Genomic DNA, 49411 nt, shown 5'->3' on the forward strand with positions numbered 1-49411 from the left:
GTCGCCCACGCGCACCACGTCAAGAGCGAACGGTGGAAGAACACCCGGGCCTATGCCGGCCTCGCGCTCATCGTCATCTGGGGCCTGGCGCCCTTCTACTGGATGATCGTCACGGCGTTCCGCGACGTGGGCTACACCTTCAACACCACGCCGTGGCCGACCCACGTCACGCTCGACAACTTCAAGACCGCGTTCTCGACCGACCGCGGCAACCACTTCGCGCAGGCCCTCGGCAACAGCGTCATCATCGGCGTCGTGACGACCGTGCTGGCGATGCTCGTCGGCGTGTTCGCCGCCTACGCCCTGTCACGGCTGCACTTCCGCGGCAAGTACCTCGTCCTCGGGTTCATCCTGGGCGCCTCGATGTTCCCGGGCGTGGCGCTGGTCTCGCCACTGTTCCAGCTGTTCTCCTCGCTGGGGTGGCTGACCGGCGCGAACTACCAGGCGCTGATCATCCCCGACATCTCCTTCGCCCTGCCGCTCACGGTCTACACCCTGACGGCGTTCTTCTCGGAGATGCCGTGGGAGCTCGAGGAGTCGGCGCGGATGGACGGCTGCACCCAGGGCCAGGCCTTCCGCAAGATCATGCTGCCGCTCGCGGCGCCGGGCCTGTTCACGACCGCGATCCTGGCGTTCATCAGCGCGTGGAACGAGTTCCTGCTCGCCTCACAGTTCGCCACGTCGACGACCCAGCCGGTCACCGTCGCCATCGCGAACTTCGCCGGCGCCCAGCCGCACCAGGAGCCCTACACCACCGTCATGGCGGCGGGCACCATCGTCACGGTCCCCCTCATCATCATGGTGCTGTTCTTCCAGCGCGCGATCGTCTCCGGCCTGACCGCCGGAGGCGTCAAGGGCTGAGGCCAGGGCCATGGGGATCTTCAACCCCGGGGGTGGCACGGGCAGCCACCCCCGGGCCAGGGCCGAGCGGCTCGAGCTGCTCATCGGCCTCCTCGGCTTCTTCACGCTCATGGCGTTCATCCAGACGCTGGTGCTGGAGCTGCGCGGCCAGAACGCGGTCGGCGCGGCCCTCCTGCTCGCCGGCCTGGTCGCGGCGCTCTACCTGGCCTGGCGGGCGCGGCGCAAGGTCAAGCTCTAGGCAGGGGGCGCCATGAGCACCATCCACGACGTCGCCAAGGCCGCCGGGGTGTCCGTCTCCACGGTCTCGCGGGCGCTGCGCGGCCTGGACCGGGTGAGCCCGCAGACCCGGGACCGGGTGGCCAAGGCCGCCCTCGACCTGCGTTACGTCGCGTCTCCGACCGCGTCGTCCCTGGCCTCCGGACGCACCCGGGTCGTGGCCGTGGTGGTGCCATTCCTCACCCGCTGGTTCTTCGCCACCCTGATCAGCGGCATCGAGAAGGCCCTGCGCCGGCAGGGGCACCACGTGCTGCTCGTCGACCTCGAGGGCGAGTCCTTCGACAGCAGGCTGCGGCTGAGCCAGGACATGCTCTGGAAGCGGGTCGACGGCGTCATCGTGCTCAGCACTCCCCTGGACGAGCAGGAGCAGGCCCTCATCGACAGCCTGGGCCTGCCGGTGATCACCATCGGCAACCGCATCCGCGACTGGCCCTGCGTGCGCATCGACGACCGGGCGGCGATGGGCGTCGCGGTCCGCCACGTCCTCGACCTCGGCCACACCCGGATCGCCTACGTCGGGGCGGTGGAGCAGGACTCCTCCGTGCTGCAGACCCCTCGTGAGCGCGCGGAGACGTTCGTGTCGACCCTGGCCGAACGCGGACTGCGGTGCCCACCCACGTGGGTGGTGGGCTCGGACTGGACGGCGGCGGGTGCGGCGCGCGACGTCGCCGCCCTCCTCCGGTCCCGGTCCCGGCCCACGGCCGTGGTCGCCGCGTCGGACGAGATGGCGTTCGGGGTCATGGCGGCCGCCCGGCGGGCCGGCCTGTCGGTGCCCGGGGACCTGTCCGTGGTCGGCATCGACGACCACGTCCTCTCGGAGGTGCTCGATCTGACCACCGTGCGGCAGGACGTGCCACACCAGGGGCAGCGCGCGGCCGAGCTGCTGCTCGGCCGGTTGCTCGACGGCTCGGTCACGCCTCCCGGTGACGAGGTGGTCCCGGTCCAGCTCGTGGTGCGCGGCTCCACCGCCGCGCCGGTCCGCGCCGCCCGCCGGGGCGGCACCTCACGCGCCGCGAGCGCCTGAGGTCCGCCCCGCCGCCCTCAGCGGTGGGCGTCGATGAAGCCCAGGATCTGCGTCCACGCGTCGGCGCACGCCTCGGCCCACTCCTCGAAGGACCGGTCGAAGAACGAGTGCGGCGCCCCCTCGTAGACCTTCGTCGTGTGGTCCTTGCCCGCCCGGGTCAGCGCGTCGTCGAAGGCCATCGTCTCCTCCAGCGGGATGCCCTTGTCCGCACCGGCGACCAGCAGCAACAACGGCGAGTCGATCGCGTGCAGCACCTCCATGGCCGTGGACGGCCGGCCGTAGAAGCCGATCGAGCCGGCCGGGTGCAGGGCCGTGCCCGCGAGCCGCCAGGAGTGGCCGCCGAACAGGCAGAAGCCCAGGGTGAAGATCGGGTCCTGGCTGCGCTCCCGAAGGCGCGCGGCGGCAGCCGAGGCGTCGGCCAGGACGTGCTCGGGGTGCAGGGCCTTGGCATGCGGCACGTAGTCGAAGTCGTCATCACGCGCGGTCAGGCCGGCGCTGCGGGCGTAGGGGTCGATCGCCACCGTGTCCAGACCGGCCTCGGCGCAGCGCAGCGCGAGGTCGGTGTAGTACGGGTGCAGACCGCGGATGTCCGGCAGCAGCACGAGGCTGGCGCCGCGACGGGTCACCGGCTGGGCGTCGAACGCCGCGAAGCGGGTGCCGTCGGCCGAGGTCAGCTCGACCGGGCCGTGCTCGCCGATCTCACTGGACTTCGGTGGTGCCGGGGGACGCTGGTCGCTGGAGAAGCACATGCGCCCAGTCTGCGGGCTCGACCCCTGCCGGGCCACCGCTGGTGAGGTATGCCGCGCCGGCGCCGGAGCGGCATACCTCGCTGGTCGCGGGCGGGCCGGAACCGGCCACCCGCGGTGGCTCAGACGTCGATGCGCTCGCGGTCCAGTGCCGTGGCCGAGTCGATGATGAAGTCCTTGCGCGGCGCGACGTCGTTGCCCATGAGCAGGTCGAACACCCGCTCGGCCATCTCGGCGTCCTTGAGCGTCACCCGGCGCAGGGTGCGGTGGCGCGGGTCCATCGTGGTCTCGGCCAGCTGGTCGGCGTCCATCTCACCGAGGCCCTTGTAGCGCTGCATCGGCTGCTTGATCTTGCGACCCTTCTTCTCCAGCGCCGTGACCGTCCGGCGCATCTCACCCTCGTTGTAGGTGTAGATGAGCTCGTTCTTCTTGCCGCCGGGGTTGACGACCTCGATGCGGTGCAGCGGCGGCACGGCGGCGTAGACCCGGCCCGCCTCGACGAGCGGTCGCATGTAGCGGAAGAACAGGGTCAGCAGCAACGTGCGGATGTGGGCGCCGTCGACATCGGCGTCGGTCATGATGATGACCTTGCCGTAGCGGGCCGCCTCGAGGTCGAACGAGCGTCCCGACCCGGCGCCGATGACCTGGATGATCGCGGCGCACTCGGCGTTCTTGAGCATGTCCGCGACCGAGGCCTTCTGGACGTTGAGGATCTTGCCCCGGATCGGCAGCAGCGCCTGGTGGTCGGAGGACCGGGCCAGCTTGGCCGTGCCGAGCGCGCTGTCACCCTCGACGATGAACAGCTCGGAGCGGTCCACGTCGGAGGTGCGGCAGTCGGCCAGCTTGGCCGGCAGCGAGGAGGTCTCCAGCGCGTTCTTGCGACGCTGGGTCTCCTTGTGCAGCCGGGCGCTGATCCGCGACTTCATCTCGGCGACGACCTTCTCCAGCAGCAACGCTGCCTGGGCCTTCTCGCCGCGCTTGGTCGAGGTGAGCAGGGCCGTCAGCTCCTTCTCGACGACCTTGGTCACGATCGTCCGCACGGCCGAGGTGCCGAGGACCTCCTTGGTCTGCCCCTCGAACTGGGGCTCGGCGAGGCGCACCGTCACCACGGCGGTCAGCCCGGCGAGGATGTCGTCCTTCTCGGGCTTGTCCTGGCCGACCTTGAGCCGCCGGGCGTTGACCTCGAGCTGCTTGCGGAAGACCTTCATCAGGGCCTGCTCGAAGCCGGCCATGTGGGTGCCGCCCTTGGGCGTGCTGATGATGTTGACGAAGGAGACGACCTTGGTGTCGTAGCCGGTGCCCCAGCGCAGCGCGATGTCGACGCCGCACTCACGCTCGACCTCGGTCGGGGTCATGTGCCCCTTGTCGTCCAGGACGGGCACGGTCTCCTTGAAGTGGCCCGAGCCCTGCAGCCGCCACACGTCGGTCACGGCCGGGTCCGCGGCCAGGAAGTCGGTGAACTCGCTGATGCCGCCGTCGTGCTGGAAGCGCTCCTCGTGGGGGCCGTGCTCCCCCGGCGTGCCCGGCAGGCCGCGCTCGTCGCGGATGACGATGGCCAGGCCGGGGATGAGGTAGGAGGTCTGGCGGGCGCGGCCGATCAGCTCGTCGTAGACGAAGGCGGCGTCCTTGAGGAAGATCTGCCGGTCGGCCCAGTAGCGGATGCGGCAGCCGGTGCGCCCGCGTGCCGCCTTGCCGACGATGCGCAGCTCGCTGTTGTCCACGAACGGGGTGAACTCGGCGGACGCCGACTTGTCCCCGTTGCGGTCGGCGAACACGCCCGGCTCGCCGCGGTGGAAGCTCATCGCGTAGGTCTTGCCGCCACGGTCGACCTCGACGTCGAGGCGCTCGGACAGGGCGTTGACCACCGAGGCACCCACGCCGTGGAGGCCACCGGAGGCGGTGTAGGAGCCGCCGCCGAACTTGCCACCGGCGTGCAGCTTGGTGAAGACCACCTCGACGCCGGTCAGGCCGGTGCGGGGCTCGACGTCGACGGGGATGCCGCGGCCGTTGTCCCGGACCTCGACCGAGCCGTCGGCCAGGAGGATGACCTCGATCTGGTCGCCGAAGCCGCCCAGCGCCTCGTCGACGGCGTTGTCGATGATCTCCCACAGGCAGTGCATGAGGCCGCGGGAGTCGGTCGACCCGATGTACATGCCGGGGCGCTTGCGCACCGCCTCCAGCCCCTCGAGGACCTGCAGGTGGCGGGCGGTGTAGTCGCTGGCGGCGCTCTTGACGGCGGTCTTGACGGCGGTCTTGGTGGCGGTGGCCACGGGGCGGGATTCCCTTCGATGGTGCCGGTCCCCCGGCCCCGGGCCGGGTTTCTGCTTGGCTGCAGGCTAGCCTCCTTCACCGACGCACCCACGTCAGGCACGCGGCATACCGGCTTGTTCCGGCACTCGTGCGCTGACAGCGGAATCGGCCCATGAGATGACCCACACCGGCGCGCCCCTGCCCGGCGGGAACGAACTGGCGTGCTTCACTGTTGGAACCGGCGCAGACGGGATGACCCGGAGGCAGGCCGGCAGCCGGAGGGCTCCGAACCACCAGTGGGTGCGGAGGACCAACGGACGCCGACACCGCACCGGGCGCCCACTACGACGTAAGGAAGGCAGACGTGACCACTGCACTGGCACCGACTCTGACCGCGGCCGACCGCTGCGACCGCTGTGGCGCCCAGGCCTACATTCGCGCCCGCCTCACCGCTGGCGGCGAGCTGCTCTTCTGCGCCCACCACGGGCGGGAGCACCTGGCCAAGCTGAAGGACATCTCCATCGAGATCCAGGACGAGAGCGACCGCCTCGTCGAGACCTCCCCGATCGCTGCGCCCGACGAGCGCTGACCCCGGCCGACAGGCCCCCGGCCCATGGAGCCCGTGACCCTGCTCGCGGGCGTCCTGGTGCTGCTGGGCCTGCTCGGCATTGTCGTACCGCTCCTGCCCGGACTGCCCCTGGTCTGGGCAGGAGCGTTGTTGTGGGCGGTCTCGGTGCACACCGCCGGTGCGTGGCTCGTGCTCGGCCTGGTGTCCGCCGTGGCCGTGCTCGGCATGGTGCTCAAGTACGTCCTGCCGGGCCGTCACCTGCGGTCCAGCAGCGTAGGCACGCCCACCATGCTCGCCGGCGTCGCCGTGGGCGTGGTGGGCTTCTTCGTGGTCCCGGTGGTCGGCGGCGTGCTCGGCTTCGTGCTGGGGATCTTCCTGGCCGAGCTGCTGCGGCTGCGCTCGACGGCGGCCGCCTGGCCGTCCACGGTCACCGCACTCAAGGCGGTCGGACTGGGCATGCTGGTCGAGCTCGCGGCCGGGTTCGCGATGGCGGGGACCTGGGTGGTCGGCCTGCTCACCGTCGGCTGAGGCCGGGCCGCGACCTCACCGGGACGCGACGCACCTGACCTCTGGCCCGAGGGCCACTGCGGCAGGTCACCGCGGGCCGGTCAGCTCCAGTCGTTGCGACGCTTGTCCCAGCGCTGCTCGAGGCGCTGCATGAATGTCTGGCCGGAGCGGGCCTTGCGGGCCTTGGACGACGAGGTCGCGGCCGGGCGGATGCTGCCGTCCGGGGCGACCGAGCCCAAGGTGGCCTTGGTCCGTGGCGGGGTGCTGGCGTAGACCGCCCCGCCGATCATCAGCGCGAAGCCGATCGCGCCGATCCAAACCGCCTGCATGACCCCGAGCACGACCAGGCCGAGGCCGACGACCACCGCCGCGACCCCGAGGATGATGCGCCGACGCATGCGGGCGCGGGCGATAGAGCCCTGCATCTGCGAGGCGAACTTCGGGTCCTCGGCATACAGCGCTTGCTCCATCTGCTGCAGCAGATGCTGCTCGTGCTCTGAGAGCGGCACCTTCGACCTCCCGTGCGCTCGCTTCGATGAGGAAGACGCTTGGCGATCCGAAAACGTTTCCTCCGGGCGGGATCCGGACGGGCTTGTTCTTCTCGCTGTGGTTCAGGATATGTCGCCGCGCAGCGTTGTGGTACCCGGCCTTCAGTCCCGGGCTGAGGGACCTGTGTCACGGTCCGGCGGGCGGACGTCCCGGGCCGGGGCGCGGGGGCTGCGGGTGTCGGGGCGGGCGTCTGCTCCCGGCGGCCGGGCGTCCCGGACCAGGCTGGCCGGGCGGACCGCACCTGCCCCGAACCGTGCACTGGCCCGGTCGACGGCCCGGTCGGCGTCGCGCCAGCCGTGCGCCGGCTCGTCGAGCCGCCCCTGCACCGGCGCGGTCCCGGCCTCGAGCAGCCCCTCGACCTTGACCCCGACCAGGCGCAGCCGGGCCCGCTGCAGGCCGAGGCCGTCGAACAGGTCTCGCGCCGTGGCGTAGAGGTCGCGGCTGACGTCGGTGGGGTCGCGCAGGGTCCGGGACCGGGTGATCGTGGTGAAGTCGGCGAAGCGCACCTTGAGGGTCACCGTGCGCCCGACCAGGCCTGCGGCACGCATCCGGGCCGCGGTGCGGTCGCTGAGCTTGAGCAGCTGGCGGTGGATGACAGCCGGGTCGTCGACGTCATGGGCGAAGGTCTCGTCCGAGCTGATGCTGCGCTCGCGCCGTGCCGGCACGACCGGGCGGGGGTCGCGCCCCCACGCGAGGTCGTGCAGGTGCGCCCCCGTGGTCTCGCCCAGCCCGCGGCGCAGGGTCTGCACGGGGGTGTGCGCGATGTCGGCCACGGTGCGCAGGCCGAGCCGGTGCAGCGACTCCTCGGTGCGCTCCCCCACCCCCCAGAGGGCGCCCACCGGCAGCTGGTGCAGGAACGGGACGACCTCCGTGCGGGGGACGACGAGCAGCCCGTCGGGCTTGGCGAGCCCGGAGGCCAGCTTGGCGACGAACTTGGTGGGGGCGACACCCACCGAGCAGGTGACGCCCTGCTCGTCGGCGATGGTGTCGCGAACCATCCGGGCGATCCGGGCGGGCGACCCGAGCCGGCGACCCGCGCCGGAGACGTCGAGGAACGCCTCGTCCATGGACAGCGGCTCCACGATCGGGGTGACTGTCCCGAACACCGCCATCACCGCCTGTGAGACCTGCGAGTAGCGGGTGTGGTCGGGCGCGACGACGGTGGCCTGCGGGCACAGCCGCCGGGCCCGGGCCATGGGCATGGCGGCGGCGACCCCGAACGCGCGCGCCTCGTAGGTCGCCGAGAGCACCACCCCGCGGTTGCCGCCCCCGCCGATGATGACCGGGGTGCCGACCAGCTCGGGACGGGCCAGCAGCGACACCGAGGCGTAGAAGGCGTCCATGTCGACGTGCAGGATCGAGCAGCCGGTGTCGTCGGGCTCCCCGCCGCTGCGCGCCGGCACGGTGAACTGCCGCCGGCTCATCGCCTGCTCCCCGGGCCGTGAGGCGGCACCGCGGTGCCCACGCGAGTGCCCACCCCACCGGTATGCCGTGCCGGTCGCCTCCTGTGGGACGTGTAGGGCCCCGGGTGGTCAGGCCGCGAGGACGAGCGGCGCCGACATACGGGCAGGCGGTCAAGGCCTGGCGAGCGGTCCCGGCAGGCGGGCAGGCGGTCAGGCCCTGGCGAGCAGTCAGGCCTTGCGGGCGAGCACGTGCAGGGTCGCGCCGAGCTGGCCCAGGAAGCCGAAGTCGGGGTGCCGCGCGGCCGCCTGCTCGAGCTCGAGCAGGGCGGTGCGGTCGGCGTCGGAGTCGGTGAAGGCGGCCGGCACGAGGTCGCTGAAGATGCGCACGCCGTGGAAGTCCTGGACCTCCAGCCCGGCGCCGCGCAGCAGCTCCTCCACTCCCCCGGCGTCGAAGCGGCGCGGCAGCGGGTCGGTGGCCCCCCAGCGGCCGTCGGCGCTGGTGAGCGCGTGCCGGGCCTGGGCGAACTGGCCGGCCAGCGCCTTGGCCATGACCACCGCGAGGCGCTGGGCGACGAGCAGGCTGAGGTGGCCACCGTCGGCCAGGACAGCGGCGACGGACTGCAGGCTGGCCTGCGGGTCGTCGACGAACTCCAGCACCCCGTGGCAGCAGACCAGGTCGGCCTCGCCGGCGGGGTGGACGTCGAGCAGGGTGCCGGCGTCCCCCTGGACCGCGACGACCCGGTCGGCGACCCCGGCGTCACCGGCGCGCCGGTTGAGGGCGGCCAGGGCGTCAGGGCTGGGGTCGACGACGGTGACGTGGTGGCCGAGCGCGGCGATCGGCACGGCCAGGCCGCCGGTGCCGCCGCCGAGGTCAACCACCCGCAGCGGCCGGCCGAGCTCGCCGGTGCGGTGCTCCACCAGCGAGCGCACCGACTCCCAGACGGCGAAGGTGCGCACCGAGGTCTCGACCCCACCGCGGCGGGAACGTCGGAGGTCTTCGGGCACGGTGGCGCTCCTTCGGTGGCAGCCGCCCGCCGGGGCGGCTGCGGTGGCACGGGGACGCGCCTCACCCTAGTGCCCCGAGCTTCCGGGGCTGGCGTGCCACAGCTTGCGCGACGGCGTCCCCGGCGGGGTGTCGCTGTCGGGGACGACCCGGCTGTCGGAGAGCTTGCGGGCGTCGCGCACGTCACCACCTGCCGGGCGGATGTCGGCGTAGGGCGACTGCCTGAAGCCCGAGGCGTGCACCAGCACCCGGCGCCGCCGGCCACCGCCCATGCCCCCGGCCCGCTCCCCCTGCTCCGTCCCGTCCCCCTCGCCCGGGCCCCCGAACCCGCCGGGGTGGCCCACGCCGAATCCGCCGTCGGGACCGCTGAACCCGCCGGACGGTGTCGCATCACCCAGCGGCCCACCCTGCCCGGCACCGTGCCCGGAGGCCGGCGCCATGACCGGCCGGCTGGACCGGGACGCCGCCGCCCCGGCCACGGCTGCCTCGCCGTAGGCGGCGGTGGCCCCGGCCAGGAAGTGGGCCCGCTCGTCCGCCTCGGCGAGCGCGGCGTGCACCGCCTCGACCCCGCCGGCGGTCCACGCATCCCACAGCGCGGACAGCTCCCAGGCCCCGGTGGCTCGCAGGGAGACCCCCTTGGGTCCGGTACGGCGCAGCTCCCCGCGCACCAGCAGCATCCAGGAGTGGAAGACGGTGGCGGCATAGGGCCCCTGGACGTCCTCGAAGAAGGTCGCGTCCACCGGACCGGTGGCGTCGTCGAGGGTGAGGAACACCACCCGCCGCCCGGAGCGGATCGGCGGGGTCTGGGTGGCGACCTTGACCCCGGCGACGAGCAGCTCGGCGCGGCTGCGGCGACCGAGCAGGTCGCGGGAGCGGGTCACCCCGAGCGCGTCGAGCATCGGGGCGTAGAAGTCGACCACGTGAGCGCTGGCGTCCAGGCCCAGGATGTCGAGCTCGGCCCGGACCCGCTCCGGCCCGGTCATCTCGGGCAGACCGGTGGAGGTGGTCAGCTCGGGGTCGTCGCCGAGGTCGAGGGTCAGCTGGGTCGCCTGCGCCGCGGCCGGGATGGCGGCGCAGGCCGCGCGGGACTGGGTGGCGGCGAGCGCCCGCACGTCGGGACCGGCACCCGGCCCCACGCCGGCGAGGACGGCCTGCCGGCTCTGCGCCGCCGTCACCGCGCGGCCCGCGCGGGGCGTCACCCGCCGGCCGGCCCGGCCGACCGCGCGGGTCCAGCGGTCGAGCTCGGCCACGTGCAGCAGCAGGTCGCGCCGGGTCACCCGTCCGCGGCGGCCCAGCGCCGTGGAGCCGGCCACCCCACGCCCGCTCACCAGGGCGGCGCCGGCCCCGGTGCCCCCCAGCCCGTAGAGGGAGTCCAGGCCACCGGCCAGCACCAGCCGCTCGGCGACGGGGCGGCTGACCCGGGCCCGGTGCCAGAAGTCGACCAGGCTGGCGTAGGGCTGCCCGGCCACGATCCGCTCGACCTCGGCGTCACTGATCCCCTTGACGTCGGCCAGCGACAGCCGGATGCCGTAGGCGCGGCCGTCGGGCAGGTCGGCATCGGGCCGCTGCCCCCACACCGGCACCGGCTCGATGCGGTAGCTGCCCGTGGAGGCGTTGACGTCCAGGCCGAGGACGGCGATGCCCAGGCTGCGGGCGTCATCGAGGATCAGCCGCTTGGGGTACATCCCCGGGTCGTGGGTGAGCACCCCGGCCAGGAAGGCGGCCGGGTGGTGGGCCTTGAGCCAGGCCGACTGGAAGGTGGGCAGCGCGAACGCCGCGGCGTGGGCCTTGCAGAAGCCGAACGAGGCGAACGCCTTGAGCACCGCCCAGATGCGGTCGACGTCCTCGGCGGAGTAGCCGCGGGAGAGCGCCGCCGGGCGCCACCACGACTCCACCTCCTCCTGCCCCTGCGGGGAGCCGAGGGCACGGCGCACCTCGTCGGCCTGCGCCAGGGTCACGCCGGTGGTCTCGGCGACGATGAGCAGCACCTGCTCGTGGAACACCACGACACCCTGGGTCTCGCGCAGGGCGGGCACCAGGGTGGGGTGGAGGTACTGCGGCTCCTCCCAGCCCTGCCGGGCCCGCAGGAACGGGGTCACCATGTCGGACTTGACCGGGCCGGGGCGGAACAGGGAGATGTCGGTGATGAGGTCCTCGAACGTCTCCGGGCCGAACTTGCCGACCAGCTCACGCTGACCCGGGGACTCGATCTGGAAGCAGCCCAGGGTGTGGGTGGAACGGATGAGCCGGAAGGTCGCCTCGTCCTCGAGGCTGACCTGGTCACGGTCGTCGAGGTCGACCCGGACGCCGTCGACCCGCTGGACCTCCTGGACCGCGTGGGCCATCGCCGACTGCATGCGGATGCCGAGCACGTCGAGCTTGAGCAGGCCGAGGGTCTCGACGTCGTCCTTGTCGAACTGGCTCATGGGGAAGCCCAGCCAGCTGGCCTCCACCGGGGTGCGGTCGAGCAGCGTGGCGTTGGACAGCACCACCCCGCACGGGTGCAGGGCGACGTGGCGGGGCAGGCCGTCGAGCCGCTCGACGAGGTCGAACAGCACCCCCAGGCGGGGCGAGTCCAGGCCACTGGCCCGCAGCTCGGGCAGCTCCCGCAGGGCGTTGCGGGCGTCCCGGGCCCGGATGTGCGGGAACGCCTTGGCGATGGCGTCGATCTCGACCGGCGGCAGGCCCAGGGTGGCGCCGACGTCGCGGATCGCGTGGCGCACGCGATAGGTGTCCATCATCGACACGCAGGTGACCCGGTCACCGCCGAAGCGCTGCAGGACCTGCTCGTAGATCTCGGTGCGCCGGGCCGACTCCACGTCGATGTCGATGTCGGGCAGCTGGGCCCGCAGCGGAGAGCAGAACCGCTCCATCAGCAGGCCGTGGCGCATCGGCTCCACCCCGCTGATGCCGAGCAGGTAGTTGACCAGGCTGCCCGCGCCGGATCCGCGTGCCGCGACCCGCACCCCCATGTCACGGATGAGGTCGCACACGGCCGCGACGGTGAGGAAGTAGGTGGGGTAGCCCAGTGCCGCGACGACCGCGAGCTCCTCCTCCAGGCGGGCGGCCACGGCGGCGAGCTCGCGCTCCCCCGCCCCGGGGTAGCGGACCGGGACCGCCTCGTGGCAGCGTCGGGCCAGCACCTGTTGGGGGACGTCGTCCGGCGCGAGGCCGAGCACCGACGGCTCGGGCAGGTGCACCGCCCCGATGCCGAGGTCGGTGCGGGCGTCCAGGCCACAGGCGTCGGCGAGCGCCAGGGTCTCGGCGACCAGGCGCTCGGCCCGCTCGCGCTCCCCGCTGCCGCCCCCGGTCGGGCCGGTCCCCGCCGCGGCGGCCACCTCGAGGGCGATGGCCCGCATCCGTGCGGCCGGGGCGAGGTGGGCGGCCGTGGTGACCCGGTCGAGGTGCCGGGTGTCCAGCGGCACGAGCCGGCGGGCGGCGTCGAGCACGTCGACCGTGCGCGCCCCATCGGGGTCGGCGTGCCGGACCGCGGCGGTGAGCACCGCCGGGAGACCCGCCTCGTCGGCCAGGCCGAGCAGCCGGGCGGCGTGCCCGACGCTGGCCGGGGACCCCTCCGGCCCCCCGTGGCAGACCACCTCGACGACCACCGACCCGCGGGGCAGCCGGCTGGTCCACCGCTGCAGCAACGCCCTGGCCCGGTCGGGCCGCCGCGCCAGCAGGGCCCGGCCGACGTCGGACTGCGGGCCGAGCAGCACGACCAGGGCGGGGACGCCCGTGGCCGGGTCGAGCGCATGCTCGGCGACCAGGTCGAGGGAGCTGACCGGGGTCCCTCTTTCCCCGGACAGGTGGGTGCGGGTGACCAGGCGGCACAGCCGCGCCCACCCCACCCCCGCCGGCACCCCGGAGGCCTGGCCCCGGGCGAGCACGGTCACCCGGGGGTGGCGTGGGTCGACCTCGGCGCCACCCCGCACCGGCTGGGCGCGGACCCGCCCGGAGGCGCGTGGCGGCTCCGGCGCGACCACGCCCGACCCACGTCCCGCCCCCGGCGCGCCCCACCCGGCCGCGGGCCCTGCCCCTGCCCCTGCCCCTGATCTTGACCCTGGTCCCGGCCGCGCTGGCTCCTCCGGCTGCACAGCCAGGTCGACCCCGAGGACCGGGGTCAGTCCCGCCTCGGAGCAGGCCTGCACGAACCGCACCGCGCCATAGAGGCCGTCCCGGTCGGTCAGCGCCAGCGCCGGCTGCCCCAACGCGGCGGCACGCTCGACGAGGGCCGCCGGGGTGGAGGAGCCGTAGCGCAGGGAGAACCCCGAGGCGACGTGGAGGTGGGCGAAGGCATCGGTCACGGTCGTCCTGCCGGCGTGACGAGCGCGGGCAGGGTTGCGGCGACCGGCAGCCCGAGAGCGGCCTGGACCAGACCGAGGAAGACCTCGGCCTGGCGCAGCAGGTCGTCGGCCTCCCGGGTGGGCAGCGCCACCGCCCCCCGCTCGACCGCAGCCCGGCGCCGGGCGGAGGCGGCGAAGAACACCGCCCACTCGGTCAGCTCCGGGGCCACCTCGGGCAGCACCTCCCAGACGCTGCGCGGCCGCGAGCGCCGGGTGGGCCGACTGCGCGCCGCGAGCAAGGCCGCTGCGGCACGCAGGGCCGCCAGGTGGGCCTCGACGTAGCGCTCGTCGACGGTGCCGGCGCGACAGGCGTCGAGCAGGCTGGCCCGGGACCGGTCGAGCAGGTCGAGCGCGGTGGTCGCCATCGGCGCCCGCGGGACACCGCAGCCGGAGCTCCTGGCAGCGGTCGTGGTCGTGGCGGTGGTCATGTCGGGTCCTTCCTGCCGCGATGGACGGGTCAGTGGTCAGCGGGTCCGGCGGCGTCCCTGCGGGGCAACGCCCCGGACGACACCCGGATGGGGCTTCAGTCGGCGACGCGCACCAGGCGCCAGCCGGGCACCCTGCCGTCGCGGGCCAGGTCGTAGACGCCGGTGCCGAGCATCCGGCCCGGGCTGGCCGCCACCCGCCACACGTCCTGCTCGAGGTCGGGCGCTCCCACCGGCTCCCCCTCGCGCGGCTCGAGCGCCTCGCGCCACCAGGCCCGGCGCTCATGCCAGTGCCCGATCACGTCCCGCACCACGTAGAGCCGGCCCCGCCACACGAACGCGGCCGGACGGGCCTGCGGCTCCCCGCCCGGGTCGTCGGCGTCGCGGTCCTCGCGGACCTCGATCGGCTCCTCGTAACGTCGCACCATGACCCGCTCCTCGCCTGCACACCCCGGACTCGTGGACCGCACACCGGCCCGCGGTGGCGGGGTCGAGGCGCCTCGCGGGCCGGTCGTGCGGTGGTCGGACAGGCCACGAAAACACCTGAATGTTCGTACGCCTGTTCGATAGAACAAATGTACACCCGGCTTCGGACAGGCCGTCAACCTCTGGACACCCCCTTCCCGCGGAACCCGCGCATGGCTAGCGTCGAGCCATGACGCACGTGCCGACCGCGGCGCCGGAGCCCGTCCTCGACCACCCCGCGGTCCAGCGCGTCGCGGCCGCCCTGTCGGCCTTCGGCGTCCGGGGCACGATCACGGTGCTCGACGACGCCGCCCGCACCGCGCGCCAGGCCGCCGTCGCCCTCGGCGTGGACCCCGCGCAGATCGCCAACTCCCTGGTGTTCAAGGCCCACCGCCCCGGCGGCGCGGAGGAGTCACTACTCGTGCTCACCTCCGGCGCGCACCGGGTGGACACCGTCAAGGTCGCCGACCTGATCGGGCTCGAGACGGTCGAGCGTGCCGACCCGGAGTTCGTGCTCGAGCACACCGGTTTCCCGATCGGCGGCGTCCCACCCGTGGCCCACCTGCGCCCCCCGGCCACGCTCGTCGACGTCTCCCTTGCGCGCTACGACCGGGTCTGGGCTGCCGCCGGACACCCCCACGCCGTCTTCCAGACCTCCTACGACGAGCTGCTGCGCATCACCGGCGGCCAGCCCGCCGAGGTCGCCTGAGCCCGCCTCCCGTCACGCGCACCCCGAAGCCCGCGCGGACCTGGGTCCTGCGCTGCTGGGTCCTGCGCATCTGAGTACCGCGCATCTGAGTACCTGTACGGATAGGCCCCCACCGCACCGGCCGAGCAGGATGGTGCCCGCGCAGAAGGGGGAGCGCACGATGGGCACGAGGACCGGTTGCGGGTCTGGGGAGGGGCACACCTGCAGCCGGGCTCGTGCCCTTCCCCCTGTCCGGGCCGGATCCCCCGCCCCGCCGCATCACCACCGCCGCACCACCACCGCCGGTATGCCGCGAACGTCACCGGCCGATCACCGGCATTGCGGACGCCGACCGTCCGCATGGGGCCCCTACCGTCCTGTCCTGAGCCAGCCCGGTCGGGGCTGAGCAAGGACGACGAGGGGGCAGGCATGCGATCACGAACCCAGGGCATGTGGTGGGGAACCGCGATCGAGGCGCCGGATCCCGGTGCCCTGGCGAAGTTCTACTCCGGGCTGCTCGGCTGGCCGGTCGGGCACGAGGAACCCGGCACGGCCATCGTGGCCGCCGCTCCGGAGGGACCCTTCCTGGTGTTCCAGCAGGCGCCCGGCTACCACGCCCCGGTGTGGCCGCCCGTCGACGGGCAGCAGCGGCCGATGATGCACCTCGACTTCCAGGTCGGCGATCTGGACGCTGCCGTCGCGGAGGCGCTCGCCCTGGGCGCCACGATGGCCGCGGACCAACCGCAGGAGCACGTGCGGGTGCTCCTCGACCCGGCCGGGCACCCGTTCTGCCTCTGCCGCGACGACGGTTGACCCACCGGGCCCTGCCACCGGCAGGCCGGGCGGTGGGCGGCGAGGACCAACCCGGTCAGACCCCGAGGTTGCCGTAGACCTCCAGCGTCGCCGTGGAGCGGTTCATCGTGTAGAAGTGCAGGCCCGGCGCCCCCTCGGCCAGCAGCTGCTGCGCCAGCTCTGTGGCGATCTCCACGCCCACCTCGCGCACAGCGGCCGGGTCGCCGGCCACCGCCTCCAGCCGAGCCACCACGGCGGACGGCAGCGGCGTGCCGGAGAGCTGGGCCATCCGCTCGACCTGGCGCACGTTGGTCACCGGCATCAGCCCGGGGATGATCGGCAGGTCACGGCCGCGGGCGACCACGCGGTCCCGCAGCCGCACCCACGCGTCGGCGTCGAAGACGAACTGCGACACGGCGAACTCCGCCCCCGCGTCGGCCTTGCGCACCAGCACGTCGGCGTCGTGGTCCAGGCTCGGCGACTCCGGGTGCCGGTCGGGGAAGGCCGCCACGCCGACGGTGAACGTGCCCAGGCTCCTGACCAGCGCGACCAGCTCGTCGGCGTGGTCCAGCCCCTCGGCGTGGGCGGTCCACTCCGAACCGGGACCGCCGGGCGGGTCGCCACGCAGCGCCAGGACGTTGCGGACGCCGGCGTCGGCGTACTCCCCCACCACCTGGCGCAGCTGCGCCACGGACCGGCCCACGCAGGTCAGGTGCGCCATCGGGGTCAGCGTCGTCTCGCGCGAGATCCGGCCGGTGACGCGGACCGTGCGGTCCTGCGTCGAGCCGCCCGCGCCGTAGGTCACCGACACGAACGTCGGCCGCACCGCCTCCAGCCGGCGGATGGCCTCCCAGAGCGCCTGCTCGGCCGCGTCGTCCTTGGGCGGGAAGAACTCGAAGCTGTATGACGCACCCTCCGCCGCGAGCACCTCGGGGATGGAGCGGGTGACGTGCTCGGCCCGGGGCAGGATCGACGCGGTTCCGTGTGCCATACCGGCCAGCGTAGGTGAACCGGCGCCACGTAGGCTCGGACCATTCAGCATCCGGGAGGCACGTTGTCCAGTCCGCTCGACGCCCATGACCTGCGCAGCCGCGTCCAGGCCGTCGTCGACGCCGAGATCCGCACGCAGAGCGCCGTCCTCGGCGAGATCGGCGACGACCTGACGCCGCTGGTGTCGGCCGTCGCCGCGCTGCTGCGGGGCGGCAAGCGCCTGCGCGCCGCGTTCCTCTACTGGGGCTACCGCGCCGGCGGCGGCCCCGACGGGGAGGCCGTCGTGAGGGCCGCCACCGCCATGGAGCTGTTCCAGGCCGCGGCCCTGCTGCACGACGACGTCATGGACGACAGCGACACCCGCCGCGGCCTGCCTGCGGCACACCGGCGCCTGGCCACCGAGCACAACGAGCACGGCTGGACAGGCGACGGCGACCGCTTCGGCGTGGCCGGGGCGATCCTGGCCGGCGACCTGTGCCTGACCTGGACCGACGAGCTTTTCGCCACGTCGGGGCTGCCTGCCGCCGAGCTCGAGCGCGCCCGTCCCGTCTTCGACCGGATGCGCACCCAGCTCATGGGCGGGCAGTTCCTCGACGTGCTGGAGTCGGCCCGCGGGTGGGAGTCACTCACCACCGCCGAGCGGGTCGAGCGGGCCCGCCGGGTCATCCGCTACAAGAGCGCGAAGTACACCGTCGAGCACCCGCTGCTGATCGGCGCCACCGCCGCCGGCGTGGGTGAGGCCGACCTCGCGGCCCTGTCCGCGTACGGCCTGGCGCTGGGCGAGGCGTTCCAGCTGCGCGACGACCTGCTCGGCGTCTTCGGCGACCCGGCCCAGACCGGCAAGCCCGCCGGCGACGACCTGCGCGAGGGCAAGCGCACGGTGATCATCGCCGAGGCCCTCGACACCGCCGGGCCGGCCGGGGTCGCCCTGGTCGACAAGCTGCTCGGCCTGCCCGACCTCGACGAGGCCGGGGTCGAGGAGCTGCGCGCGGTCATCACCGGCAGCGGTGCCCTGGACCGGGTGGAGCAGCGGATCACCGCCCTCGTCGCGGACGCCCGCGACCACCTCGACGTGACGACCGGGCTGACCTCGGAGGGCCGGCAGATGCTCGCCACCCTCGTCGACGTCTCCACCGCCCGCTCGGCGTGAGCCGGGCGGCCCACCCGGGCCCGCAGCACGTCCTCGTCGTCGGAGCGGGCCTGTCCGGCCTGTCCGCGGCGATGCACCTCGCCGGCGCCGGGCGCCGGGTCACCGTCCTGGAGCGCGGCCCCCGGCCCGGCGGCCGGGCCGCGGGGGTCGAGCTGCCCGCCCCGGGCGGTGGCAGCTACCGGCTGGACACCGGCCCCACCGTCCTGACCATGCCCGACCTGGTCGCCGACTGCTTCGACGCCATCGGCGAGCCGATGGAGCGGTGGCTGACCCTGCGCCGGGTGGACCCGGCATACCGGGCGGAGTTCGCCGACGGCACGGGACTGTCGATGACCTCCGACCCGGAAGCGATGGCACAGCAGATCCGCGACTTCGCCGGGCCGGCCGACGCGGCCGGCTACGAGCGCTACGTCGACTTCGTCACCCGGCTGTACCGCCTGCAGATCGGCGAGTTCATCGACCGCAACTTCGACTCGCCGCTGGACCTGCTCGGGCCGTCGCTGGCGCGCCTGGTCGCGATGGGCGGCTTCCGCCGGCTCGCGCCGACGGTCGCCCGCTACTTCCGCGACGAGCGCCTGCAGCGCATCTTCAGCTTCCAGGCGCTGTATGCCGGGGTGTCGCCGCAGCGGGCCCTGGCCATCTACGCGGTCATCTCCTACATGGACCTCGTCGAGGGCGTCTTCTACCCCGTCGGCGGGATGAGCGCGCTGCCGCAGGCGATGGAGGCGGCCGCCCGCAGCGCGGGCGTGGAGTTCCACTACGACGCCGAGGTCACCTCGGTGCAGTGGTCCGGCGACCGGCTGACCGCGGTGGCCACGGCCGACGGCACGCGGCACCAGCCGGACGCCGTGGTCGTCACCGCGGACCTGCCCGGTGCCCGCGAGCTGCTGCGCCGGCCGGAGCGGCGCCTGGTCCGGCCGCGCTGGTCGCCCTCCTGCGTGGTGCTCGCCGCCGGCGTAACGCGGACGTGGCAGGACCGCCCGCACCACACCATGCACTTCGGCCACGCCTGGTCGGAGGTCTTCGACGACCTCGACCGCGGGCGCCTGATGCGCGACCCCTCGTTCCTGGTCTCCCTGCCCTCGGCGACCGACCCGGCGCTGGCCCCGCCCGGCCGCAGCGCGGCATACGTGCTCTTCCCGACCCCCAACCTCACCGCCCCGCTGGACTGGGACCGGCTCCGCGAGCCCTACCGCGAGCGGGCGCTCGAGCGGGTCGAGGCGGCCGGGTGGACCGGGTTCGCCGACAGCATCGAGGCCGAGGTGCTGCTCACACCGGCCGACTGGGCGGCCCAGGGGATGGTGGCCGGCACGCCGTTCGCGGCCGCGCACACCTTCGCCCAGACCGGGCCGTTCCGCTCCCCCAACCACGTCGGCGACAACGTGGTGCTGGCCGGCTCGGGCACGGTCCCCGGCGTGGGCGTGCCGATGGTGCTCGTCAGCGGTCGGCTGGCCGCCGAGCGCCTCGTGGGCGCGGACCCCCGGCGTCGCTCGCGGGCGTGGCGATGAGGCCCTTCGCCCACCCGCCGCGGCCGGAGCTCGTGGCCGCCTACGTGCAGTGCCGCCGCATCCACGCCCACTACGGGCGGACCTACTACCTCGCCACCCGGCTGCTGCCCCCGGAGCGCCGTCCGCACGTGTGGGCGCTGTACGCGTTCGCCCGGGTGGCCGACGAGATCGTCGACAACGCCGCCGGCGGCGACCCGCGCCGGCTCACCGGGTGGTCCGAGCACGCGCTGGCCGCGGTGCGCGCCGCGGAGCCGCCCCACCCGCGGCTGGAGCCGGTGCTGGCCGCGACCTGGCACACGATGCGCGCCTACGACCTCGACCCCGGGCTGCTGGAGGAGTTCCTCGCCTCGATGGCGATGGACCTCACGGTGACCCGCTACGCCACCTGGGCGGACCTGCGCGGCTACATGCGCGGCAGCGCCGCGGTCATCGGCGAGCTCATGGCGCCGGTGCTCGGCGCGTCCGGGCCGGAGGCGCTGCACTGCGCCGGGACGCTGGGCGAGGCGTTCCAGCTGACCAACTTCGTCCGCGACGTCGCCGAGGACCTGGACCGGGGCCGGATCTACCTGCCCGGGGAGGACCTGCGCCGCTGCGGGGTCAGCGAGGACGCGCTGGCCCGGGCCGTGCGCTGCGGGCGGCCCGACCCGGCGGTGCGCACCCTGGTGGCGGTGCAGGTGCGCCGGGCGCTGGACCTCTACGAGCAGGCCCGTCCGGGCCTGGCCATGGTGGACGCGAGCGCCCAGCCCTGCCTGGAGGCCGCCTTCACGCTCTACCGGGCCATCCTGTGGCAGGTCGTCGACCACGACTTCGACGTCTTCGCCGGGCGCCTGAGCGTGCCGCGGAGGGCGCGCGCCCTGACCGCCGGCCGGGTGGTCGCCGCGGCCGGGGTCACCCGCCTCGCCGCGCGCGGCGGCCGGCGGCCACCCAGGCGCTCGTGGTCATGAGCACCAGCGCGAAGCCGAAGGCGATGTCCTCCACCGGAGCGAACACGACCCGCCCGTCGCCGAAGGCCACCACCCGCCCGGAACCGAGGATCGCCGCGTCCGCGTAGCGCACGATCCCGCGGCCGGTCAGCCACCCGTTGGTGAGCAGCTGGAAGAACAGCACGATGCCGTACGCCGTCCACCAGGTCCGGGCGCGCAGCAGCCGGGTCCGCAGCACGAGCAGGTCGGTCAACGCGGCCACGGCGACCGCCAGGAGCGCTACCGCCGTGTAGGTCATGCCCGCCTCACCGGATGCTCCCGCGCCGGCGCACCTCGGCCACGGCCTCGTAGGTGAGGATCCCGGCCAGCGGAATGACGACGAAGAACGCCAGCTCCTCCAGCGGCAGGCCGAGCACCCGCGGTGGCAGGGTCTGGACCGGGTCGAAGCGCCAGTGCCCGGCGGCGGTGGCGGCGACGTCCCAGGCCAGGAACAGCACCGCTACCGGCAGTACCGCGAGTGCGAGGCGCCGCACCTGGCGCAGCACCCCGAGCCGGTAGTACCAGTCGAGCGGCAGGGTGCCGGCCAGGCAGAAGGCGAGCATCACGGCGTACGCGCCGTTGCGCGGGCCCACCTAGAAGGCGAGCTCCATGGCACGCCGGCGCACCTCGGTCTTGTGGCCGGCCAGCAGCGCATCGACCGGGCTGCCCCCGACCGGCAGGGTGGGGTCGGGGGTGTGCAGCCAGCGCAGCGACTCCTCGTCGCTCATGCCCCCGTCGGCGAGCACGGTGAACGTCCCGCGCAGCTCCGGCAGCGGCCCCTCGGCCCCCACGAAGCGGGCCGGGACCTTCATCGCCTTGTTCGGGCCGACACGCGCGCCGATGAGCTCGCGGTCGGCGAGCATGCCGCGCACCCGGGACAGCGGGACGTGGAGGCGTTCGGCGATCTCCGGGACGGTCAGCCAGTCGCCCACGAGCTGTTCGAGGTCGGGCTCGGAAGTGGTGTCGTCAGTCACGGGTCCAAGGGTGCCACTGCCTGCGCCCAGCACAAATTACATCGATGTAAGTCGATGTGGATCGAGGTGAATGGGTTACCGTCACAGGATTCACAGTTGTACCGTCAGTCACAGACGTCACGAAGCCACCCGCCCGCACGACCCGGCGCCGTGCCGAAAGGACCCCAGCCCATGAGCCCTGCTGGCCTCGCCCCGTCCCTGCCCTCCGCGCCCGGCGCCCCGGCCCTGGGCGCCGCGGTCGTCGCCCGGGCCAACCCCGCACCGTACGGCTGGCAGGCCTACGTGGTGCGCCCGGCCGACACGCTCAGCGAGATCGCCCTGCGCACGCGGACGACCACCGGCACGCTCATCGCGCGCAACCACCTCAGCGGCGGCGGGCACTTCCTGCGGATCGGCCAGCGGCTGTGGGTGCCCCGGGCCCGGCCGGTCCACCACGCTCCCGCCCGCCCGGCCGCGCCGCGGGTGCGCGCCTACACGGTGCGCAGCGGCGACACCATCGGTACCCTGGCCCTGCGCTTCCGGGTGAGCGAGGCCACCCTGCTGCGCCTCAACGGCCTCGACCGCCGCGGGCTGATCTACGCGGGCAAGATCCTCACGGTGCCCGGTGCTGCCGTCAGCCCCGCCCGCGCGGCAGCCAAGTCGCCCACGACCCGCACCGTCCGCGTGCGCGTCCGCCCGGGGGACACTGTCGGCGCCCTCGCCCTGCGCTACCACGTCAGCCAGGCCGCGATCGTCAAGGCCAACCGTCTGCGCAGCGCCGGCATGGTCCGCATCGGGCAGGTCCTGGCCGTCCCTGTGAAGGCCGGCTCGCCAGCCTTCAGCTCCAACACCTTTGCCGGCCGGACCTACTCCTCCGGGGTCGTCGGCGCCGCCGCGCGCAACCGCGGCTACCTGGCCACCCACGCCGTGCCGGGCCGCAGCACCACCCGGGCGATGATCGTCAGCACCGCCCGCCGGCACGGCGTCGACCCGCGCCTGGCCCTCGCGGTCGCCTGGCAGGAGTCGGGCTGGAACCAGCGCCAGGTCTCGGTCGCCAACGCCATCGGCACCATGCAGATCATCCCCAGCTCGGGCCAGTGGGCCTCCCAGCTCGTCGGCCGCCGGCTGAACCTGCTCAACACCCAGGACAACATCACCGCCGGGGTGGTCATCCTGCGCTCGCTGCTGCGCGGCGCCAGCTCGGAGAAGCAGGCGATCGCCGGCTACTACCAGGGCCTGGCCTCGGTGCAGAAGTCCGGGATGTATGCCGACACCAAGGGCTACGTCGCGGCCGTCCTCGCGCACAAGGCCCGCATGTAGGTCGGTGGCGCGGGCCGTTCGGGCCGTTCGGCCCCTGGCCGGCCCCCGACCGCCGAGCCTGCGCGGCATCCCCGCCGCCTCCACCTAGACTCTCCGCGTGACAACGTCTGTGCCCGAGTCCATCGTCGGTCGCGTCCTCGACGGGCGTTACCGCGTGCTCTCGCACATCGCCGACGGCGGGATGGCCTCGGTCTATGTCGCCCTGGACCAGCGCCTGGACCGTGAGGTGGCGCTGAAGGTCATGCGCCCGGGCCTGGCCTCCGACGAGACCTTCGTGAGCCGCTTCCGCCGCGAGGCGCGCTCAGCCGCCCGGCTCTCCCACCCCCACGTCGTCGCCGTCTACGACCAGGGTGAGGACGGCTCCGAGGTCTTCCTCGCGATGGAGCTGGTCAACGGCCACACCCTGCGCCAGGTGATGAAGAGCGAGGGCCCGCTGACGCCGCGCGCCGCGCTCGACATCCTCGACCCCGTCCTGCAGGCCCTCGCCGCGGCCCACGCCGCCGGGCTGATCCACCGTGACGTCAAGCCCGAGAACGTCATCCTGCGCGAGGACGGCATGGTCAAGGTCGCCGACTTCGGCCTCGCCCGCGCGGTGAGCGCGCACACCTCGACCTCCCAGACCGGCTCGCTGCTCGGCACCGTCGCCTACCTGTCCCCCGAGCAGGTCGAGCGGGGCATCGCCGACGCGCGAAGCGACGTCTACGCCGCCGGGCTGCTGCTGTTCGAGATGCTGACCGGCACCAAGGCCTACACCGGCGAGACGCCGATCCACGTCGCCTACCAGCACGTGCACAGCCAGGTCCCTGCGCCGTCGAGCCGGATGCCGTCGGTGCCGCCGGAGCTCGACGAGCTCGTCGCGCGGGCCACGTCCCGGGACCCCGACGAGCGTCCCCGTGATGCCGGGGAGTTCCTCGCCGAGCTGCGCCGGGGGCGCGCCGGGCTCGGTCAGGACGAGCTCGACCGGCGCCCCGCCGCCGGCGGGGTCGTCGACGACACCAGCGACTCGACCGCCGCGCTGTCGCGGACCCAGGTCGTCCCCCTGGGGGCGCCTGCCGGGACGGTCGCGACCGCTGCGCGGCGCCCCCAACGGCGCCGCGCGCTCCCCCTGCCCTGGCTCCTCGGCGGCCTCGCCGTGCTCGTGGCGGCCCTGCTCGGCTGGCTCTTCCTCGCCGGCCCGCTCGCCAGCACCACGGTCCCCCCGGTCGTGGGCACCACGCAGCAGTCGGCGATGGCGCAGCTGACCCGGGCCCACCTGCAGACCCGCATCACCCGCGCCTTCGACGAGGCGGTCAAGCCCGGCTACGTCATGGCCAGCAACCCCCGTCCGGGGGCGGGCGTGCGCCGCGGCAGCGTGGTGACCCTGACCGTCTCGCAGGGGCCGGAGCGCTACAGCGTGCCGTCCCTGGTCGGCCACAGCCAGGCCGAGGCGACCACGACGCTGCGCAATGACCACCTCACCGTGGGGTCGGTGCGCCAGGCCTATGACGAGAAGATCCCGGCCGGCCAGGTGGTCAGCAGCTCCCCGCCCGCGGGCACCCGGCTCAAGCGCAACGCCCCGGTCGACCTCGTCGTGAGCCAGGGCCGCCAGCCGATCACGGTGCAGGACTTCACCGGCAAGCCCGCCGACCAGGCGGTCTCGGCGCTGACCGGCGCCGGCCTGCGGGTCGACGCGACCCAGCGGCAGTTCAGCGACACCGTGGCCAAGGGCTCGGTCATCTCGCAGAACCCGCCCGGGGGCACGCTCTACAAGGGCGACAAGGTCACGCTGGTCGTGTCAAAGGGCCCGCAGATGGTCCCGGTGCCCGACGTCGTCGGCAAGCAGCAGGACCAGGCGCAGCAGATCCTCACGGCGGCCGGGTTCCAGGTCAGCGTGCAGCAGGTCATGGGCGGCTTCTTCGGCATCGTGCGGCAGCAGTCACCTGCCGGCGGGTCCAAGGCCCCCAAGGGCAGCACCATCACCCTCGTCGTGGTCTGAGACCCTTGGGCGTGCCGAAGGTCCGCTCCCGCCAGCTCGCGACCCTGCTGCTCGTCAGCGTCACCGCCGTCTGGGGCTCGACGTTCTTCCTCATCCGGGACGTGGTCCGCCAGCTGTCCCCCGCGGACTTCCTCGCGGTGCGGTTCACCATCGCCGCCGTCGTCATCACCGCGGTGTTCTGGCGTCAGGTGCGCCGCCTCGACCGGCGCGAGCTGACGGTGGGCGCCGGGCTCGGCGTCCTCTACGGGGTCGCGCAGGTCCTGCAGACGGTCGGCCTGGCCCACACCGACGCCTCCCGCTCGGGGTTCATCACCGGCACCTACGTCGTGCTGACCCCGGTCTTCGGCGCGGTCCTCCTGCGCGACCGGGTGCCCCGCTCCACCTGGCTGGCCGTGGGCATGGCCACCGCCGGCCTGGCCGCGCTGTCCCTGCGCGGCGTCGGGTTCGGCTACGGCGAGCTGCTCACCCTCGCCTCGGCGGCGGTCTACGCCCTGCACATCATCGGCCTGGGGCGCTACTCCTCCAGCGGCAGCGCCAGCGGCCTGGCCGCGGTGCAGATGGTCGTCATCGCCCTCGTCTGCCTGGTGTGCGCCGCCCCGGGCGGGGTCGAGATGCCGTCGGGGACCGGCCCCTGGCTGTCGGTGCTCTACATGGCCCTGATCGCCGGCGCCGTGGCCATGTGGGCGCAGACGTGGGCCCAGAGCCACCTGCCGGCCACCCGGGCCGCGATCGTCATGACCCTCGAGCCGGTGTTCGCCGCCGCGTTCGCGGTCACCCTCGGCAGCGAGAGCCTCACGGCGCCGATGCTGCTCGGTGGCGCTCTGGTCGTCGCCGCGATGTACGTCGTGGAGCTGGTGGGCCGTCAGGACACCGGCGCCACGGCGGCGCAGGAGCCCCCGGCGGAGGCGCTGCACCACGAGGTCAGCTGAGCGCCCCGCGCGGGACGTCGTGCTGGCACCGCCGGGACCTGCCCCCCCTGGGCGGTGAGGCTCACGGCATACCGGGACCAGGTCGGCAGGGACGTGCTACTCCTGGTAGGCGTAGCGCTCCTCGCGCCACACGTCACCGGTGAAGTGGTAGCCGCGCTGCTCCCAGAAGCCCCGCTCGGGGTGGTGCTGGTAGTCGATGGCAAGCACCCACTTGGGCCCCTTCCAGCCGTACAGGTGCGGCAGGACGAGCCGGCACGGCCAGCCGTGCTCCGGGGTGAGCGGCTCGCCGTCGAGGTGCGTCGCGAGGATCGCCCGCGGGGAGGCGAGGTCCTCCATCCGCACGTTGGAGCTGTAGCCGTAGGCGGCCGAGACGAGCGCGTGCTCGACGTCGTCCTCCGGAGGGGCCAGGTCCAGGATCGTGCGCACCGCGACACCGGACCAGAGCAGGTCCTGGGTGGTGTAGTGCGAGACGCAGTGGTGGTCGGCCCGGACGTCGACCTTGGGCAGGTCGTCGAACTCCGCCCACGTCAGCGCCGTGCTGCCCCCCTTGGCGTCGCCCCCGATCCGCAACGACCAGGTGGCCAGGTCCATCCTGGGCACGCGGCCGTAGTGGACCGGCCGCAGGCTCTCCGTCCGGCGCTGACCGGGCGGCAGCGGCCGCGGCTCGGCCAGCCCCCATGAGCTCACGATCGATGCGCCGCCTCGGCAAGCAGGTCCGTCACCACATCGGCAGCGTAGGCCGTGTCGGCCTCGTCGACGTCCAGGTGCCACACCAGGCGCACCGCATGGGCGTTGGTGGCGTAGATCCGCAGACCGCGGCCCGCGGCGGCCGTGACGAAGCCGGCGGCCGACCAGCCGGCCGCACCGACGTCGAGGATGAGGATGTTGGTCTCGACCGTGGCCGGGTCGACGACGCCGGGAGCCACGTCGGCGACGGCCCTGGCCACCTGCTGTGCCCGGGCGTGGTCCTGCGCGAGGCGCTCGACGTGGTGGTCCAGGGCCCAGTGCCCGGCCGCGGCGAGGATGCCGGCCTGGCGCATGCCGCCGCCGAAGCGCTTGCGCCACACCCGCGCCTCGTCCATGTGGGCCCGGGACCCGACGAGCACCGAGCCCACCGGGGCACCCAGGCCCTTGCTCAGGCACACCGAGACGGTGTCGGCCAGCTGCCCGTACGCCGCGAGGCCGGTGCCCGTGGCGACGTGCGCGTTCCAGAGCCGGGCGCCGTCGACGTGCAGCGCCACGCCCTGCGGGCGGGTCGCCTCGCGCAGGGCGGCGATACGCTCGAGCGGCTGGACGGTGCCGCCGCCGAAGTTGTGGGTGTTCTCCACGACCACCAGGCGGGTCGAGACCTGGTAGGCCCCGGCCGCGGGCTGCATCATCGCCAGCGGCTGGACCGGGTCGAGCAGACCCCGCTCAGCAACCCAGGAGCGCGAGGAGATGCCCGAGAACACCGCGGCGGCCCCCATCTCTGCACGCAGGACGTGGGCCAGGGAGTCGGCGATGACCTCCTCACCCGCCTTGACGTGCAGGCGCAGCCCGAGCTGGTTGGCCAGCGACCCGGACGGCGTGAACAGCCCGGCTTCGTGGCCGAGCATCCCCGCGACGCGCTCCTCCAGGGAGGCGACGGTGGGGTCCTCGCCGTAGACGTCGTCGCCCACCTCGGCGCCGGCCATCGCCTGGCGCATCGCCGCGGTGGGGCGCGTCAGGGTGTCCGAGCGCAGGTCGACCTGGCGCGTCGCCCCGCTCACCGCTGGCTCAGCATCTCGGCGACCAGGAACGCCAGCTCCAGGCTCTGCTGGTGGTTCAGGCGCGGGTCGCACACCGTCTCGTAGCGCTTCTCGAGGTCGGCGTCGAGGATCTCCTCGGCGCCGCCGAGGCACTCGGTCACGTCGTTGCCGGTCAGCTCGATGTGGATGCCGCCGGGCACGGTGCCCAGCCCCTGGTGCACCTCGAAGAAGCCGCGCACCTCCTCGACGACATCGTCGAAGCGACGCGTCTTGTAGCCGGTGGAGGACTCGAAGGTGTTGCCGTGCATCGGGTCGCAGATCCACGTGGGCACCGCGCCGGAGGCGGTGACCTTCTCCACGATCGCCGGCAGGGCGTCACGGACCGTGCCGGCGCCCATGCGGGTGATGAAGGTCAGGCGGCCCGGCTCGCGCTCGGGGTCGACCTTGTCGATGAGGCGCAGCACGTAGTCCGGGTCGGCCTTGGGGCTGAGCTTGATGCCGATCGGGTTGCGCACCCGGGAGATGAAGTCGATGTGCGCGCCGTCGATGTCCCGCGTGCGCTCACCGACCCACAGGAAGTGGCCGGAGACGTCGTAGGGCAGCCCGGTGCGCGAGTCGATGCGGGTCAGCGGCCGCTCGTAGTCCAGGAGCAGCGCCTCGTGCGCGGCGAAGAACTCCACCCGGTGCATCGCCTCGAAGTCGGCACCGCAGGCCTCCATGAACTTCATGGCCTTGTCGATGTCCTTGGCCAGCTTCTCGTAGCGGGCGTTGGCGGAGTTGGCCACGAAGCCGCGGTTCCAGTCGTGCACGCGGCGCAGGTCGGCGAAGCCGCCCTGGGTGAAGGCCCGCACGAGGTTCAGCGTCGCCGAGCTCGCGTGGTAGGCGCGGACCAGCCGGTCGGGGTCGGGGGTGCGGGCCTCGGGGGTGAACGCGAAGTCGTTGACCATGTCGCCCCGGTAGGCGGGCAGGGTGACGCCCTCGCGGGTCTCGTTGCCGCTGCTGCGGGGCTTGGCGTACTGCCCGGCCATGCGGCCGACCTTGACCACCGGCAGGCTGGCGCCGTAGGTCAGCACCGCGGACATCTGCAGGATCGTCTTGATCCGGTCGCGGATGTTGTCGGCGGTCGCGTGGGCGAAGGTCTCGGCGCAGTCCCCGCCCTGGAGCACGAATGCCTGACCGCGCGCGGCGGCGGCGAGACGCGTCCGCAGGATGTCGCACTCGCCGGCAAAGACCAGCGGCGGATAGGTCGACAGCGTCCGCACGGCCTGGCCCAGCGCGTCGGCGTCAGGCCACTCGGGCTGCTGCGCGGCGGGCAGGTCACGCCAGGCGTCCAGCCCGGCCAGGACTTCGGGGGTCGCGTCGATGCTCACGGGGTCAAGGGTAGGTGCGTCCAGCCAGCGGACACGCGTGGGTCCGTATGACGAACGCGGGCTTGCGTGGCCACCCTCACCGGGGGTGGCCCCACCCACGGGTCGCCCTGCGCCGCAACGACGCTCAGCCGAAGAAGACCTCGGCCTCGGCGTAGCGCTCCGGGGGGACCGTCTTGAGCTCGGCGGTCGCCTCGGCGAGCGGGACGCGCACGATGTCGGTGCCGCGCAGCGCCACCATGACCCCGAACTCGCCCTCGTGGACGGCGTCGATGGCGTGCAGCCCGAAGCGCGTGGCCAGCACCCGGTCGTAGGCCGTGGGGGTGCCGCCGCGCTGGATGTGGCCCAGGACCACGCACCGGCTCTCGTGCCCGGTGCGCTGCTCGAGCTCGGCGGCCAGCCAGATGCCGATCCCGCCGAGGCGCACGTGGCCGAACGCGTCGATCTCGTCGCTCTGCAGCGCCTCCCCGCCGTCGCTGGGCTGCGCGCCCTCGGCGACCACGATGATCGGGGCGTACTCCTGGTCGAAGCGGTGCTTGACCCAGGCCGCGACCTGGTCGATGTCGAAACGCCGCTCGGGGACGAGGATGACGTTGGCCCCGCCGGCCAGGCCGGAGTGCAGCGCGATCCAGCCGGCGTGCCGGCCCATGACCTCCACGACGAGCGCGCGGTGGTGCGACTCGGCCGTGGTGCGCAGCCGGTCGATCGCCTCGGTGGCGATGGACACCGCGGTGTCGAAGCCGAAGGTGTAGTCGGTGCCGGACAGGTCGTTGTCGATCGTCTTGGGCACGCCCACCACGCCGAGCCCGTCGTCGGTGAGCCGCTTGGCCACCCCCAGGGTGTCCTCTCCCCCGATGACGACCAGCGCGTCGATACCGGCGGCGCGGACGTCTTCCCGGATGCGGTCCACGCCCCCGTCGACCGTGTAGGGGTTGGTCCGCGAGGACCCCAGGATCGTCCCGCCGCGGGCGAGGATGTCCTCGACGTCCTCCAGCCCCAGGGGTCTGGTCAGCCCCTCGAGCGGGCCCTTCCACCCGTCGCGGTAGCCCACGAACTCGTGGCCGTAGGTCTCGATCCCCTTGCGGACAACGGCCCGGATCACGGCGTTGAGGCCGGGACAGTCGCCGCCACCTGTCAACACACCGATGCGCATGCCCGGCAACCTATCGCCCGGGCAGGGGTCCGCGGCTAGGGTCGAAGGTATGACCTTCTCCATCGTCGCCTCGATGGGTGACGCCCTCGGCGTCGCCGTCGCCAGCAAGTTCCTCGCCGTCGGGTCGGTCGTGCCGGCCGCCCGGGTGGGCGTAGGCGCCGTGGCGACGCAGGCGCTGGCCAAGGTCTCCTACAAGGACGACGCCCTCGCGCTGCTCGCCGACGGCGTCGCACCCGAGCAGGTCGTCGCCCGCCTGACGGGGGACGACGACGGCCACGAGCAGCGCCAGCTCGGGCTCGTCACGCCCACCGGCCAGGCCAGCTACACCGGGCCCGCGTGCATGGACTGGGCCGGCGGGCTCACCGGACGTGACGCCACCGGCGGCTACGCCATCCAGGGCAACATCCTCGCCGGGCCGCAGGTGGTGCAGGAGATGGAACGGGCCTGGCTGGAGGCGGCGCACCTGCCGTTCCCGTCCCGCCTCGTCCACGCCGTGCTGGCCGGCGACCGGGCCGGCGGCGACCGCCGCGGCCGCCAGTCCGCCGCCCTGTACGCCGTGCAGGCCGGCACCGGCTACGACGCCTCCGGCGTGCTGGCGGACCTGCGCGTCGACGACCACCCCGAGGCACCCCAGGAGCTGGCCCGCCTGCTCGACCTCAACGAGCTCTACTTCGGCGGACCGTCCAACGTGCTGCCGCTCGAGGGCGGGCTGCTGGAGGAGGTCACCGAGCGGCTGGCCCGGCTCGGGCGCACCCAGCCCGACGTGCACGACGCCCTGGCCGACTGGGCCGGGGCCGAGAACTACGAGACCCGGCTGACCTCCGAGGGCATCGACTCGCGGGTGCTGCAGGCGCTCCGCGAGGCCACCGCGGCCTGAGGCTCAGCCCGTGGGCTCGGGGTCGTCCAGGCCCCGCGCGATGGCGAAGCGCACCAGCTCGATCCGGTTGTGCAGCTGCAGCTTGGTCAGCGTGTTCTGCACGTGGTTCTGCACCGTGCGGTGGGAGATGAACAGCCGGGCGGCGATCTGCTTGTAGCTCAGCCCGGTCGCCACGAGCTTGAGCACCTCGGTCTCGCGCTCGGTCAGGCCCGGCACCGCGGGCTGCCGGTGCGTGCCGTCCTGGGCCGCCATGCGGCGGAACTCCCCCAGCACCAGCCCGGCCAGCCCGGCGGTGAACACCGCCGTGCCCGCGGCGGTCTCCCGGACCGCGTCGAGGAACTCCGCCCGGGAGGCGGACTTGAGCAGGTAGCCGGTCGCGCCCACCTTGACCGCCTCGAGCACGTCCCGCTGCTCGGCGCTGGCGGACAGGACCAGGACCCGGGTCGGCGCGCCGGCGCGCCGGATCGCGGCGCAGACCTCGTCGCCGCGCATGCCCGGCAGGTTGAGGTCGAGGACCAGCACGTCCGGGCGGGTGGCCAGGGTCCGGTTGACCGCAGAGGGCCCGTCATCAGCCGTGGCCACGACGGTGAACCCGGCGTCGGCCAGGTCGCGGGCCACGGCGTCCCGCCACATCGGGTGGTCGTCGGCCACGACCACCCGCAGTCCGGGGCTGCCCGTCGCCTCGGCCGCCGCCGGGTCCGTCCCGGCGCCCCCTGCCGCACCCCCGGGCTCCTGACCGTCGGCGTGGCCCGCCTGCTCGATACCGCTCATGTGGTCCTCCCCCTCCGGGGCACCCGCAGCTCGACCGCGGTGCCCTCCCCCTCGTGGCTCTCGTAGCGGGCGCTGCCGCCGAGGTCGGTGAGCCGGCCCGTGATGCTGCTGCGCACGCCCAACCGGCCGTGGGCAGCGGCCTCGACCAGCCGGCCCGCGGGCAGCCCGACACCGTCGTCGCGCACCGTGACGACGACGTCCTGGCCCTCGTCCTCGACCAGCACCCAGGCCCGGGCGCCGTCCCCGGCGTGCCGGCGCACGTTGTCCAGGGCCGCGCTCACCGCGGCCGACAGCTCCTCGGCAACCTTGCGGGGCAGCGGGACCGCGTCGGCAGGTGGGACCACCTGCACCGCGCCACCGGCGTAGCGCCCCAGGACCTGGCGCAGGTCGACGTCGCCGGCGACCACCTCGTCCAGCCCCGGCGCCGGCACGCCGCTGACCAGTGCCCGCAGCAGCCGCTCCTGGTCGGCGGCCATGGCGCCGAGCTCGCGGCCGGGCCCGCCGAGGTCCGCGCTGCGGCGGTGGATGAAGGCGAGGGTCTGCAGGACGCCATCGTGGACGGTGCGGGCCAGCCGGTCGCGCTCCTGCACCTGCGCCTGCACCCGCAGCGCCTCGTGCAGGGCCTGGTGCCCCTCCCTGGCCAGGTCGGCGCAGTAGCCGATGCAGCCGCCGACGAGGAAGAGCAGGACGATGTTGTTCACCGTGTTGTCGGTGGGCACGACGACCTCGACCACGTCGGCGGCGGAGACCACGGCCGCCGCGAAGAGCCCGCCACGCCAGCCCTTGAGCACGGCCCACGACACGACGGCCGCCGAGGGCCAGATGCCGGGCACGGTCGGGGCGCCACCGAGGATCACCGCGCTGCTGTCGACGACCCGGGTGGCCAGGATGGCCGCGACGGCCAGGGCGAGCTCGATGCCCACCACGGTGGTCGTGCGCTCCCGGTGGAACCACATGGCCACGGTCCAGACCGCCAGGACGACCAGCACGACGAACGCCACCCAGGGATGCTCCATCCCGGGGTGGCGCTCGTGCAGGGAGTACACGGCATACAGCAGGGCGACCGGGCGCAGGACGTTGAGCCCGCGCCACAGGGCCGCGACGACGCTCGGGTCGGTGGCCCGGCTCCCCCCTGAGGCCACCGCGTCAGCTGGCGGCGCGCTGGCCGTCGGGCGTGACGTCGTCCTCCGGTGCGGCGCCGACAGCCTCCTGCGGCCCCGGCTCGGAGCCGCCGACCGCGGTGCCGTCGACGGCAGCGCCCTCGACGCCCGCGCCCTGGACGGCGACGTCCTCAGCTGTCGCCGCGTCGGCGCCGGCTGCCTTGTCCGCGGACTTGTCCTCGGTGCCACCGCCGTAGAGCGGCTTGGCCTTGGCCCGGGCCGCAGCGAGCAGGCGCTCCTTCATGGACGTGGCGTACATGTCGACGTACTCCTGCCCGGACAGCAGCATCAGCTCGTACATGATCTCGTCGGTGATCGAGCGCAGGACGAAGCGGTCGTCCTCCATGCCCTCGTAGCGCGAGAAGTCCAGCGGCTTGCCGATGCGCACCCCGATCCGCATGATCTTGGGCAGCTTCTTGCCGGACGGCTGGGCCTTGTCGGTGCCGACCATCGCCACGGGGAGCACGGGGACACCGGCTTCCAGTGCCATCCGGGCCACGCCGGTGCGCCCGCGGTAGAGCCGTCCGTCGGGCGAGCGCGTGCCCTCGGGGTAGATGCCGAGCAGCTCGCCGCGGCGCAGGACCTTCAGCCCGCTGCGCAGGGCGGCCTCGCCGGCACGACCGCCGGACCGGTCGACGGGCAGCTGCCCGACACCCGTGAAGAAGGCCGCCGTGAGGCGGCCCTTGATGCCCCGACCCGTGAAGTAGTCGGACTTGGCCAGGAACGTCATCCGGCGCGGCACCACCAGCGGCAGGAAGATCGAGTCCGAGAAGGACAGGTGGTTGCTGGCGAAGATCGCCGCACCCTCCGGGGGGATGTTCTCCTCCCCCTCGACCCACGGGCGGAACAGCAGCTTGAGGATGGGTCCGAGCACAATCGTCTTGAGCACCCAGTAGAACAACGACCCCACCTCCTATGACGCGCCGAACTCTACCCGGCACACTAGGCGGGCACCTCGCACCGTGCGAGGATTCGCCCAAGGCCAGCACACACGACCCATGCGAGGAGCACAGGTGGCGATCCTGCCCGGAGCAGAGCCGTTCTCCCACGACGGGTCCGACGTCGGGGTCCTGCTGGTGCACGGCTTCACCGGCACCCCGCAGAGCCTGCGCCCGTGGGCCGAGCACCTCGCCGAAGCCGGCTACACCGTCCGGCTGCCGCGGCTGCCCGGCCACGGCACCACGTGGCAGGAGATGAACCGCACCGAGTGGTCCGACTGGTACGCCACCGTCGATGCCACCTTCCGTGAGCTGCTGACCCGGTGCCGCACGGTCTTCGTCGCCGGCCTGTCCATGGGTGGGGCCCTGGCCCTGCAGCTCGCGCAGAACCACGGACCCCGGGTCGCCGGGCTGGTGCTGGTCAACCCGGCAGTGAAGTTCGAGGACCCCCGCCTGGTAGTGCTGCCGGTGCTCAAGCACCTCGTCGGCGCGCTGCCCGGGATCGCCAACGACATCAAGAAGGCCGACGCGACCGAGCTGGCCTACACGAAGACGCCGCTCAAGGCCGGGCACTCGCAGATCGTCGCCTGGCGCACGATCATCCGGGACCTGCCCGAGGTCACCCAGCCGGTGCTTCTGCTGCACTCCCCGCAGGACCACGTCGTCCCCGCGTCGAGCTCGGCGCTGGTGCTGAGCAAGATCTCCAGCGAGGACGTGCAGGAGATCCTGCTGGAGAACAGCTACCACGTCGCCACGCTCGACAACGACGCGCCGCTGATCTTCGCCGAGTCGGTCAAGTTCATCGAGCGCCTCACCAGCTGAGCCATGAGCGACCAGGACCGCTCCGACGTCGACGCCCAGTTCGCCGAGATCATCGCCCACTGGGCCGAGGACGACGCGCTGGCCAGCGCCGGCGCGGGCCCCTGGCCCGAGCAGGAGGGCTACGGCCCACCGGCCGACCACGCCCAGGCTCCGGACACCACCAGCGGCGCCGAACAGGGCTCGGACGCCCCGCCGCGGGAACCCGGCACCGGGGGCGGCCAGCGCGACACGGACACGAGCAGTCCCGCTCCCCCGGGCCCCACGCCGTCCGGCCCGACACCTCCCGGCGCGACCCCGGCCGGCCACGCGACCCCGCCCAGGGGGCCGGCACCACCACCGGCCGTGCCCTCCTGGGGGCCGGACCCGGCAGGACAGGCTCCGCGCCCGCCCGAGGAGCACCCGCAGGCCGATCCCGAGGACCACTTCATCCCGGGGCCCACGGCGCCTCTGCCCGCCGGCGACCTGCAGTTCTGGGGCATCCTCATCGGCCTCACCGGCGGCCCGATGCTCCTGCTCTACCTGATCCTGTTCGACCGCAGCGCCGACAGCCTGTGGCTGCTGCTCGCGATCAGCATGACCGTCGGCGGCTTCGCCCTCCTGGTCTCGCGTCTGCCGCGGCACCGCGACGAGGACGACGGCGACGACGGCGCCCGCCTCTGACCCCGGGTCAGTCGCGGCGGACGGTGGCGAGCCGGCTGACATCGAGGTCGGCCCACATCGGCAGATGGTCGCTTGCGCGGATGAGGTCGGGCGGGTCCGGCGCCGGGACGGGGTCGTCCGGGAGCGCCGGCAACGAGGCGAACACCGCGTCGATCGCCATCCGCGGGTGCCGTGCCGAGAAGGTCGGCCGGTCCGGCGACACCTGCGGCAGCCGGGAGGCCAGGGCTCTCCACGCCCGGCCGGTGGAGACCTCGTTGAGGTCGCCGGCCACGACCAGCGCCTCGGAGGGCCCGACGTCCGAGAGCACCTGCAGCAGGTGGTGCTCCCGCTCCACCGGGTCGAGGCCGAGGTGGATGCTGGCCACGGTGAGCGGGCGGTGACCGGGCAGCGCGACCTGGGCCACGGCATACCCGCGCTCACGCTGCAGCGGTGCCACGGGCAGGCCCTCGTGCCTGCTGTCGTGCAGGTCCAGCGACGCCCGGGTCAGGACGGTCGTGCCACCACTGCCCCGGTGCCGGCCGGCGAAGGACAGCCCGCACCGCTGCGCGAAGCCGGCGACGCGACGCCCCGAGAACGGGCGCCGGGGCACCTCCTGCAGGCAGAGCACGTCCGGGTCGACCGCCCGCACCACGCGCACGGCAGCCTCGACGTCGTCCTTGAGGTCGTGCACGTTCCAGGTCGCGACCCGCAGGGCCGCGCGGGTCACGCCAGCCCCTCTACCTCGGCCCGGGCCAGGTCGGCGGCACCGATCAGCCCGGCCTCGTTGCCCAGCCGGGCCGCCACGATGCGCGCCTCGGGCCGGTATCCGCGGCCGGTCAGGGTGCGCCGGAAAGCCTCCCGCGCGGGGGCCAGCAGCAGGTCGCCGGCGGCGCTGACGCCGCCGCCGATGACGAAGGTGCCCGGGTCGAACGCGGCGGCGAGGTTGGCGATGCCGACCCCCAGCCAGGTCCCGATCTCGGCGAGCAGCTCGCGGGAGGTGGGGTCGCCCTCACGGGCGGCGTCGGTGATGACCGGACCCGTGAGGTCGGCCGGCCGGCCACCCACCCGCGCCAGCAGGTCGGTCGCCAGCGGGGACTGCGCCGTCGCGAGCGAGCGGGCCTCCCGAACGAGGGCGTTGCCGCTGGCGTACTGCTCCCAGCAGCCGCGGTTGCCGCACTCGCAGCGGTGGCCGCCGGGCACGACCTGCATGTGGCCGAACTCCCCGGCGATGCCGAAGCGCCCTCGCTGGACGTGACCGTCGACCAGGATCGCCCCGCCGATGCCGGTGCCGAGCGTGACCATCATCAGGTGCGTCTCGCCCTGGCCGGCACCGAAGCGCCACTCCGCCCAGGCTGCGGTGTTGGCGTCGTTGTCGACGAAGATCGGGTGCGCCACCCGGGCCTGCAGTGCCTGCCGCAGCGGCTCCTGCCGCCACGACAGGTGCGGGGCGAACACCACCGTCGCGCGGTCGGCCGAGACGAACCCGGCGGCGCCGATGCCGACGGCGCACACGGCCTCGTGCCCGCCCGCCGCTGCGGTGAGCTCCTCGACCACCTCGACGATCGTGTCCTCGACGACGGCCGGCGCGGTGGAGCGGTGCGGCGTGACCCGCCGGGCTCGCTGCAGCACCACACCGTCGGCGTCGACGACCCCACCGGCGACCTTGGTGCCGCCGATGTCGACGCCGATCGCCAGCGGGGCGCTCACCCCACGGCTTCCGCGACGAGCGCTGCGGCGCCGATGATCCCGGCGTCGTTGCCCAGGCTGGCCACCGCGAACCGCGCCTCGGGGCGGTGGCCGCGGCCGGTGAGCTGGCGCCGGAACGCCGCCTGGGCCGGGTCGAGCAACAGTGCCCCGGCGTCGGCGACACCCCCGCCGAGCACGATCAGCTCGGGGTCCAGGATCGCGGTGACGGACGCGGCGCCCTCACCGATCCAGCGGCCGAGGTCGGCGAGCAGCTCCACGGCAGCCGGGTCGCCCTGCGCGGCGGCCGAGGTGATGTCGTGGCCGGAGAGCTTGTCCGGGTCTGCGGCGCACAGCTCGGACAGCCGGGCGGCGTGCGGGGTGCCGGAGCGGACCAGCTCGCGCGCCTCGCGGACGAGGGCGTTACCGCTGGCGTACATCTCCCAGCAGCCGCGGTTGCCGCAGCCGCAGCGGATGCCGTCGGGCACGACGCGCATGTGGCCGAGCTCGGCGGCGATGCCGTAGGCCCCCCGCAGCAGGTGGCCGCCGGTGACCACGCCACCGCCGATGCCCGTGCCGACGGTGATCAGCACCATGTCGTCCACGTCGCGGGCGGCGCCGAACCGGAACTCGCCCCACGCGGCGGCGTTGGCGTCGTTGTCGATGATGACCGGCAGGTCGATGGTGGCCTGGAGCCGGCGCTTGAGCGGCTCGTCCCGCCAGGCGAGGTTCGGGGCGAACAGCACGGTCGAGCCGGTGGCGTCGATGAAGCCGGCGCACGCCACGCCCACACCGCTGACGTCGGCGCCGTCCGAGAGCTCACGGACGAGGTCGGCCACCTCCACCGCGATCCGGTCGGGGTCGTGCGCCGGGGTGACGCGCCGCCCCCGCGCGAGGATCGTGCCGGTCGGGGACACCAGGCCGCCCGCGATCTTGGTGCCGCCGATGTCCAGCCCGATGGTGGCGCTCACTGCCCAGCCCTCTTCTCGATGATGTCGTCGTCCGCAACGGGGATGTCCTGGACGCTAGCGCCAGCGTGGTGGGCACCGCCCGTCGTCCCACCCTGCGGGCGGCCCCGGGCAGCGTCGCGGGCCACCTCACGCAGCGTGTCCGTGAGCGCACCGGCCAGGTCGGCCAGGCGGTCCAGCGTCTCCGGCCGGACCGTGCGCAGCCAGGCGATGCCCTGGCAGATCGGGCACACCCCGCACGAGGCCGCCTTGCCGACCCCGGCCTGCGCGCCACAGGTCGGGCACTGCCGCCCCTCGCCGGCGGCGTCAGCCGCGCCCTCGCCCTGCGCGCTCCCGCTCGCATCCCCCCGGCGGACACGGCCGGCATACGGCTCGTCATCGCCCGGCTCGTCGTCCTCGCCGGCCGCACGGCCGGCTGCGGCGTGCGTGCCCGACCACGCGGCGAACGCCTCCACGAGGCGCGCCGCCTCCTCGGCGACGCTGCCCACGGGGGGTGCCGCCTGCTCGCGGCCGGTGCTCGGGTCGGTCATTGCTGGGGCCACACCTTCTCGTCGGGCACGAACCGCACGTGCAGCGCCCCGTCGCGCACGCCGGCGCCGGTCACGACGCAGCGACGCAACACGCTGGGCAGGGACAGCACCCGGCGGTGGTCGCTGACGGCGACCAGCAGCTCGTCTCCGCGCCGCTTGAGGTCCACCTCGGCCGCGGTCACCAGGGGCAGGGGAAGACGCAGGACGTATGCCGTGCCGTCGCGGTCCAGGCTCATCCCCCGGTGTGCGGCCGGCGCCAGCAGCGACTCGGCGGACGCGGCACCGGGGTCGCCCTGCCGCGCCAGCGCCAGGTCGGCCAGCGCGTCGACGCCGATGGGCTCCTCGGCCAGGTAAGGGGTGACCACCACCGGCAGCGGCTCGAACGACTCGCGCACCTCCGCCAGGCCCCGCTCCTGGGCGCGGTTCCACGAGGCGCGCCACGGGTCGGCGTCCCCGGCCGTCTGGGGGAAGACCCGGTTGACCACGACCTGGTCGACGGTGAAGCCGTAGAGGGACAGCGACGTCAGGGTGCGGCGGGACTCGGCGATGACGACCCGCTCGGGGGTCGTCACCAGCCGGACGCTCGTGGTCGCGGCGCGCAGGATGTCCTGCACGTCGCGCAGGTGCTGCAGCCACCGGCCGACGGCACCGACCACGTCCGCCCCGGGCACGGGGAGCCCGGCCGCGGCCGCGGCGGCCGGGCGCAGCGAGCGCAGCAGCCCGCGCTGGGCCGGCAGCAGCCGCTCGAGGTGCCAGGACAGGGCCTCCGGCAGGGCGAGCAGGCGCAGCGCCTCGGCAGTCGGGGCGCAGTCGACGACGACCAGGTCGAAGCGCCCGGACTCGACCTGCGCGCGCAGCTCGAGCAGCGCGACGACCTCCTCGGCACCCGGCAGGGAGGTCAGCTCCTCGGCCACGACGGCGTCGACCCCGACCGTGGCGAGCACCCCGAGCAGGTAGTCCTGCACCGAGCGCCACGAGCGGCGCATGGCGTGCGGGGCGCTGACCTGCAGGGCGGCCAGGCCCGGCTCGACCTCGACGAGGCACTCGCCGGAGGACTCCCGCGGGGTCAGGTCCACGTCGAGGGCGTCGCCGAGGGAGTGCGCCGCGTCGGTGGACATGACGAGGGTCTTGATGCCCTGTCGGGCGGCGTGCACCGCGGTCGCGGCCGCCGTGGTCGTCTTGCCGACACCGCCCTTGCCGGTGAAAAGGAGGACGCGCATGGCCGGCTACGACTCGACGCGCTTCTTGAGCTCCTTGAGCGCGGTGTCGATGATGACCTTCTCGGCCTTGCGCTTGAGCATGCCCAGCATGGGGATCTTGACGTCCACGGCCAGGCGGTAGGTCACGGTCGTGCCGTTCCCGTCACTGTGCAGGGTGTAGGAGCCGTTCATGGCCTTGAGCACCTGGGCGGTCACCAGCGACCACGACACCACGCCGGTGCCGTCCTCGGTGACGTCCCAGTCGTAGTCGAGGACGTAGGTGTCCTTGATGGCCCCGGCATCGAGGGTGAACTCGACCTGGTCGGCCCAGCCGTCGCCGTCCTCGGACAGCACGGCGACCTTCTTCACCTCACCGGCCCAGGAGGGGTAGCTGTCGAAGTCGGCGATGACGTCGAGGACCGCGCCCGGCGTGGCGGCGATGTCGATGCTGGACTCAGTGCGCTCGGCCATGGCCCGAAGGCTACAGCGCCCGCCCCTCCAGGGAGTCCTTGAGCCTCGTCACCACGCGCTTCCAGCGCAGCGTGTGCCGGCCAGCCTCCGAGCGGCGGCGCCACCCGGTCGCGTGGCCGCGCACGTAGTGGTGGAGGATCACCCCGTCACGGAACGGCTCGAGCCAGATCTCCATCGTCCCGGTGATCCGCCCGACGACGGCCCACCGCTGTCCCTTGACCCCCCGGTCGCGGGTGGTGTGCAGGGACAGGTGCGGCCACCACTGCCGGTGGTTCACGGAGTCGGCGACGAGCGCCGAGAGCGCCTCCGGCGGGACGTGGATGTAGGTCTCGTCGACGATGTCGACGGGGCAGGCACGCACCGCGGAACGCAGCAGGGGGATATCGGTGAGGAGCATCGCCGCACAAGTGTGACATTCACGATGGGGCGACCGAAGTGACCGGTCGGTAAGGTGCCGGTGCGTGCTTGAGACTTTGGCTGAGGAGGCCGCGTGAAGGACATCGCCGTACCCCCGCTCGTCCCGGCTCGGACGGAGGGCAACCTCTCGGACCTCCCGGCGCGCAACGGCGCGGAGCGCCCGGGGGCGATCGCGTTCTCCCGGCGCGAGGGCGACGCCTGGGTGGATGTCAGCAACGAGCGCTTCCTGCGCGAGGTGCGGGCCCTGGCCAAGGGCCTCATGGCCGCCGGCATCGGCGTCGGCGACCGCGTCGCGATCATGAGCAAGACCCGCTACGAGTGGACCCTGTCCGACTTCGCCGTGTGGACCGCCGGCGCCGTGGCCGTCCCGATCTACGAGACCTCCTCCCCCGAGCAGGTGAACTGGATCCTGTCCGACTCCGGGGCCACCGGCATCATCCTGGAGACCCCGGCCCACGCGGCCACCCTCACCGAGGTGCGCGACCAGCTGCCCTCGCTGGCCCATGTCTGGCAGATCGACGCCGGCGACCTCGACACCCTCGCCCGCCAGGGTGAGTCGGTCACCAGCGCCGACCTCGACGCGCGCCGTGCGAAGGTCAACCGGGCCGACACTGCCACCATCATCTACACCTCGGGCACCACCGGCCGCCCCAAGGGCTGCCAGCTCACCCACGACAACTTCATGGCGCTGGCGGAGAACACCGTCGAGCGGCTCGGCTCGGTCGTGGCCGTCGAGGGCGCCTCGACGCTGCTGTTCCTGCCGCTGGCCCACGTCTTCGCCCGGTTCATCGAGGTGCTGTGCGTCGCCTCCGGCGCCCGCATGGGGCACTCGGCCGACATCAAGAACCTGCTGGCGGACTTCGGCACGTTCCAGCCGACGTTCATCCTCTCCGTGCCCCGCGTCTTCGAGAAGATCTACAACTCCTCCGAGCAGAAGGCCACCGCCGAGGGCAAGGGCAGGATCTTCCACGCCGCCGCCGAGGCCGCGGTCGCGTGGAGCAAGGCCCAGGACGAGGGCGGCCCCGGCATCGGCCTGCGGCTGCAGCACTTCGTCTTCGACCGGCTCGTCTACAGCAAGCTGCGGGCCGCCATGGGCGGCAAGGTCCTGTATGCCGTGTCGGGCGGCGCGCCGCTCGGCACCCGCCTCGGCCACTTCTACCGCGGCATCGGGCTGACCGTCCTCGAGGGCTACGGGCTGACCGAGACCACGGCCCCGGCCACCGTCAACACCCCCGAGCTGATCAAGATCGGCACCGTCGGCGCCCCGCTGCCCGGTATCTCGATCCGCATCGCCGACGACGGCGAGGTGCTCGTCAAGGGCATCAACGTCTTCGCCGGCTACCACAACAACGGGCAGGCCACGGCCGAGGCGCTGCAGGACCGCTGGTTCCACACCGGCGACATCGGCGAGCTCGACGACGACGGCTTCCTCAAGATCACCGGCCGCAAGAAGGAGCTGCTCGTCACCGCCGGCGGCAAGAACGTCGCCCCGGCGGTGCTCGAGGACCGGCTGCGCGCCCATCCGCTCATCTCGCAGTGCATCGTCGTCGGCGACCAGAAGCCGTTCATCGCGGCACTGATCACCCTCGACGCCGAGATGCTGCCGCAGTGGGCGAAGAACAACGGTCTCGAGGGCCTGTCCATGGAGGACGCCCCCGCGAACGAGACGATCCGCGCCGAGATCCAGCGCGCCGTCGACAGCGCCAACAAGGCGGTCTCCAAGGCGGAGTCCATCCGCAAGTTCACCGTGCTGCCGGGCGACTTCACCGAGGAGAACGGCTACCTCACCCCGTCGCTGAAGCTCAAGCGCAACATCGTCATGAAGGACTTCGGCGACCAGGTCGAGGCCCTCTACTCCGGCGCACGGGAGTGACCTCTACGGTCTAGGCATGCTCTCCCGCACCGGGGCCGCCCGGTCCCTGCCGTATGCCGTGGCGCTGGCCTGGGTGGCGTACTTCGCCGTCCTGCAGTGGAGCGTGGTCCGGTTCAAGGTCGCGATCGTGGTGACCCTGACGCTGGTCACGCTCGCGCTGGCCGCCTGGCTGTGGCGCCGACCGGCGGTCCCGGCCGCGACCCAGCGCTCGATCTCGTTGGCGTTGCTGGGCTCTGCCCTCGTGACCGCGTACGTGCCGCTGTTCAGCTACCTGTCCCCCGGCGGCCGGCGCTGGGCCCTCGGGGCGTTCATCGTCGGCGCGGTCGTGTGCGCGGTGCTCGTGCAGCGGCCGGGCACGGCCACCGGACCACAGACGCTGGGAGCCGCCGTCACGGCGTACCTGGTCGGGTCGGTGATCGCCATCGTGAACGACCCCGCGCCGCGGATCGACGTGTGGGTGACCCTGCAGCAGGCCAGCGACGGCCTGGCGCACGGTCAGAACATGTACGCGATGACCTGGACCGGGTCACCGGGCATCAAGGACGCGTTCACCTACCTGCCGTGGACCGCGGTGCTCCTGGCTCCCGGCCGGTGGCTGGCCGGCGACGTGCGCTGGGCGCTGGTGTTCTGGACCCTCGTGGCGGCGGCGGGGATGCTGGCCCTGGGCCGGGGCACCCTCGCCGGCCGACGGGCGCTGTGGGCCGCCGGGCCGCTGGTGGCACTGCTGCTGCTCGCCCCCGGCACGCTCACCCAGGTCGACCAGGCGTGGACCGAGCCGCTGCTGCTGGCCGGGATCCTGTGGTGGGCGGTGCTGGTGCGCCGGGGCCACCCGTGGTGGGCCGTCGTGCCGCTGGCGCTGGCCTGTGCCAGCAAGCAGCACCTGGCGCTGCTGCTGCCGATCCTGCTCGTGTGGCGCCCGTTCGGCTGGAAGCGCAGCGTGGCCACCGGCGCGCTGACCGGGATCCTCATCGCCCCGTGGTTCCTCGCCGGCCCGTCCGACTTCGTCCACGACACGATCTCGCTGCTCGTGACCTTCCACCCGATCAAGTTCGCCAACACCCTCTACCTCTTGGCGCTCAACGAGTTCGGGGTCACCCTGCCGTTCGCCCTGACCGGCCTGGTGGTGTTCGGCACGCTCGCAGCGGTGATGTGGACCGTGTGGCGGCGCCAGCCCGACCTGCCCGAGCTGCTGCGCTGGCTGGCGCTGATGCTGCTGGTCGCCAACCTGGTCAACAAGCAGGCGTTCTACAACCAGTTCTGGCTGGTGGGGGCGCTGGTGGCGGCCTCCCTGGCCACGAGGTCCTCGACCAGCTCGGCCAGGAACTCGGGGAAGACCGTCTCGGCGACCTGACCCAGCGCACGTCCCGGCAGCCAGTCGATGGTGATGGTCGAGCGCTCCTCGAGCTCCTCGAACGCCGCCGGCGCGGCCTCGAAGCGCGTGGTCCGGGCACCGAAGAACACCTGCTGCTGGTGGATCTGCCTGCCATCGAAGGGGAAGACGACGAAGTCCTCGCGCAGCGGTCCGACGAGCTCCTCCGGCGGCAGCCGCAGTCCGGTCTCCTCCCACACCTCGCGGACGGCTGCCTCGCGCACGTCCTCGCCCTCCTCGACGCCGCCGCCGAGGGAGTACCAGTAGGTGCGCTGCGGGTTGCGCGGGTCGCAGCCGTGGATCATGAGGACGTGGTCGCGCTCGTCGAGCAGCACGACGCGCACGGCGCGGCGATGGACCACCTCGACGTCCACGGCGGTGTCTGCGGTGTCGGCGTCGTCAGCGGGAGTGGGCATGGCCCTGCACCCTAGTGGCGCAGCCGCTCCCATGCCCGGGCCTGGGCGATGCGCCACGCGGGGTCGGGGTGGGTGGCGAACAGCGCCGTCTGCCACCAGGTCGGCTCGAGCCGGCTGAGGTTGGTCACGGCCAGATCGTGCTGCATCCGCTCGAACGCCGGCACGTCTCGGGTCAGGTCGAGGGAGTGCACGTCGGCGCGAGCCTCGAGCTGACGGCTGACCAGGTTGGTCACCGGCGCCCCGAGCCACGGCGCGGTGGCCACGACCGCGAGCAGGAGCGCGGTGCCCCGGGCCACTGAGCGCCGCCCGGTAGCGTGTGGGTCGAGCCAGCGCCTGGCGCGGGCACCGGTCAGCAGCCACCCCAGCGCCAGCACCCCGGTGGCCGCGCCCACGGCGCCGAGCAGCGTGCCGACGAGCACGTCCTGGGCCTTGACGTGGCCGAACTCGTGGGCGACCACCGCCAGCACCGCGGCGGGGTCCTGCCTGGCCCGGGACAGCGTGGTGTCGTCCAGGACGACCCAGCGGGTCGAGCCGAGGCCGGAGACGTGGGCGTTCTCGCCGGTGGTCCGGGCGCTGGCATCGGAGACGACGACGCGCACGTGGGCGATGCCGTCTCGCGCGGCGAGCGCCGAGATCGATCGGGTCAGCGCGCTGTCGGGCAGCGGGGTGAAGTGGTTGTATGCCGGCTCGACCACGAGCGGGTACAGCACCGACCCCAGCACGGTCACCACGGCGGCGCCCGCGGCCAGCAGCCACGGCCAGCGCCGCGGCGCGCGGCGCACCACCCACCAGACCACGAGCAGGCCGAGGGCCGTCAGCGCCGCGTTCATCGTCCAGCCGACCGCCTCGTCACGCAGCCACCCGGCCCAGGTCTGCGTCGAGAGGTGGTAGTCGCGGAGCACCTGCTCGGAGTGGATGCCCGAGGGCAGGCCCACCAGCCACTGCAGCGCCAGCACCACGATGGCGGTGGCCACGACCACCGGCCAGGCCCGGCGCGGCGGCGCCGAGGGAGCGCTCCGGTCACGCCGGCGCAGCAGCACCGCGAACACCACCCACGGGACGGCCACCGACAGGATCAGCGCGACATAGGGCCAGACGCCGAGGTCAGTGCGGAAGGCCGCGGCGCGCTGCACCTCCGCGGGGGTGAACGCGCTCGCGACGTCGGGTCGCACGGACACGTCCGCGCCGAGGGGGTGCCAGGGGGTGAGCACGGCGACGCCCACCCCCAGCAGCGCCAGGCCCGTCAGAGCCCCGCCGGCGAGGGCGCGGCGGCTCATGCGGCGGCCAGCTCACGCAGGTAGGACTGCCAGTCCTGGGTGAACCGCTGCTCGGTGGTGGCGAGCACGGTCTGGAAGGCGGAGGCAGCCGCGGCGTCAGGGTCCCGGCCGCCGGCGGTGGCGCGGGCCACGGCGCGGTAGAACGCGACCAGGCGGGCCTGCCCCCACGTGTCGGCGATGCGCGTGCACGCCAGCCACGCCGCCGAGTAGCTGGGGGCGATCGTGCTGCGCGTCGGGTCGAAGTCGGCCGCCGTCGGCAGGCGGGTCGGGCCCTTGCCCTGCCGGACCCGCGTCAGCAGCTCGGCGGCGACCCGCTGACGCGGCAGGCCCAGGCCCGAGTAGCCGACGTAGTCGGCCGTCCCCTCGGACAGCCAGATCGGGACCTGACCGGTGGTGGTCGACCGGATCGCCACGTGGGTCAGCTCGTGGGTGATCACGACCCGGCGCCCCAGGGCGGCCAGCCGGTTCCACGCCGCGGGGTTGACCACCACACGGTCCGCGTGGGCCGGCTCCCCGCGGGTGATCGGCCCCTCGGTCACCGCCGCCACCTGGTCCAGCCCGGTGCGCTCACGGTTGAGCAGCGCCGCGAACTCGGCCGGTGTCGACGGGGTGACCAGGACGACCCGTCGGGCCCACCCGGTGCCCCAGAAGGCGTTGACCCGGGCCACTCCCCCGTCGGCCTGCGCGCGGTAGGCGTCCATGCGGGCGGACGGGGCGTTGCCGATGACGATCGAGGTGGCACCGCGCAGCACCCGCATCCCGGGCAGGTCCCACACCTGCAGCTGGGTGCCACCGTCCCGGTCGTCGGCCAGCCGCCACCCTGCGGCGCGGTGCACGACGGTCAGGAAGACGTCGTAGGTGCGCGGCCCGCGGTCGTAGCCGGTGAGCTCCCACTCCCCCTGGACCTTGGCCACCCACGCCCCCGGACCGAGCCTGGCCCCACCGGTGGGCGACAGCGCCGGCTGGTTGCCGGGGTCGGCGAACCGGAAGCGCGACAGCGGCAGGCGCATGAGGTTGTCGAAGACCTGGGCCTGCCGCCTGCCGAAGGCCGAGCGCGGGTCGTCGACCGTGGCCATCCAGCGCGCCTTGCTGCGGGCGGAGACCGCGGCCGCCCGCTGGTCCAGCAGGTCACGCAGCGCCTGCACCCGGCCCGCGTCGGCGTCCACCGACGCCGGCGCCGCGGCGTTGGCGGTCGAGGACCGGGTCACCGCCGGCCGCGCGGCGGTGACGGGCAGCTGCACGAGCCCGGTCGCGAACACACCAACGGCGCTGACGGCCGCCAGGAGGAGGACCGCCAGCGTCAGGTACGTCGCTGTCCTCCAGCGTGGGGCCCGGGTCACGGGCGTCACTCTAGGCGGCGCGGATGTGCGCGGTCAGACCGCCGCCCGTGCCCCTGTCCACGGCTCCCGCCGCGCCCGCAGCCCGGCCACCCGGTCGGCACGGACCAGACCCGCGGCGACGAGCGCGGAGACCGCTCGTTGCTCCTGTCGGTCCAGCGGCATGTCGGCGGACAACGGGGCCGTGAGGGCCGTCACGACGCAGTCGGCGCACTGGCTGCCCCGGACGGGACAGGTGTCACAGTCGACGATCATCGCTGGCCTCCTCCCTGCACTGGTCGGCGGCCCGAGGGTCGGACCTGCCCGTGCCCAGCACGCTAGGAGCCCGGTCTGACAGCCCCTGCCCGTGGGGCCACGACCTGCGCCGGGTCCCCGTCACCGCGTGCCGCGCGACGGCCTGTCGGCGGCACGGCATACGGTCCTTGCCATGCAGGGCGTCCAGGGCACACTCGACGAGCTCGGCACCCCCTTGGCGGGGGTGACGTTCGTCGTGGTCGACCTCGAGACCACCGGTGGCAGCCCCGCCGGCGCGCACATCACCGAGATCGGCGCGGTCAAGGTCCGCGCCGGCGAGGTGCTCGGGGAGTTCCAGACGCTGGTCAACCCCGGCGAGCCGATCCCGGCGTTCATCTCCCTGCTCACCGGCATCACCGACCGCATGGTCGCCGACTCCCCGCGCATCGACACGGCCATCCCTGCGTTCCTCGAGTTCGCCCGCGGCAGCGTGCTCGTCGCCCACAACGCTCCGTTCGACGTGTCCTTCCTCAAGGCCGCAGCGGCGCTGACCGGCCACGAGTGGCCCGGCTTCCGCGTCGTCGACACCGCCCACCTGGCGCGGCAGCTGGTCACCAAGGACGAGGCACGCGACCGCAAGCTCGGCACCCTGGCGCGGCTGTTCGGCGCCGCCACCACCCCCGACCACCGGGCGCTGCACGACGCCCGGGCCACGGTCGACGTGCTGCACGGCCTGCTCGCCCGGGTCGGCAACCTCGGGGTGCTGACCCTGGAGGAGCTGAGCAGCTTCTCCTCGCGGGTGTCCGCGGCGCAGCGGCGCAAGCGGCACCTCGCCGAGGGCCTGCCGCACTCCCCGGGGGTCTACCTGTTCAAGGACGGCAAGGGGCGGGTGCTCTACGTCGGCACCTCCCGCGACATCCGCACCCGGGTGCGCACCTACTTCACCGCCTCGGAGCAGCGCACGCGCATGGCCGAGATGGTCGGCATCGCCGAGAGCGTCACCCCGGTGGTGTGCCAGACGCCGCTGGAGGCCGAGGTGCGCGAGCTGCGGCTCATCGCCGAGCACAAGCCGCGCTACAACCGCCGCTCCCGCCACCCCGAGCGCGCGCCGTGGGTCAAGCTGACCGTGGAGCCGTTCCCCCGGTTGAGCATCGTGCGCGAGGTGCGCGACGACGGGGCCCGCTACGTCGGGCCCTTCTCCTCGCGCCATGCCGCCGAGGCGGCGATCGCCGCGGTCCACGAGGTCGTGCCGCTGCGGCAGTGCACCAAGCGGCTCAGCCTGCGGGGCACCTCCTCGGGCTGCGCGCTCTCCGAGATGGGCCGCTGCGGCGCCCCGTGCACCGGCGCCCAGGACGTCGAGTCCTACGCCCAGGTCGTCGAGCGCGTGGCCAGTGTCATCGGCGGCGACGCGCGCGAGGTCGTGGCCGCCCTGCACCGTCGCATGGACGTGCTGGCCAGCCAGGAGCGGTTCGAAGATGCCGGGGAGGTGCGAGACCGGATGCTGCACCTGGTCCGGGCCGCCGCCCGGGCCCAGCGCATCGCGCCGCTGGCCCGCAGCGCCGAGGTCGTCGCCGCCCGCCGCGCGGAGGCCGGCGGCTGGGAGATCATCTGCGTTCGTCACGGGCGGCTTGCCGGCACGGCCGTGAGCCCGCGCGGCGCCGACCCGATGCCCTACATCGAGGCACTCAGGGCCAGCGCCGAGATCGTCTCCCCCGGGCCCGCACCGGCGCCCGCCGCCTACCCGGAGGAGACCGAGAAGGTCCTGCGCTGGCTGGAGTCGCCCGGGGTGCGCATCGTCAGCATCGAGGGCGAGTGGACCTGCCCAACCCATGGCGCCGGCGCCGCCCGGGCCCGGCTCGAGCCGCTGGCCGCCGCCGCGCGCGACGTCGTGCCGTTCGACGAGCCCGGCGGTCCGGGGCTGCGGCACCAGCCGCCGGCCGCGGTGATGTCCGCCGCGGGCTAGGGTGTCACCGTGATTTCCGCCATCGTGCTGATCAACGCCGAGGTCGACCGGATCCCCGAGGTCGCCGCCGCCATCGCCGAGATCGACGGCGTGAGCGAGGTCTACTCCGTCACCGGGGACGTCGACCTCATCGCCATGGTCCGTGTGCAGCAGCACGAGCAGTTCGCCGACGTGATCGCCGACCGGCTCAACAAGGTCCAGGGCGTCCTCGGCACCCAGACGCACATCGCGTTCCGCACCTACTCCCGGCACGACCTCGAGGCAGCGTTCAGCCTCGGCCTCGACGACGCCTGAGCCGGGCACGCGAGGCACGACGGCGGGCGAGGCGCCGCGAGGGTCGCGCAGGTCGGTCGTGCAAGCCGGTCGCGCAGGTCGGTCGTGCAAGCCGGTCGCGTAGGTCGGTGGCGTACGCCCGTCGCCCAGGTCGGTGCGGACGCCAGGTACGACGGTCAGTCGCGGGTGGCCGCGACCCAGCGCGCGACGACCTCGGTCGCCGCGCCCTCGTCGATCGCCCGCTCGGCCCGGTCCATCCC

The 49411-nt window shown here is 73.7% G+C and carries 50 protein-coding genes; 20 read left to right on the forward strand and 30 right to left on the reverse strand.

Annotated features, from left to right (window positions below):
* The 3 genes from ACXVGS_RS08190 to ACXVGS_RS08200 all read left to right on the forward strand — a co-directional run.
* On the forward strand, nt 1-861 hold an 861-nt coding region (locus ACXVGS_RS08190), incomplete at its 5' end, for a carbohydrate ABC transporter permease (protein ID WP_458536827.1).
* 10 nt (nt 862-871) lie between these two features.
* Nucleotides 872-1099, forward strand: coding sequence for a hypothetical protein (locus tag ACXVGS_RS08195; RefSeq protein ID WP_458529151.1), 228 nt, complete (start codon nt 872-874; stop codon nt 1097-1099).
* 12 nt (nt 1100-1111) lie between these two features.
* Nucleotides 1112-2161, forward strand: coding sequence for a LacI family DNA-binding transcriptional regulator (locus tag ACXVGS_RS08200; RefSeq protein ID WP_458529152.1), 1050 nt, complete (start codon nt 1112-1114; stop codon nt 2159-2161).
* A gap of 17 nt (nt 2162-2178) precedes the next feature.
* Here the strand turns inward: ACXVGS_RS08200 and ACXVGS_RS08205 are convergent, their stop codons facing one another.
* Both ACXVGS_RS08205 and ACXVGS_RS08210 read right to left on the reverse strand, forming a co-directional pair.
* On the reverse strand, nt 2179-2910 hold the full coding sequence (locus ACXVGS_RS08205; protein ID WP_458529153.1) for a dienelactone hydrolase family protein: 732 nt from the start codon (nt 2908-2910) through the stop codon (nt 2179-2181).
* A gap of 119 nt (nt 2911-3029) precedes the next feature.
* Nucleotides 3030-5177, reverse strand: a complete 2148-nt coding sequence (locus tag ACXVGS_RS08210; RefSeq protein ID WP_458529154.1) for a DNA gyrase/topoisomerase IV subunit B — start codon at nt 5175-5177, stop codon at nt 3030-3032.
* A 344-nt stretch (nt 5178-5521) separates the two neighbouring features.
* Here ACXVGS_RS08210 and ACXVGS_RS08215 point away from each other — a divergent pair, with 344 nt between their 5' ends.
* Together ACXVGS_RS08215 and ACXVGS_RS08220 are read left to right on the forward strand one after the other, a co-directional pair.
* Entirely contained in the window at nt 5522-5746 is a 225-nt protein-coding gene (locus ACXVGS_RS08215) for a DUF7455 domain-containing protein (protein ID WP_458529155.1), read from the forward strand.
* Nucleotides 5747-5770: 24 nt separating this feature from the next.
* Nucleotides 5771-6253 carry a DUF456 domain-containing protein gene (locus tag ACXVGS_RS08220; RefSeq protein WP_458529156.1) on the forward strand — a complete coding sequence of 161 codons (483 nt, stop codon included), beginning with the start codon at nt 5771-5773 and terminating at the stop codon, nt 6251-6253.
* Nucleotides 6254-6333: 80 nt separating this feature from the next.
* Here ACXVGS_RS08220 and ACXVGS_RS08225 read toward each other — a convergent pair whose 3' ends face one another.
* The 6 genes from ACXVGS_RS08225 to ACXVGS_RS08250 form a co-directional block, all read right to left on the reverse strand.
* Nucleotides 6334-6741 carry a DUF3040 domain-containing protein gene (locus tag ACXVGS_RS08225; protein WP_141788412.1) on the reverse strand — a complete coding sequence of 136 codons (408 nt, stop codon included), beginning with the start codon at nt 6739-6741 and terminating at the stop codon, nt 6334-6336.
* A gap of 141 nt (nt 6742-6882) precedes the next feature.
* Entirely contained in the window at nt 6883-8205 is a 1323-nt protein-coding gene (gene dinB, locus ACXVGS_RS08230) for a DNA polymerase IV (RefSeq protein WP_458536828.1), read from the reverse strand.
* 207 nt (nt 8206-8412) lie between these two features.
* Nucleotides 8413-9189 (reverse strand): methyltransferase domain-containing protein, encoded by a 777-nt coding sequence (locus ACXVGS_RS08235; RefSeq protein WP_458529158.1) that lies wholly within the window; start codon nt 9187-9189, stop codon nt 8413-8415.
* A 66-nt stretch (nt 9190-9255) separates the two neighbouring features.
* Complete coding sequence (locus tag ACXVGS_RS08240) at nt 9256-13491, reverse strand: DNA polymerase III subunit alpha (protein ID WP_458536829.1); 4236 nt, start codon at nt 13489-13491, stop codon at nt 9256-9258.
* Nucleotides 13488-13958, reverse strand: a complete 471-nt coding sequence (locus tag ACXVGS_RS08245) for an SAV_6107 family HEPN domain-containing protein (RefSeq protein ID WP_458529160.1) — start codon at nt 13956-13958, stop codon at nt 13488-13490. Before ACXVGS_RS08245 ends, ACXVGS_RS08240 begins: the two co-directional genes overlap by 4 nt.
* 95 nt (nt 13959-14053) lie before the next feature.
* Nucleotides 14054-14383, reverse strand: coding sequence for a DUF6504 family protein (locus tag ACXVGS_RS08250; protein ID WP_141788416.1), 330 nt, complete (start codon nt 14381-14383; stop codon nt 14054-14056).
* 227 nt (nt 14384-14610) lie between these two features.
* Here ACXVGS_RS08250 and ACXVGS_RS08255 point away from each other — a divergent pair, with 227 nt between their 5' ends.
* Together ACXVGS_RS08255 and ACXVGS_RS08260 are read left to right on the forward strand one after the other, a co-directional pair.
* The gene (locus ACXVGS_RS08255) at nt 14611-15129 is read left to right on the forward strand and encodes a YbaK/EbsC family protein (protein ID WP_458536830.1); all 519 of its coding nucleotides are present in this window, start codon (nt 14611-14613) and stop codon (nt 15127-15129) included.
* A 408-nt stretch (nt 15130-15537) separates the two neighbouring features.
* Nucleotides 15538-15921 carry a VOC family protein gene (locus ACXVGS_RS08260; protein ID WP_458529162.1) on the forward strand — a complete coding sequence of 128 codons (384 nt, stop codon included), beginning with the start codon at nt 15538-15540 and terminating at the stop codon, nt 15919-15921.
* Between the two features lie 55 nt (nt 15922-15976).
* Here the strand turns inward: ACXVGS_RS08260 and metF are convergent, their stop codons facing one another.
* On the reverse strand, nt 15977-16891 hold the full coding sequence (gene metF / locus ACXVGS_RS08265) for a methylenetetrahydrofolate reductase [NAD(P)H] (protein WP_458529163.1): 915 nt from the start codon (nt 16889-16891) through the stop codon (nt 15977-15979).
* A gap of 63 nt (nt 16892-16954) precedes the next feature.
* Here metF and ACXVGS_RS08270 point away from each other — a divergent pair, with 63 nt between their 5' ends.
* The 3 genes from ACXVGS_RS08270 to ACXVGS_RS08280 are packed head-to-tail and all read left to right on the forward strand — an operon-like array spanning nt 16955 to nt 20492.
* Nucleotides 16955-18040, forward strand: coding sequence for a polyprenyl synthetase family protein (locus ACXVGS_RS08270; protein ID WP_458531608.1), 1086 nt, complete (start codon nt 16955-16957; stop codon nt 18038-18040).
* Nucleotides 18037-19548 (forward strand): phytoene desaturase family protein, encoded by a 1512-nt coding sequence (gene crtI, locus ACXVGS_RS08275; RefSeq protein ID WP_458536831.1) that lies wholly within the window; start codon nt 18037-18039, stop codon nt 19546-19548. Before ACXVGS_RS08270 ends, crtI begins: the two co-directional genes overlap by 4 nt.
* Nucleotides 19545-20492 (forward strand): phytoene/squalene synthase family protein, encoded by a 948-nt coding sequence (locus tag ACXVGS_RS08280; protein ID WP_458529194.1) that lies wholly within the window; start codon nt 19545-19547, stop codon nt 20490-20492. The genes crtI and ACXVGS_RS08280 overlap by 4 nt, the downstream gene beginning before the upstream one ends.
* Here the strand turns inward: ACXVGS_RS08280 and ACXVGS_RS08285 are convergent.
* From ACXVGS_RS08285 to ACXVGS_RS08295, 3 genes are read right to left on the reverse strand one after another with little or no spacing between them, the layout of a single operon-like run.
* Complete coding sequence (locus ACXVGS_RS08285) at nt 20437-20769, reverse strand: lycopene cyclase domain-containing protein (RefSeq protein WP_458536832.1); 333 nt, start codon at nt 20767-20769, stop codon at nt 20437-20439. The genes ACXVGS_RS08280 and ACXVGS_RS08285 overlap by 56 nt on opposite strands.
* Nucleotides 20770-20776: 7 nt before the next feature.
* Nucleotides 20777-21103, reverse strand: coding sequence for a lycopene cyclase domain-containing protein (locus ACXVGS_RS08290; protein WP_458529167.1), 327 nt, complete (start codon nt 21101-21103; stop codon nt 20777-20779).
* Entirely contained in the window at nt 21104-21484 is a 381-nt protein-coding gene (locus ACXVGS_RS08295; RefSeq protein WP_458529168.1) for an Rv2175c family DNA-binding protein, read from the reverse strand.
* A 171-nt stretch (nt 21485-21655) separates the two neighbouring features.
* Between ACXVGS_RS08295 and ACXVGS_RS08300 the strand changes: the two genes are divergently transcribed.
* The 3 genes from ACXVGS_RS08300 (at nt 21656) to ACXVGS_RS08310 (ending at nt 25687) form a co-directional block, all read left to right on the forward strand.
* Nucleotides 21656-22783: a LysM peptidoglycan-binding domain-containing protein gene (locus ACXVGS_RS08300; protein WP_458529169.1), complete on the forward strand. Its 1128-nt coding sequence runs from the start codon at nt 21656-21658 to the stop codon at nt 22781-22783.
* 97 nt (nt 22784-22880) lie between these two features.
* Nucleotides 22881-24758, forward strand: a complete 1878-nt coding sequence (pknB, locus tag ACXVGS_RS08305) for a Stk1 family PASTA domain-containing Ser/Thr kinase (protein ID WP_458531610.1) — start codon at nt 22881-22883, stop codon at nt 24756-24758.
* A gap of 11 nt (nt 24759-24769) precedes the next feature.
* Complete coding sequence (locus tag ACXVGS_RS08310) at nt 24770-25687, forward strand: DMT family transporter (protein ID WP_458529171.1); 918 nt, start codon at nt 24770-24772, stop codon at nt 25685-25687.
* Between the two features lie 96 nt (nt 25688-25783).
* Here the strand turns inward: ACXVGS_RS08310 and ACXVGS_RS08315 are convergent, their stop codons facing one another.
* The 4 genes from ACXVGS_RS08315 to ACXVGS_RS08330 form a co-directional block, all read right to left on the reverse strand.
* Nucleotides 25784-26374, reverse strand: coding sequence for a molybdopterin-dependent oxidoreductase (locus tag ACXVGS_RS08315; protein ID WP_458529172.1), 591 nt, complete (start codon nt 26372-26374; stop codon nt 25784-25786).
* A complete protein-coding gene (locus ACXVGS_RS08320) occupies nt 26371-27435 on the reverse strand; it encodes a threonine aldolase family protein (protein ID WP_458536833.1) in 1065 nt (354 codons plus the stop codon). The genes ACXVGS_RS08315 and ACXVGS_RS08320 overlap by 4 nt, the downstream gene beginning before the upstream one ends.
* Nucleotides 27432-28784 carry a class II 3-deoxy-7-phosphoheptulonate synthase gene (locus tag ACXVGS_RS08325; protein ID WP_458529174.1) on the reverse strand — a complete coding sequence of 451 codons (1353 nt, stop codon included), beginning with the start codon at nt 28782-28784 and terminating at the stop codon, nt 27432-27434. Before ACXVGS_RS08325 ends, ACXVGS_RS08320 begins: the two co-directional genes overlap by 4 nt.
* 124 nt (nt 28785-28908) lie before the next feature.
* Nucleotides 28909-29934: a 6-phosphofructokinase gene (locus ACXVGS_RS08330; protein ID WP_458535834.1), complete on the reverse strand. Its 1026-nt coding sequence runs from the start codon at nt 29932-29934 to the stop codon at nt 28909-28911.
* A 49-nt stretch (nt 29935-29983) separates the two neighbouring features.
* Between ACXVGS_RS08330 and ACXVGS_RS08335 the strand changes: the two genes are divergently transcribed.
* Nucleotides 29984-30811 carry a DUF1028 domain-containing protein gene (locus ACXVGS_RS08335; protein WP_458529176.1) on the forward strand — a complete coding sequence of 276 codons (828 nt, stop codon included), beginning with the start codon at nt 29984-29986 and terminating at the stop codon, nt 30809-30811.
* Between the two features lie 3 nt (nt 30812-30814).
* Here ACXVGS_RS08335 and ACXVGS_RS08340 read toward each other — a convergent pair whose 3' ends face one another.
* From ACXVGS_RS08340 to ACXVGS_RS08350, 3 genes are read right to left on the reverse strand one after another with little or no spacing between them, the layout of a single operon-like run.
* Entirely contained in the window at nt 30815-31582 is a 768-nt protein-coding gene (locus tag ACXVGS_RS08340; protein ID WP_458529177.1) for a response regulator, read from the reverse strand.
* The gene (gene macS / locus ACXVGS_RS08345) at nt 31579-32724 is read right to left on the reverse strand and encodes a MacS family sensor histidine kinase (RefSeq protein WP_458529178.1); all 1146 of its coding nucleotides are present in this window, start codon (nt 32722-32724) and stop codon (nt 31579-31581) included. The genes ACXVGS_RS08340 and macS overlap by 4 nt, the downstream gene beginning before the upstream one ends.
* Before the next feature lie 4 nt (nt 32725-32728).
* On the reverse strand, nt 32729-33643 hold the full coding sequence (locus ACXVGS_RS08350) for a lysophospholipid acyltransferase family protein (RefSeq protein ID WP_458536834.1): 915 nt from the start codon (nt 33641-33643) through the stop codon (nt 32729-32731).
* A 97-nt stretch (nt 33644-33740) separates the two neighbouring features.
* On the opposite strand from ACXVGS_RS08350, the gene ACXVGS_RS08355 reads away from it, so the two are divergent.
* Both ACXVGS_RS08355 and ACXVGS_RS08360 read left to right on the forward strand, forming a co-directional pair.
* On the forward strand, nt 33741-34502 hold the full coding sequence (locus ACXVGS_RS08355) for an alpha/beta hydrolase (protein WP_458536835.1): 762 nt from the start codon (nt 33741-33743) through the stop codon (nt 34500-34502).
* 3 nt (nt 34503-34505) lie between these two features.
* On the forward strand, nt 34506-35162 hold the full coding sequence (locus ACXVGS_RS08360; protein WP_458529180.1) for a hypothetical protein: 657 nt from the start codon (nt 34506-34508) through the stop codon (nt 35160-35162).
* Between the two features lie 7 nt (nt 35163-35169).
* Here ACXVGS_RS08360 and ACXVGS_RS08365 read toward each other — a convergent pair whose 3' ends face one another.
* Genes ACXVGS_RS08365 through ACXVGS_RS08395 form a run of 7 tightly spaced genes read right to left on the reverse strand, consistent with a single transcriptional unit; the run spans nt 35170 to nt 40389 of the window.
* Nucleotides 35170-35868: an endonuclease/exonuclease/phosphatase family protein gene (locus ACXVGS_RS08365; protein ID WP_458529181.1), complete on the reverse strand. Its 699-nt coding sequence runs from the start codon at nt 35866-35868 to the stop codon at nt 35170-35172.
* Nucleotides 35865-36848, reverse strand: a complete 984-nt coding sequence (locus tag ACXVGS_RS08370; protein WP_458535838.1) for an ROK family glucokinase — start codon at nt 36846-36848, stop codon at nt 35865-35867. Before ACXVGS_RS08370 ends, ACXVGS_RS08365 begins: the two co-directional genes overlap by 4 nt.
* Nucleotides 36845-37795, reverse strand: a complete 951-nt coding sequence (locus ACXVGS_RS08375; RefSeq protein WP_458529183.1) for an ROK family glucokinase — start codon at nt 37793-37795, stop codon at nt 36845-36847. Before ACXVGS_RS08375 ends, ACXVGS_RS08370 begins: the two co-directional genes overlap by 4 nt.
* Complete coding sequence (locus ACXVGS_RS08380) at nt 37792-38322, reverse strand: hypothetical protein (protein WP_458531615.1); 531 nt, start codon at nt 38320-38322, stop codon at nt 37792-37794. Before ACXVGS_RS08380 ends, ACXVGS_RS08375 begins: the two co-directional genes overlap by 4 nt.
* On the reverse strand, nt 38319-39542 hold the full coding sequence (locus tag ACXVGS_RS08385; RefSeq protein WP_458529185.1) for an ArsA family ATPase: 1224 nt from the start codon (nt 39540-39542) through the stop codon (nt 38319-38321). Before ACXVGS_RS08385 ends, ACXVGS_RS08380 begins: the two co-directional genes overlap by 4 nt.
* Before the next feature lie 6 nt (nt 39543-39548).
* On the reverse strand, nt 39549-39992 hold the full coding sequence (locus ACXVGS_RS08390) for an SRPBCC family protein (protein ID WP_458529186.1): 444 nt from the start codon (nt 39990-39992) through the stop codon (nt 39549-39551).
* A 10-nt stretch (nt 39993-40002) separates the two neighbouring features.
* Nucleotides 40003-40389, reverse strand: a complete 387-nt coding sequence (locus tag ACXVGS_RS08395; RefSeq protein WP_458529187.1) for a hypothetical protein — start codon at nt 40387-40389, stop codon at nt 40003-40005.
* A 93-nt stretch (nt 40390-40482) separates the two neighbouring features.
* On the opposite strand from ACXVGS_RS08395, the gene ACXVGS_RS08400 reads away from it, so the two are divergent.
* Together ACXVGS_RS08400 and ACXVGS_RS08405 are read left to right on the forward strand one after the other, a co-directional pair.
* The gene (locus ACXVGS_RS08400; protein WP_458529188.1) at nt 40483-42282 is read left to right on the forward strand and encodes an AMP-dependent synthetase/ligase; all 1800 of its coding nucleotides are present in this window, start codon (nt 40483-40485) and stop codon (nt 42280-42282) included.
* Between the two features lie 16 nt (nt 42283-42298).
* Entirely contained in the window at nt 42299-43633 is a 1335-nt protein-coding gene (locus ACXVGS_RS08405; RefSeq protein ID WP_458531617.1) for a glycosyltransferase 87 family protein, read from the forward strand.
* Here the strand turns inward: ACXVGS_RS08405 and ACXVGS_RS08410 are convergent.
* From ACXVGS_RS08410 to ACXVGS_RS08425, 4 genes are read right to left on the reverse strand one after another with little or no spacing between them, the layout of a single operon-like run.
* Complete coding sequence (locus ACXVGS_RS08410) at nt 43528-44067, reverse strand: NUDIX hydrolase (protein ID WP_458529190.1); 540 nt, start codon at nt 44065-44067, stop codon at nt 43528-43530. The genes ACXVGS_RS08405 and ACXVGS_RS08410 overlap by 106 nt on opposite strands.
* An 11-nt stretch (nt 44068-44078) precedes the next feature.
* A complete protein-coding gene (locus ACXVGS_RS08415) occupies nt 44079-45344 on the reverse strand; it encodes a M48 family metalloprotease (RefSeq protein WP_458529191.1) in 1266 nt (421 codons plus the stop codon).
* The gene (locus tag ACXVGS_RS08420; protein WP_458536836.1) at nt 45341-46684 is read right to left on the reverse strand and encodes a hypothetical protein; all 1344 of its coding nucleotides are present in this window, start codon (nt 46682-46684) and stop codon (nt 45341-45343) included. Before ACXVGS_RS08420 ends, ACXVGS_RS08415 begins: the two co-directional genes overlap by 4 nt.
* A 33-nt stretch (nt 46685-46717) precedes the next feature.
* Complete coding sequence (locus tag ACXVGS_RS08425; RefSeq protein ID WP_141788445.1) at nt 46718-46936, reverse strand: hypothetical protein; 219 nt, start codon at nt 46934-46936, stop codon at nt 46718-46720.
* Between the two features lie 172 nt (nt 46937-47108).
* Between ACXVGS_RS08425 and ACXVGS_RS08430 the strand changes: the two genes are divergently transcribed.
* The gene (locus ACXVGS_RS08430) at nt 47109-48878 is read left to right on the forward strand and encodes a DEDD exonuclease domain-containing protein (RefSeq protein ID WP_458531619.1); all 1770 of its coding nucleotides are present in this window, start codon (nt 47109-47111) and stop codon (nt 48876-48878) included.
* 9 nt (nt 48879-48887) lie between these two features.
* Nucleotides 48888-49172 carry an Lrp/AsnC family transcriptional regulator gene (locus tag ACXVGS_RS08435; RefSeq protein WP_141788447.1) on the forward strand — a complete coding sequence of 95 codons (285 nt, stop codon included), beginning with the start codon at nt 48888-48890 and terminating at the stop codon, nt 49170-49172.
* Nucleotides 49173-49411 lie beyond the last annotated feature (239 nt).

It is taken from the genome of Oryzihumus sp., assembly GCF_054325275.1.

Excerpts from the sequence above, each read along its gene's own strand:
- ACXVGS_RS08205 (WP_458529153.1), bottom strand. The coding sequence starts at position 2,910 with ATGTGCTTCTCCAGCGACCAGCGTCCCCCGGCACCACCGAAGTCCAGT.
- ACXVGS_RS08430 (WP_458531619.1), top strand. The coding sequence starts at position 47,109 with ATGCAGGGCGTCCAGGGCACACTCGACGAGCTCGGCACCCCCTTGGCG.
- ACXVGS_RS08335 (WP_458529176.1), top strand. The coding sequence starts at position 29,984 with ATGACCTTCTCCATCGTCGCCTCGATGGGTGACGCCCTCGGCGTCGCC.
- ACXVGS_RS08340 (WP_458529177.1), bottom strand. The coding sequence starts at position 31,582 with ATGAGCGGTATCGAGCAGGCGGGCCACGCCGACGGTCAGGAGCCCGGG.
- ACXVGS_RS08385 (WP_458529185.1), bottom strand. The coding sequence starts at position 39,542 with ATGCGCGTCCTCCTTTTCACCGGCAAGGGCGGTGTCGGCAAGACGACC.
- ACXVGS_RS08200 (WP_458529152.1), top strand. The coding sequence starts at position 1,112 with ATGAGCACCATCCACGACGTCGCCAAGGCCGCCGGGGTGTCCGTCTCC.
- ACXVGS_RS08425 (WP_141788445.1), bottom strand. The coding sequence starts at position 46,936 with ATGATCGTCGACTGTGACACCTGTCCCGTCCGGGGCAGCCAGTGCGCC.
- ACXVGS_RS08395 (WP_458529187.1), bottom strand. The coding sequence starts at position 40,389 with ATGCTCCTCACCGATATCCCCCTGCTGCGTTCCGCGGTGCGTGCCTGC.
- ACXVGS_RS08355 (WP_458536835.1), top strand. The coding sequence starts at position 33,741 with ATGCGAGGAGCACAGGTGGCGATCCTGCCCGGAGCAGAGCCGTTCTCC.
- ACXVGS_RS08380 (WP_458531615.1), bottom strand. The coding sequence starts at position 38,322 with ATGACCGACCCGAGCACCGGCCGCGAGCAGGCGGCACCCCCCGTGGGC.
- ACXVGS_RS08280 (WP_458529194.1), top strand. The coding sequence starts at position 19,545 with ATGAGGCCCTTCGCCCACCCGCCGCGGCCGGAGCTCGTGGCCGCCTAC.
- ACXVGS_RS08245 (WP_458529160.1), bottom strand. The coding sequence starts at position 13,958 with ATGACCACCGCCACGACCACGACCGCTGCCAGGAGCTCCGGCTGCGGT.
- ACXVGS_RS08220 (WP_458529156.1), top strand. The coding sequence starts at position 5,771 with ATGGAGCCCGTGACCCTGCTCGCGGGCGTCCTGGTGCTGCTGGGCCTG.
- ACXVGS_RS08405 (WP_458531617.1), top strand. The coding sequence starts at position 42,299 with ATGCTCTCCCGCACCGGGGCCGCCCGGTCCCTGCCGTATGCCGTGGCG.
- ACXVGS_RS08415 (WP_458529191.1), bottom strand. The coding sequence starts at position 45,344 with ATGAGCCGCCGCGCCCTCGCCGGCGGGGCTCTGACGGGCCTGGCGCTG.
- ACXVGS_RS08250 (WP_141788416.1), bottom strand. The coding sequence starts at position 14,383 with ATGGTGCGACGTTACGAGGAGCCGATCGAGGTCCGCGAGGACCGCGAC.
- ACXVGS_RS08260 (WP_458529162.1), top strand. The coding sequence starts at position 15,538 with ATGCGATCACGAACCCAGGGCATGTGGTGGGGAACCGCGATCGAGGCG.
- ACXVGS_RS08410 (WP_458529190.1), bottom strand. The coding sequence starts at position 44,067 with ATGCCCACTCCCGCTGACGACGCCGACACCGCAGACACCGCCGTGGAC.
- ACXVGS_RS08285 (WP_458536832.1), bottom strand. The coding sequence starts at position 20,769 with ATGACCTACACGGCGGTAGCGCTCCTGGCGGTCGCCGTGGCCGCGTTG.
- ACXVGS_RS08360 (WP_458529180.1), top strand. The coding sequence starts at position 34,506 with ATGAGCGACCAGGACCGCTCCGACGTCGACGCCCAGTTCGCCGAGATC.
- metF (WP_458529163.1), bottom strand. The coding sequence starts at position 16,891 with ATGGCACACGGAACCGCGTCGATCCTGCCCCGGGCCGAGCACGTCACC.
- ACXVGS_RS08195 (WP_458529151.1), top strand. The coding sequence starts at position 872 with ATGGGGATCTTCAACCCCGGGGGTGGCACGGGCAGCCACCCCCGGGCC.
- ACXVGS_RS08255 (WP_458536830.1), top strand. The coding sequence starts at position 14,611 with ATGACGCACGTGCCGACCGCGGCGCCGGAGCCCGTCCTCGACCACCCC.
- ACXVGS_RS08330 (WP_458535834.1), bottom strand. The coding sequence starts at position 29,934 with ATGCGCATCGGTGTGTTGACAGGTGGCGGCGACTGTCCCGGCCTCAAC.
- ACXVGS_RS08300 (WP_458529169.1), top strand. The coding sequence starts at position 21,656 with ATGAGCCCTGCTGGCCTCGCCCCGTCCCTGCCCTCCGCGCCCGGCGCC.
- dinB (WP_458536828.1), bottom strand. The coding sequence starts at position 8,205 with ATGAGCCGGCGGCAGTTCACCGTGCCGGCGCGCAGCGGCGGGGAGCCC.
- ACXVGS_RS08390 (WP_458529186.1), bottom strand. The coding sequence starts at position 39,992 with ATGGCCGAGCGCACTGAGTCCAGCATCGACATCGCCGCCACGCCGGGC.